General features: G+C 38.1%; 47 protein-coding genes and 1 other annotated feature (1 of these 48 running past the window's edge). Of the genes, 14 read left to right on the top strand and 33 right to left on the bottom strand.

All coding sequences use genetic code 11. The features are described 5' to 3' along the window. Nucleotides 1–311 precede the first annotated feature (311 nt). From NV377_RS18555 to NV377_RS18585, 7 genes are all read right to left on the bottom strand, one after another. Nucleotides 312–2258, bottom strand: a complete 1947-nt coding sequence (locus tag NV377_RS18555; RefSeq protein ID WP_258202299.1) for an ABC transporter ATP-binding protein — start codon at nt 2256–2258, stop codon at nt 312–314. Further along, entirely contained in the window at nt 2216–3997 is a 1782-nt protein-coding gene (locus NV377_RS18560; protein ID WP_258202300.1) for an ABC transporter ATP-binding protein, read from the bottom strand. Before NV377_RS18560 ends, NV377_RS18555 begins: the two co-directional genes overlap by 43 nt. Before the next feature lie 249 nt (nt 3998–4246). Then, a complete protein-coding gene (locus NV377_RS18565) occupies nt 4247–5152 on the bottom strand; it encodes an ArsR/SmtB family transcription factor (RefSeq protein ID WP_258202301.1) in 906 nt (301 codons plus the stop codon). Nucleotides 5153–5389: 237 nt separating this feature from the next. Next, complete coding sequence (locus tag NV377_RS18570; RefSeq protein WP_258202302.1) at nt 5390–6151, bottom strand: ATP-binding cassette domain-containing protein; 762 nt, start codon at nt 6149–6151, stop codon at nt 5390–5392. 17 nt (nt 6152–6168) lie between these two features. Continuing rightward, the gene (locus NV377_RS18575) at nt 6169–6951 is read right to left on the bottom strand and encodes an ABC transporter permease subunit (protein ID WP_258202303.1); all 783 of its coding nucleotides are present in this window, start codon (nt 6949–6951) and stop codon (nt 6169–6171) included. Between the two features lie 25 nt (nt 6952–6976). Then, complete coding sequence (gene ssuD, locus NV377_RS18580; protein ID WP_258202304.1) at nt 6977–8107, bottom strand: FMNH2-dependent alkanesulfonate monooxygenase; 1131 nt, start codon at nt 8105–8107, stop codon at nt 6977–6979. A gap of 28 nt (nt 8108–8135) precedes the next feature. Next, nucleotides 8136–9107, bottom strand: a complete 972-nt coding sequence (locus tag NV377_RS18585; RefSeq protein WP_258202305.1) for a sulfonate ABC transporter substrate-binding protein — start codon at nt 9105–9107, stop codon at nt 8136–8138. A gap of 245 nt (nt 9108–9352) precedes the next feature. Between NV377_RS18585 and NV377_RS18590 the strand changes: the two genes are divergently transcribed. The 6 genes from NV377_RS18590 to NV377_RS18615 all read left to right on the top strand — a co-directional run bounded on the left by NV377_RS18590 (nt 9353) and on the right by NV377_RS18615 (nt 14928). After that, nucleotides 9353–10555: a helix-turn-helix domain-containing protein gene (locus NV377_RS18590; protein ID WP_258202306.1), complete on the top strand. Its 1203-nt coding sequence runs from the start codon at nt 9353–9355 to the stop codon at nt 10553–10555. Nucleotides 10556–10770: 215 nt separating this feature from the next. After that, on the top strand, nt 10771–11889 hold the full coding sequence (gene ssuD, locus NV377_RS18595) for an FMNH2-dependent alkanesulfonate monooxygenase (protein ID WP_258202307.1): 1119 nt from the start codon (nt 10771–10773) through the stop codon (nt 11887–11889). Between the two features lie 18 nt (nt 11890–11907). Beyond that, the gene (locus NV377_RS18600) at nt 11908–12684 is read left to right on the top strand and encodes an ABC transporter permease (protein ID WP_258202308.1); all 777 of its coding nucleotides are present in this window, start codon (nt 11908–11910) and stop codon (nt 12682–12684) included. Between the two features lie 28 nt (nt 12685–12712). After that, nucleotides 12713–13744, top strand: a complete 1032-nt coding sequence (locus tag NV377_RS18605) for a taurine ABC transporter substrate-binding protein (RefSeq protein ID WP_258202309.1) — start codon at nt 12713–12715, stop codon at nt 13742–13744. Nucleotides 13745–13766: 22 nt separating this feature from the next. After that, complete coding sequence (locus NV377_RS18610) at nt 13767–14570, top strand: ABC transporter ATP-binding protein (RefSeq protein WP_258202310.1); 804 nt, start codon at nt 13767–13769, stop codon at nt 14568–14570. Nucleotides 14571–14691: 121 nt separating this feature from the next. Beyond that, entirely contained in the window at nt 14692–14928 is a 237-nt protein-coding gene (locus NV377_RS18615) for a DUF6953 family protein (protein ID WP_258202644.1), read from the top strand. Nucleotides 14929–15022: 94 nt separating this feature from the next. On the opposite strand, the gene NV377_RS18620 is transcribed toward NV377_RS18615, so the two are convergent. The 11 genes from NV377_RS18620 to NV377_RS18670 all read right to left on the bottom strand — a co-directional run bounded on the left by NV377_RS18620 (nt 15023) and on the right by NV377_RS18670 (nt 28149). After that, on the bottom strand, nt 15023–16342 hold the full coding sequence (locus NV377_RS18620) for a stalk domain-containing protein (protein WP_258202311.1): 1320 nt from the start codon (nt 16340–16342) through the stop codon (nt 15023–15025). A 372-nt stretch (nt 16343–16714) separates the two neighbouring features. Beyond that, nucleotides 16715–17287 (bottom strand): hypothetical protein, encoded by a 573-nt coding sequence (locus tag NV377_RS18625; protein WP_258202312.1) that lies wholly within the window; start codon nt 17285–17287, stop codon nt 16715–16717. A gap of 119 nt (nt 17288–17406) precedes the next feature. Next, entirely contained in the window at nt 17407–18264 is an 858-nt protein-coding gene (locus NV377_RS18630; protein WP_258202313.1) for a glycoside hydrolase family 43 protein, read from the bottom strand. A gap of 81 nt (nt 18265–18345) precedes the next feature. Then, entirely contained in the window at nt 18346–19998 is a 1653-nt protein-coding gene (locus tag NV377_RS18635; protein WP_258202314.1) for an MGH1-like glycoside hydrolase domain-containing protein, read from the bottom strand. Nucleotides 19999–20078: 80 nt separating this feature from the next. Beyond that, nucleotides 20079–21425, bottom strand: a complete 1347-nt coding sequence (locus tag NV377_RS18640) for an ABC transporter substrate-binding protein (protein ID WP_258202315.1) — start codon at nt 21423–21425, stop codon at nt 20079–20081. A 120-nt stretch (nt 21426–21545) separates the two neighbouring features. Continuing rightward, nucleotides 21546–22373 (bottom strand): carbohydrate ABC transporter permease, encoded by an 828-nt coding sequence (locus NV377_RS18645; protein ID WP_258202316.1) that lies wholly within the window; start codon nt 22371–22373, stop codon nt 21546–21548. A gap of 1 nt (nt 22374) precedes the next feature. Next, entirely contained in the window at nt 22375–23295 is a 921-nt protein-coding gene (locus NV377_RS18650) for a carbohydrate ABC transporter permease (protein ID WP_258202317.1), read from the bottom strand. A 110-nt stretch (nt 23296–23405) separates the two neighbouring features. Further along, a complete protein-coding gene (locus NV377_RS18655) occupies nt 23406–24935 on the bottom strand; it encodes a response regulator (RefSeq protein WP_258202318.1) in 1530 nt (509 codons plus the stop codon). Next, complete coding sequence (locus tag NV377_RS18660; RefSeq protein WP_258202319.1) at nt 24928–26727, bottom strand: sensor histidine kinase; 1800 nt, start codon at nt 26725–26727, stop codon at nt 24928–24930. Before NV377_RS18660 ends, NV377_RS18655 begins: the two co-directional genes overlap by 8 nt. A gap of 256 nt (nt 26728–26983) precedes the next feature. Further along, nucleotides 26984–27565 (bottom strand): hypothetical protein, encoded by a 582-nt coding sequence (locus NV377_RS18665; RefSeq protein ID WP_258202320.1) that lies wholly within the window; start codon nt 27563–27565, stop codon nt 26984–26986. 317 nt (nt 27566–27882) lie between these two features. Next, on the bottom strand, nt 27883–28149 hold the full coding sequence (locus NV377_RS18670; RefSeq protein ID WP_258202321.1) for a YfhJ family protein: 267 nt from the start codon (nt 28147–28149) through the stop codon (nt 27883–27885). A 314-nt stretch (nt 28150–28463) separates the two neighbouring features. Between NV377_RS18670 and NV377_RS18675 the strand changes: the two genes are divergently transcribed. From NV377_RS18675 to NV377_RS18685, 3 genes are all read left to right on the top strand, one after another. Next, the gene (locus tag NV377_RS18675) at nt 28464–29945 is read left to right on the top strand and encodes a SpoVR family protein (RefSeq protein WP_373425835.1); all 1482 of its coding nucleotides are present in this window, start codon (nt 28464–28466) and stop codon (nt 29943–29945) included. Between the two features lie 271 nt (nt 29946–30216). Next, nucleotides 30217–30993 carry a DUF817 domain-containing protein gene (locus NV377_RS18680; RefSeq protein WP_258202323.1) on the top strand — a complete coding sequence of 259 codons (777 nt, stop codon included), beginning with the start codon at nt 30217–30219 and terminating at the stop codon, nt 30991–30993. A gap of 323 nt (nt 30994–31316) precedes the next feature. Continuing rightward, on the top strand, nt 31317–31862 hold the full coding sequence (locus NV377_RS18685; protein ID WP_258202324.1) for a 50S ribosomal protein L25: 546 nt from the start codon (nt 31317–31319) through the stop codon (nt 31860–31862). A gap of 520 nt (nt 31863–32382) precedes the next feature. Here the strand turns inward: NV377_RS18685 and NV377_RS18690 are convergent. Together NV377_RS18690 and NV377_RS18695 are read right to left on the bottom strand one after the other, a co-directional pair. After that, complete coding sequence (locus NV377_RS18690) at nt 32383–34155, bottom strand: glycerophosphodiester phosphodiesterase (RefSeq protein WP_258202325.1); 1773 nt, start codon at nt 34153–34155, stop codon at nt 32383–32385. A 124-nt stretch (nt 34156–34279) separates the two neighbouring features. Continuing rightward, complete coding sequence (locus tag NV377_RS18695) at nt 34280–35938, bottom strand: 2-isopropylmalate synthase (RefSeq protein ID WP_258202326.1); 1659 nt, start codon at nt 35936–35938, stop codon at nt 34280–34282. 90 nt (nt 35939–36028) lie between these two features. Further along, nucleotides 36029–36280 (bottom strand) — a binding site (T-box leader). Nucleotides 36281–36479: 199 nt separating this feature from the next. On the opposite strand from NV377_RS18695, the gene NV377_RS18700 reads away from it, so the two are divergent. Then, a complete protein-coding gene (locus tag NV377_RS18700) occupies nt 36480–37040 on the top strand; it encodes a sugar O-acetyltransferase (protein ID WP_258202327.1) in 561 nt (186 codons plus the stop codon). Nucleotides 37041–37279: 239 nt separating this feature from the next. Here NV377_RS18700 and NV377_RS18705 read toward each other — a convergent pair whose 3' ends face one another. Next, nucleotides 37280–37567: a hypothetical protein gene (locus NV377_RS18705; protein WP_258202328.1), complete on the bottom strand. Its 288-nt coding sequence runs from the start codon at nt 37565–37567 to the stop codon at nt 37280–37282. A 328-nt stretch (nt 37568–37895) separates the two neighbouring features. Between NV377_RS18705 and NV377_RS18710 the strand changes: the two genes are divergently transcribed. Both NV377_RS18710 and NV377_RS18715 read left to right on the top strand, forming a co-directional pair. Next, entirely contained in the window at nt 37896–38783 is an 888-nt protein-coding gene (locus tag NV377_RS18710; RefSeq protein WP_258202329.1) for an AraC family transcriptional regulator, read from the top strand. Between the two features lie 132 nt (nt 38784–38915). Next, nucleotides 38916–40196, top strand: coding sequence for a glycoside hydrolase family 27 protein (locus NV377_RS18715; protein ID WP_258202330.1), 1281 nt, complete (start codon nt 38916–38918; stop codon nt 40194–40196). 860 nt (nt 40197–41056) lie between these two features. Here NV377_RS18715 and NV377_RS18720 read toward each other — a convergent pair. Next, the gene (locus NV377_RS18720; RefSeq protein ID WP_258202331.1) at nt 41057–42952 is read right to left on the bottom strand and encodes a PrkA family serine protein kinase; all 1896 of its coding nucleotides are present in this window, start codon (nt 42950–42952) and stop codon (nt 41057–41059) included. Between the two features lie 349 nt (nt 42953–43301). Between NV377_RS18720 and NV377_RS18725 the strand changes: the two genes are divergently transcribed. Then, entirely contained in the window at nt 43302–44012 is a 711-nt protein-coding gene (locus tag NV377_RS18725) for a DUF2161 family putative PD-(D/E)XK-type phosphodiesterase (RefSeq protein ID WP_258202332.1), read from the top strand. Here the strand turns inward: NV377_RS18725 and NV377_RS18730 are convergent. The 3 genes from NV377_RS18730 to trmL all read right to left on the bottom strand — a co-directional run bounded on the left by NV377_RS18730 (nt 44002) and on the right by trmL (nt 45859). Next, nucleotides 44002–44721 carry a hypothetical protein gene (locus NV377_RS18730; RefSeq protein ID WP_258202333.1) on the bottom strand — a complete coding sequence of 240 codons (720 nt, stop codon included), beginning with the start codon at nt 44719–44721 and terminating at the stop codon, nt 44002–44004. The two genes, NV377_RS18725 and NV377_RS18730, sit on opposite strands and share 11 nt — an antisense overlap. Before the next feature lie 300 nt (nt 44722–45021). After that, entirely contained in the window at nt 45022–45270 is a 249-nt protein-coding gene (locus NV377_RS18735; protein ID WP_258202334.1) for an AbrB/MazE/SpoVT family DNA-binding domain-containing protein, read from the bottom strand. 124 nt (nt 45271–45394) lie between these two features. Next, complete coding sequence (gene trmL, locus NV377_RS18740) at nt 45395–45859, bottom strand: tRNA (uridine(34)/cytosine(34)/5-carboxymethylaminomethyluridine(34)-2'-O)-methyltransferase TrmL (protein WP_258202335.1); 465 nt, start codon at nt 45857–45859, stop codon at nt 45395–45397. Between the two features lie 201 nt (nt 45860–46060). Here trmL and NV377_RS18745 point away from each other — a divergent pair, with 201 nt between their 5' ends. Continuing rightward, the gene (locus NV377_RS18745) at nt 46061–46777 is read left to right on the top strand and encodes a response regulator (protein WP_258202336.1); all 717 of its coding nucleotides are present in this window, start codon (nt 46061–46063) and stop codon (nt 46775–46777) included. 331 nt (nt 46778–47108) lie between these two features. On the opposite strand, the gene serC is transcribed toward NV377_RS18745, so the two are convergent. From serC to NV377_RS18785, 8 genes are all read right to left on the bottom strand, one after another. Next, complete coding sequence (gene serC / locus NV377_RS18750; protein WP_258202337.1) at nt 47109–48194, bottom strand: 3-phosphoserine/phosphohydroxythreonine transaminase; 1086 nt, start codon at nt 48192–48194, stop codon at nt 47109–47111. Nucleotides 48195–48569: 375 nt separating this feature from the next. Continuing rightward, a complete protein-coding gene (gene glnA / locus NV377_RS18755; RefSeq protein ID WP_258202338.1) occupies nt 48570–49994 on the bottom strand; it encodes a type I glutamate--ammonia ligase in 1425 nt (474 codons plus the stop codon). A gap of 590 nt (nt 49995–50584) precedes the next feature. Continuing rightward, complete coding sequence (gene aroF / locus NV377_RS18760; protein WP_258202339.1) at nt 50585–51649, bottom strand: 3-deoxy-7-phosphoheptulonate synthase; 1065 nt, start codon at nt 51647–51649, stop codon at nt 50585–50587. A 524-nt stretch (nt 51650–52173) separates the two neighbouring features. After that, on the bottom strand, nt 52174–53124 hold the full coding sequence (locus tag NV377_RS18765; protein WP_258202645.1) for a 4-hydroxy-3-methylbut-2-enyl diphosphate reductase: 951 nt from the start codon (nt 53122–53124) through the stop codon (nt 52174–52176). A gap of 126 nt (nt 53125–53250) precedes the next feature. Then, nucleotides 53251–54720 (bottom strand): sensor histidine kinase, encoded by a 1470-nt coding sequence (locus NV377_RS18770; RefSeq protein WP_258202340.1) that lies wholly within the window; start codon nt 54718–54720, stop codon nt 53251–53253. Nucleotides 54721–54724: 4 nt separating this feature from the next. Next, a complete protein-coding gene (locus tag NV377_RS18775) occupies nt 54725–55417 on the bottom strand; it encodes a response regulator transcription factor (protein WP_258202341.1) in 693 nt (230 codons plus the stop codon). A 71-nt stretch (nt 55418–55488) separates the two neighbouring features. After that, a complete protein-coding gene (locus NV377_RS18780; protein ID WP_258202342.1) occupies nt 55489–57249 on the bottom strand; it encodes a S1C family serine protease in 1761 nt (586 codons plus the stop codon). Between the two features lie 251 nt (nt 57250–57500). Beyond that, nucleotides 57501–57671 carry the 3' portion of a YolD-like family protein gene (locus NV377_RS18785; protein WP_258202343.1) on the bottom strand. Its footprint extends 93 nt past the window's final position, so only the last 171 of its 264 coding nucleotides appear in the window; its start codon lies beyond the right edge, outside the window; the stop codon is at nt 57501–57503.

The raw sequence follows: 57671 nt of genomic DNA on the forward strand, positions 1-57671 counted from the left end.
CTTTTTCTCTATATTTACGCATCCAGCGTTTCATACGATCCGGATCTTGTATCCCTAAATACTCGTTAATCCGTCGATATGTCCACTTCTCCTCCACATGTAGCCGAATAGCCTCCATCTTTAGTTCCTTAGAATATTTCGTAAACTTTTGTCCTTTTACTGCTGGCATAAAAAATGCACCTCCTAGAATTTCATCGGATAAACCAGGGGTTTATTCCAATGTCTATTCTAAGGGGTGCACTTCAGAGTGTTATCTCTACGAACTCGACGTTTTTAGTTAACAAGCTCAATATGTTGCTATATGAGCTGATTTATGCCTCCAATACGATCTGTCCTTGCACTAGTTTACGATATAAACCATCTTCGCGAAGCAACTCTTCATGTGAGCCTTGTTGCTGCAGTTGACCATCTTGTAAAACAATAATTTTGTCGGCTTGACGAATCGTGTTCAAACGATGAGCAATAACAAATGAAGTTCTTCCCTTCATTAATCGCTCTAACGCTTCTTGTATTTTAATCTCTGTTACCGTATCAATACTACTCGTTGCTTCATCGAGTACAAGAATAGCCGGATTAGCAATAAGTGCTCTAGCGATCGCTATCAGTTGCTTCTGACCTTGACTGATTCCCGCTCCACCTAATTTCAACTTAGTAGAATAGCCCTCCTTTAGCCTCATTATAAAGGAGTGAGCATTTGCAAGCTTAGCTGCCTCTATCACTTGATCTGATGTCGCATCAAGTTGACCGTAACGAATATTTTCCATAATCGTTCCTTCAAATAGATACGGATCTTGCAATACAAAAGCCATATGAGCGCGTAGACTTTCACGCTTAATACTCGAAATTGGTCTGCCATCAATAAGTATGCTACCGCTACTCGGCTCATAGAATCTTGAAAGTAAAGAAATTAGAGTTGTCTTGCCCGCTCCAGTCGGACCTACGAATGCGACGGTTTCTCCCGGCTCTACAGTAAAGCTAATATTCGAAATTGTACTTCGACCTTCTTCATATTCGAAATTAACTTTATCAAATGCGACTTTACCCTCAATAGCATCAACAGAAGAAGCAGACTGCTCGTCAATATTTTCCTTAGGCTCATCAAGAATTTGAAATACACGTTCTGCCCCCGCAATAGCTGATAATAGCGTATTCCATTGATTGGCAAGATCATTCAGTGGTCTTGTAAATTGTCTTGCGTACTCTGCAAAAATAATGATAATCCCTACTGTTATCGTATCAGTCCATAACGTCAACAATGCTCCTACCCCTACAATTAAAGCAAAGCTTAACGAATTTAGACCATTCATTAGTTTAGGGATAAAGCCAGAAATCGCTTGAGCCCAATAACCAGATAATCTAATTTTTTCATTGCGCTCTTGAAACTGTGAGATCACGACATTCTCTTGCGAAAACGACTTAATAATTTTCTGTCCAGATAATGTTTCTTCGACAAATCCATTTAATGCTCCGAGATTACGTTGCTGCACTCTAAACAAACGACTTGTTCGACCCGATATCCAGCGCATTCCATAAAACATCAATGGAATAACGCAAAACGTAAGTAGTGTAAGAATAGGGCTTAATAGCAACATAACAACTATTATACCGACAAGCATCAGTGTACTTGAACAAATTTGAATAAAAGAGCTATTCATAGACGAGCTTATATTATCAATATCATTTGTCGCACGACTCATTAGATCACCTTGCTGTCGCTTTGCGAAAAAGGGTATTGGTAAACGATGAAATTGACGAAATAGATCAAGACGCATTCGATATACCGTTTGTTGTGAGATCGCAATCATCCATATATTTTGCAGCCAATTGACTAATGCATGTAATCCATATACACAGGCCATTAATAAAAGAATATAGAGCAAACCATCTTTACGATCTATGATGTAATTATCAATTGTATAACCAACTAAGTAAGGACCTAATAATGAAAATCCCGTAGCAAGCACGATCATAATTAATACCGATATTAATTTGACTCGATAAGTAGCAAGGTAACCCCATATTCTGCGTAATGTCGCTGGCATCTGATCCGGTCGCTTAACCTTAGTAGGTGCACGGCCCGGCGCACCACCTAATCCAAATCCTTTCAGCTTTGTATCCTTGGCACCTGGAATATCTCTTTCTTCTCTAGCAAGTAGAGAGGACGGCGATTCATATTGAAACGGAATCATTAATTGTTTCTTCCAAGATTTTAGCTTCATCTTCCCGTTATCAGTTGTGCTGAACTGTTGTTCTGACATGAGTCATCCCTCCTATCCATCGATTGAGATTGATAGATCTTCTGATACAATGATGAGCAAGTTAATAGTTCATCATGCTGCCCTTGCGCAATGACTCTTCCATCGTCAATAATAACAATTCGATCAGCCATGGCTGTAGAGCTCATTTTTTGCGTGACGAGCAATACGGTACAGCTTAATTTGCGAATTGCTGCTAATAGTTTGTTTTCAGTTTCTACATCAAGTGCGCTTGTACAATCATCTAACAATAAGATTTGAGGTTTGCGCACTAATGCTCTAGCAATGCTCATTCTCTGTTTTTGACCTCCGGAAAGATTCACGCCCTTCTGTCCAATAAGCGTATCGTATCCTTGCGGTAATTTCATAATCGTCTCATGGATTTGTGCCATCTGAGCAGCCTGAATAACCTCATCCATCGTTGCATCTCTTTTTCCCCATCTAATATTGTCAGTAACTGTACCTGTGAAGAGAAGAACCTCTTGCGGTACATATCCAATATTAGAACGAAGTTGGTGGAAAGAATAATCGGTGATAAGATGATGATCAACCGTGATAATCCCTTGATTCACCTCATACATTCGAGGAATCAATTGTAGTAAACTAGATTTGCCAGACCCAGTAGATCCCATAATGGCAAGCATCTCACCTTCATCCACTTCAAAGGTAATATCCTGCAATGCTATAAGCTCAGATTGTGGATAAGAGAAATTCACATAAGAAAAGCTAATATGTCCTGCTATTTTGTAAATGGGTTCCTTATATTCATCATCTGAGTCTGAACGAATATTATCGTTCTCTCCTACTTGAAATACTTCATCAATACGATGCATGGAAGCCGCAGCTCTCGAAATATTAGTAACAATCATAGAAATCATCGACAATGCACCGGCAGTGCGCATCGCATAATTAACAATAGCAACAATATCACCGACAGTAACAAGTTCTCCAGCAATAATTTGTTCCCGTGCAAACCATATAACGAGTAAAATGCAACCGTTAACAAGAATAAGCACAATCGGCATTGTAAGTTCCGCCAATCGTAAAGTCGCAATTGTACGATCTCTGAGTTGTTTGTTATGTTGCTTGAAGCGAGTATTTTCATGCTCCATTCTCACGAATACACGAATCAAGCGTACACTCATTAAGCTTTGTTGCATCACACGGTTCACATGATCAAGCTTATCTTGCACCAGTCTAAACAGTTTATTATTGCGTATCATTACCCAACCAAGAAAAACAGCTAATATCGGGAAGGCAATGAGTAAATATATTGCGAGTGAAGGATTAATAATAAAAGCCATCAACATACAACCAATGACAAGTAACGGCGCTCTTAGCATAATACGCATACCCATAAATACAGCATTTTGTACTTGCGTAACGTCATTAGTCATTCTCGTCATAAGTGAAGCTTCTTGAAAGTGGCTAAATGTATGGAAGCTCATCTTTTGTACGCATTTATAGAGTGATTGCCTAAGATCAAATCCAAAGTTTTGACTGACATGGGCGGAGTAGAAAGAACCAACTATTCCGACAATAAAGGCAAGTAACGTCGTGGCAAGTAATATTCCACCCCATAGCACCATCGCGTTCATATTACCTGCCATAATACCATCATCAATAATTTTTGACATCATGAATGGCTGAAAAACTTCAATTAGCAATTCAACTAGCATCATACTGATGGCAATACCGACAAAAAATTTATAGGTACGAAGATAGCTTATAAACGTACGCATCGTAGTTACTCCTCTCTGAAGTTAGTACAACTATAGATTATTGAAACATGAATATACTTAAAGAAATAGTTCAAGAACATACTTAGATGACGAATAGATGCAGGGACGTTATCGACATCAAACAAGTAGCATTACGATAGAAATATTATCCATTTGTATCTCTATTATAACGAGTAAAAATAGAAAGTCGAATAGTTTTTTATACCTCTAAATATCTTGAATTAGAGATATAAGAAGACAAAACACTTCTTATTCATAGAAGGTTTTGAATGAAATGTCTCGACTATAATTGCCGAACCCTTTGCCAAACAGCGTTAATCCCCCTACATGTGCAGCATCTTCTCGGACACCTAGCGCTAAGCTCCACACATGGCGATCAATGACAATATCGTCTATCGTAATTTGGGATAATTTTTGACCATCTACCCAAGTACCTGATTCATCAACGCGAATCACTTTGAGTAAACCATATTGGTTCACAGGATCTGCCCACCATGAAGGTGAAAATCTGCCTCGTACAGCACCATAGTCACCTGGACTAGTCCATACACCAATGTCTGAACCATTAATTTGAAAGAAAATATCTGATGGCCAATTTTCATTGTAGCCAGGTGCTTCTGAGCCTAATTCTATAGTAATCTCGATCGCTACAACTTTCTGACTTGGTAATAAATAGTTTGGTAATTTATATTCTAGATAGCCGTGGCCAAACCATAGAATTCCTGCATTCATTCGTTCTGGGGTATAGAAATAGCGTGGATCATCAAATTGTCCAATGACACGTTCAGGGGTTGATAAGCCACAGGTAGGATGCACTTCAAATTCAGTATAATGCCCTATTGGAATAAGGACTTCATGATAACGTGCTGAAATTGGTTCGATGGAAGGCAATTCTATATTGATATTAGAATGTGCCAACGTGCACATCTTATGTGTTCCACCATCTTTGCGAATCATCTGGGTTGTAACTAAGCCCGCTTTCTCAAGCTTTTTCACATGCATCGTAATAATTGCACTACTAAGCTGCAGGGATGACGCAAGTTGCTTCACATTCATCGATTGATTGGCTAGTATATTGATGATCTCCAGGCGAACCTCACTTGCAAGTGCTTCATATAGAGGTAGCCATTTGGCATCGGTATTCGCTTCAATCATAATTCTCATCCTTCCAAAACTAACAAATCAGTTGTTTGAATTGTACGTACTCTCTTTATTTTCAATAATAATATTATTATATACTTACTAATATGAAATTTACCATTATTATGTAACATGTATCAAAGTATCTTATTACTATTACTTCTCCAATATGTGTACTAACTACACATTACCGTTAACAGAACAACTTGTAAATAGGATACATACTGCAAAAATAACCAGTGCATGCACTGGTTATATCGCGTATACTTCGTCTTTCTGTTCGTGTTTTCCACGTTGCAGAATACGATCTAATATTAGTTTTTCAAAATATATGAAATCATTATTGCGTTCGCGTGGTCTAGCTAACGTAATATTCACATCAAATGCTATTTGTCCTTTTTCTATAAGAATGACACGATCAGCTAATGCTACTGCTTCGTCCACATCATGCGTAACAAGAACCGTTGTAAATTGTTGCTCTAACCATAGGTTTTCAATAAGATTTTGCATTTCAATTCTCGTTAGTGCATCAAGTGCTCCAAGCGGTTCATCGAGAAGCAATAATCTTGGAGATGAAACTAATGCTCTTGCAAGTGATACGCGTTGACGTTGCCCACCAGATAATACACTTGGCCACTCATGTACATGATCACTCAAACCAACTTGGGCAAGAGAGGCTAAAGCTTGCTCGTAATTTCGAGATTTCATTCCAATCTGTACATTTTCTACCGTATGTTTCCACGGCAGCAATCTTGCTTCTTGAAATAACATTCTCGTATCTTCACGAATACTATCGATTGAAGACCCATCTAATAATGCTTCACCAGTAGATGGCGTCTCAAGACCAGCAAGTAATCGTAACAGTGTACTTTTTCCACATCCGCTTCGCCCAACAATAGCAAGAAATTGTCCAGCCTTAATCTCGAAATTAATCCCATTCAAAACTTGCTTTTCTCCAAAATTTTTGTATACATTATCGACTACGAGATTTGCTCCTATAGATTTTCCACCCATCGTTAGCATCTCTCCTTTCAAGATTGCTTTGAATAGCTAGGATGCCATTGTAATAGCTTCCTCTCTAATGCTTTTGCGATCGAATCAGATAATTTACCAAGAATTGCATATATTATAATGGAAAGCACAACGATATCTAATCTCATAAATTCGCGTGCGTTCATTGCCATATACCCGATACCTGAATTTGATGATATCGTCTCTGATACAATTAATGTAAGCCACATAAACCCTAGTGCATAACGAACACCTACTAGAATCGAAGAAACAGCACCTGGGAAGATAACATCACGGTACAATTCCTTGCCCTGCAAGCGATAAACTTTAGCCATTTCTATAAGTCCTGGATCAATCGACCGAATACCATGTAAAGTATTCATATAGATAGGGAAGAAAACACCCAAGACGACAAGAGAAATTTTCGCAGTCTCGCCGATTCCGAACCATATAATAACAAGTGGAATAAGAGCAAGATGTGGCACATTCCGTATCATCTGAATTGAACTATCTAATAGTCTATTGGAAGTTTGTGAAAGACCATTAAGAACACCAAGGAAAAACCCGATGGCACCACCTATTGCAAATCCGATAAATGCACGAATTGTACTACTCCATATATAACCGAATAAATCCCCAGAGATCGTAAGTTTAACTGCTGCTTGTGCCACCGCTAGCGGTGTTGGTAATATTCTCGTTGAAATCAATCCGAGTTGCCCAAAAATCTGCCAGACAATAATAAATATAATTGGAATAATAGCAGGTGCGATCGAACTATCTATTAATTTACGAAACCATTTCATATGATGTACCTCCACAAGCAACAGACTAGATTTTCAAAAACTTATTGTAGGCGACAAACTCGCCATCTGCTTTTATCTTGGATACTGCCTCTCCACCACGCTGTGAATTAACTGGTAATAGTGGGAATAACAATTCTGCTACACGATATGATTCTTCGAGATGAGGATAACCAGACAAGATGAAAGATTCAATACCTAGATCAGCGTATTCCTGAATACGATCAGCTACTGTTTGCGGATCACCAACAAGCGCTGTCCCCGCACCGCCACGTACAAGACCGATTCCAGACCATAAATTTGGAGAGATTTCTAATGCTGAACGATCTCCTTTATGAAGCTCACTCATTCTACGTTGGCCTACTGAATCATAGCGAGCTAATATTCGCTGTGCTTCTTCAATCGTCTCATCGTCGAGATATGAGATTAATTTATTGGCTGCTTCCCAAGCCTCGTCATTGGTCTCTCGAACAATAATGTGTAGACGAATTCCAAATTTCACTGTTGTGCCACGTTCATCTGCCAAGGCTCGAACTGCTGCTATTTTCTTTGCAACTTCCACCGGTGGCTCACCCCATGTTAGATAGTAATCCACATGATCGGCAGCTATTTGCAGTGCAGCTGGAGAAGAGCCGCCAAAATATAGCGGTGGATAAGGCTTTTGCAGCGCTGGGAGTAACACTTCACCTTCCGTAATCTTTAGATGCTTGCCTTCAAAATCTACTGTTTTTCCTTGTGTTAACTCTCTCCATACGGTTAAAAATTCGTCTGTTTGTTCATAACGTTCCGTATGATCTAGAAAAACACCATCACCTGCAAGTTCATGCGGGTCCCCTCCCGTTACAACATTTACAAGTAATCTTCCATCAGACAAGCGATCAAATGTAGATGCCATACGTGCAGCAAGAGTTGGACTCATTAGACCTGGTCGAATTGCCACAAGGAATTTCAAGTTTTTTGTCACCGGAATTAGTGATGATGCTGTAACCCACGCATCTTCGCATGCTTTTCCAGTAGGAAGCAAGACACCTTGAAATCCTAACGTATCAGCAGCTTGAGCAACTTGACGTACATAGTTATAATCAATTGCTCTGGCTCCTTTTGATGTGCCAAGATATTTACTATCTCCATGCAGGGGAATAAACCATAATATATCCATATTCATATGCCTCCTATTAGTACAATTACTATTTTAATGTTGCTTCGCTCACATTAATGGCTTCTGGTATTAGCTTTAAGTCAAAGAATGTATCTGCAATACTTTGTTGAGCTGCAATCGTATCATCACTAATCGGAATAACACCCCAACTACGATGTGATAATGCTTGCACCAATGAAGGCTCATCGATTCCTAATGCAGGTGAAAGTAACTTAGCAACCTCAGCTTGATTATTCTGTGCCCACTGATCAACTTCATCAATTTGATCTAAAATAACTTTAATCACTTCATCATGCGCTTTAGCAAAATCTCGTGATGCCAAATATATTTCATAATTCTTAACTAACCCTTCTCCATCAACAAGTACTCTCGCTTCGGTCGCAAGTTGAGCTGCAGAATAGAATGGCTCCCATATTACCCAAGCATCAACATTGCCACTTTCAAACGCTGCTCTTGCATCAGCTGGCGGTAGAAATACAACTTCAATATCCGAATAATTCACGCCTTCACTTTCCAGATACTTCACTAGTAAATAATGAACATTAGATCCTTTATTAAGTGCAACTTTCTTACCAACCAGATCTTTAGCGGATTGAATGTTGGAATCTTTCGGAACGAGAATACTTTCTGCTTTCGGACTTTCATTAGAATGAGCTAGGTATACAAGAGGTGCACCCGCTGCTTGAGCAAAAATCGGTGGAGCTTCTCCAGTATGACCAAAATCTATACTGCCTACATTCAATGCTTCTAGCAATTGAGGACCACCTGGAAATTCAATCCACTCCACCTTATATTTCAAATCAGCAAGCTTTTCTGCTAGACCACCGCGCTCCTTCAAAATATTTACCGATGCATATTTCTGATAACCTATACGCACAACTTTATCTCCACTAGACTTCCCTTCGCTATTACCACAAGCAGCGATTACCACCATCGCCGTAATCATTACGACACTCATTAACGTTTTCCAATTCATAAAACTTTTACGTTTGCTTCTCATTTCATTCACTACCCCTCATTATCAATTCATTTATTTCCTACCTGTTTACTTGTATATGTTACACAAAAACTACCATCCAATGAATCACACTGTCAATGGGCTGATGAACATTGAGGATGAATGAGGAACAATGAGTAAAATGTAGAACTCTATATTGATTTATACTACCTTCTCCAGTAATATGAAGATATTACAATTCCAACTATTCAGGTATGATTAATATAAATTAGATCGGAGTGATGGTATTGTCCTACGGACCTTTTCACTATATAACGATTAATGAAGCGATGAATCAATTAGGGGTAAGTCGTGCTACAATCGACCGTTGGCGTAAAGAAAAGTCTCTACCTTATATCAAAATAGGAAAAGAAGTACTATTTGATCCAGAGCAAATTCAGAAGTGGATTGTCAGTCATCACTCCCAGCAGCAATATGCTCAATCATCTAATGACCTCTCTGTCCCCACGATCATAACCATTGGTTATCAAACTACTTCTGCACAACTGTGGAGTCCACTTGTCATGAAGCAACGAGCATTGTTTGAAGAAGAATTAGAAATAGCATATCCAGATCGTCACTTTGAGCTCCGTTGGGTTAATGCTCCTAACGGTATGGAACTTGTTGAAGAACTAATTGCAGGTCGTGTGCATTTTGCCTCTGTAGGTGATTATCCAATTTCAGCAAGTTGGAGTCTAAGTCAAGTACTACCTCGGTTTAAGCCCATTTTTCTCGCATTTGATGGAAAAACTACTGGTAACAATGGAATCTCTCTTGTTGTTCCAACTGGTTCAAAAGTAAATTATTCAGATCAATTGAAAGATGAAATTTTCTCCGCTGTAAGTGGATCCAGCTCGGCCTATCGGCTTGACCAATGGAAAAACCAACATCGTATTCAATCTGAAACTATTGTTCATCGTAATATGGGTGATTGCCTTAATGATATCGTTGGAAGACATATTGGAGCTAGTATGCTTTGGGAGCCTTATCTAAGCTGGGCACAGCATATAGGTGCAGGTCAACGAATTAGAGGTGATTCCAATAACTCAGACTATCTAACTGGACTAATCGCCGATCAGCAATGGGTAAGTCAGAACGAAGATATTGTCATCTGCTATTTAAAGGCTCATATTCGTGCACATCAATATATTCGAGAGCATAGTGAACAAGCAGCGGTCCTAATTAAAAAAGCGAGCGGATTTCCTATAGAAGTTGTCTATCAAGCACTGTCACATATTCACTGGGATGCATCCATCTACCAACGAGATGTGCAGACATTATTGGATATGAAGCAAATTCTCTCACCTTTTACTCTAACTCCGTATCAAGGAGAACAACAACGCATTAGTTTTAGAAGTCAATATTTACAACAAGCTGTTGAATCATTAAAACTTCCACAGTTGCCAGATTTCCCGCTACTTGGTGATTGGTCGAAAGAACTTATGTATTAACACTAATGATAGTAAAACATGCCTCAAAAAAAGTGTTGACATTATTTTGCTATTCAGCATAAAATATGGTCAACGAATATAAGAAGATTCAACCAGTTCACTGGAGAATCACAATAACTCTACCTTTTCGTAAAGGAGATGTTGTTGTGATTTTTTTTACGATAAATTCCGAGTTTTCTTATTGGATAAGTTAAATATAAGGAAGGGGTCGTTCGATGAAACTATTTTGGTTTATTCCAACGTATGGAGATGGCAGATATATAGGCTCTAAGGTAGGAGCTCGTCTCACATCTATTGAATATTACAAGCAAGTTGCTGTTGCAGCAGATCATCTAGGATATGAAGGTGTATTATTGCCGACAGGAAGAGCATGTGAAGATGCTTGGATTACAGCATCCTTTCTAGCAGAAGCAACACAGAACTTGAAGTTTCTTGTAGCTTTACGTCCTGGCATTATTTCTCCAACCTTTGCAGCAAGAATGGCAGCTACATTCGACCGCCATTCCAAAGGAAGATTATTAATTAATGTTGTCGCAGGCGGGGATTTGGCTGAATTAGAAGCTGATGGCTTATCTTTGGATCATGATCAACGCTATGAATTAACCAATGAATTCCTTACAGTATGGCGGAGTCTACTAGCTGGGCAGGAGGTTAATTATGAAGGAAAACATCTGCATATTAAGGAAGCTTCTAACTTTTATGCTCCCCTTCAATCTCCTCATCCCCCACTCTATTTCGGTGGTTCTTCACCCGCTGGAATTGAAGTAGCAGCTAACCATGCAGATGTCTACTTAACTTGGGGCGAACCGGTTGATCAGATCAAAGAAAAAATCGAAACTGTTCGATCCGCATATACAAAGGTCGGTAGATCAGTAAGTTTCGGTATTCGGCTACATGTTATCGTTCGTACAACAGAAGCAGAAGCATGGGCCGCAGCTGATGAATTACTCTCTCATCTTGATCAAGAAGCCATCGAGAAAGCTCAAGCTATCTATGCTCGAATGGATTCACATGGACAGAAACGAATGAGTCAATTACATGATGGGGATCGAAACAAACTCGTTATTGAACCTAATCTATGGGCTGGTATCGGATTAGTTCGTGGTGGAGCGGGAACTGCATTAGTTGGTTCTGCAGAGCAAGTTGCTAACAAGATGAAAGAGTACGAAGCACTTGGCATTGAGACATTCATCTTGAGTGGCTATCCACATTTAGAAGAATCGTATCGGGTAGCAGAGTTACTGTTCCCATTACTTCAAACCAACGATTCACAACAACCATTACAAGGTAGAGGTGAAATGATCGCCTATCATTATTCACCTTCTACGTCTTAAGAATTGAGGAAAATACAGATGAAGCGTATTCCAATTGCTACATGGCTCATTTCTACTTTATCTGTCGGATTCGTTCTACTGATCTGGTGGATACTGTCTGCCAACCACGTATTAAATGAGTTATTTATGCCTTCACCACAAAAAGTATGGGATGCATTAACGTCTATGTGGAGTAATGGCTACAAAGGAACCTCACTTGGTACACATCTTCTCGATAGTTTAACTCGACTAGCACTAGCCTTTGGTATTGCATTACTAACAGCTATTCCACTCGGATTGTTAAGCGGTAAAATTAGATGGATCCGTGCAATTCTCTACCCTTTCGTAGAGTTCTACCGTCCTTTGCCCCCTTTAGCCTACTACACATTACTCGTTCTATGGTTCGGTATTGATAACACATCAAAAGTTATTCTATTATTTCTAGCATCATTTGCTCCGTTATATATTGCCGTAGTCGCAGGGGTTGGACGTATACCAGAAGATCGAATCCTTGGTGCAACATCACTTGGAGCTAATAAAGCACAGTTATTTCTATATGTTATTCTGCCATCGATTCTGCCCGAGCTTTTTATCGGATTACGAACATCGATCGGTATTATGTATACGACACTTGTTGCAGCAGAGATGGTTGCTGCAATCTCAGGTATTGGTTGGGTCGTGCTTGATGCAAGTAAGTTTTTGCGAAGTGATATTGTAATAGCTGGAATTATCGTCATGGGAGTTATTGCAGTAGCGATAGATGTTGGTCTTCGCTTACTGGAAAAACGGATTGTTCCCTGGTATGGAAAAGAATAAAACTATAAATCATTGGAGTGAATATGTGATGAAAAACAAAAAGTCATTTTTTAAGAGTATTACAATTACATTAATTGCTTTACTACTATTAAGTGCATGCAGCCAAGGGAAAGACAGCGGCAAAGATAACAATGGCTATCCTAAAGAAGTAACGATTGGTTACCAAGTGATCCCGAATGCTGAATTACTCGTTAAAACTTTAGGTCTAGCTGAGAAGAAATTCCCTGATGTGACGATCAAGTGGGTTCAATTCGACTCAGGTCGTGATGTTAATACTGCTATCGCCTCAGGTTCGATTGACTTTGGTCTTGCTGGGTCTGTTCCTGTATCGATCGGGGTATCTAGTAAATTAGAGTACTACGTCTACTTCTTACATGATATTATCGGTGAAAATGAGGCGCTCGCTATCCGTAATGACGCTGGGATTGCTACAATTCAAGACTTAGTAGGCAAAAAAATTGCGGTTCCTTTCGGATCTACAGCTCATTTCAGCGTACTATCCGCACTAGCTAATGCGGGTATCGCTCAAGATCAAGTGACTGTACTTGATCTTCAACCACCAGATATTCTAGCAGCATGGCAACGTAAAGATATTGATGCAGCATTCGTATGGCAACCTACTTTAGCCAAATTAGTAGAAGATAACGGTTCCCTTCTCCTATCAGCGAAAGATCTTGCAGCGCAAGGTGCAATTACTTCTGATACAGGAATAGTAAGCAAAAAATTCGCAGATCAATATCCATCATTCGTGAAAGATTATGTAGCGGTATTAGATGAAGCGATTGAATTATATCGTACGAAACCAGAAGAAGCTGCTACAGCTCTAGCACCATTACTTAGTGCGACTGAGGAAGAAAGTCTTGCGCAAATGAACGAGCTAGTATGGCTAACTTCTAAAGAACAACAAGATGAGCAATATCTTGGTAAAGGTGTTGGTAGTGGTTTTGGCAAAGTGTTGAAAGCAACGGGAGATTTCCTTGTAGAGCAAGGTACAATTGAAAGTTCACCAGAGTTATCTGATTATGAGAAAGCTATTTATGTCGCTGGTATAGAGCAATAAGTAAGTTGTGGGAGGCATAATTATGGGAGTTTCAGCACAATTCATTACTACACAACTTGATCAGCAACCTGTCGTTGCCATTGAGTTAGATGAAGTGACATTGCGTTATGGATCTGGCGCAAAATTACGTGAAATCATTAGTCCACTGAAACTATCAATCGAAGAAGGATCATTCGTATGCGTACTTGGTCCATCAGGTTGTGGAAAAACATCAATACTGCGGATGCTAGCAGGCTATTTGTCACCTACCGAGGGTAATATTGAATTATTCGGTCGGTCACATGTTAAGCCAGGACCGGAAATCGGCGTAGTCTTTCAACATAGCAATCTTTTTCCATGGCTAACTGTTCAAAGCAATGTTGCCTTTGGCTTGAAGATGGCCGGAATCTCGAAGATAGAATGTAAGCAACGCACGCAATATATTTTGGAACAAGTAGGGTTAGCCCATGCTGGTGGATTATATCCGCATCAACTTTCAGGAGGGATGAAACAGCGAGTGGCCCTTGCTCGCACGCTTATTACTGAGCCGTCGATTCTGCTCATGGATGAACCATTTGCAGCTTTAGATGCAATTACTAGAGAAACATTGCAACTTCAACTGAAAGATTTATGGAGTAGTCAGAAGAGAACGATTTTCTTCATTACCCATGATGTTGACGAAGCATTGCTACTTGGTACACGTGTTATTGTACTTAGCCCTTCGCCTGGTAGCATTAAGGAGGATATTCATAATACGGTGCATAATCCTCTAAGTTCAGTAAGTGGTAGACAATCTACGCAATATGCAGCACTACGTGATCGATTGGTAGCTTCATTGAAGGTATAATAAAAACTGACTTACTTCTCGCTTTGTTACGGGAGGTAAGTCAGTTTTTATTAGAAATTAAACGTAATATTCCAATACCTGCTATACTAATGAAGTAGCTAAATAGATTGGGGTAATTATGATGGAAACTAAAGTTCAAGAAATAGCAGATTGGATGTTACAAGAGGTTAAAGAAGTTGGTACACTGCATCAAGAAGCGGCAGTTGCATATATTGTCCAAAACTACGGTGAACAGTATCTGTATGTTAATGAAAATGGAAATCAATCGATTGATAAAGAAGTTAAGAAGTTGTTCAAGAAATTGCATGGCGGACGAGCAGCATGGGATAGAGACGGATTTTTCTGGGCTTGGACATAGTTGAAATATGTACTAAGTAAAATTAATATAGCATTAAAGCTCGTTACGTTATCGTAACGAGCTTTAATGTTTTTTTAGTTCATTATTATATTATTTACTCATACAAAATGAATACATTATACGTATAATCATCATCATCGAAACTTACAATCATGGAAATTGTATAGTCTCCTGCATCATACGTACTATACAGAGATAAATCTCCTAGCCACATAGCAGTTTCATATCTTTCATAGGGATCGCTATACATGGATTCATATAATGATCTATCAGATGCGTAGGTATATCGTTCAGTATATTTCAAGTCCACTCCATATAAATTTTCAACTCGCGTCATTTGATCAATAAACTCATTAATAGCGTATACAGAATCTCCGAAATCAAATTGCATTAAATAACCGACATTTTCTAATTTCCCATTATTAAAGTTATATAACTGTACACCAATATCTCCACTTATGAATCCTTTGTTGTACATTAGCGATTTCGAATCTTCACTTAATAATTTCGTACTTATTTTTGATTTTACCGTTGCTTTACTACTACCTAACGGTGCAACTAAATATGTATCTTTTATTTGCTTCTTCTCAGCTAATTTAGTACTACCATTGTTTAAGTAATTAGATAAGCGAGTTTGAGCTAATTTTAAGTCATATGTGCTGGAATCAGTTACAAATTTCTCTGTCGCACCGTATTCTAATAATCTTGCTACCATATCATCATTTTGATGATAAGCAGCCCATAATAATGGCGTCCAATTCGAAGATGATTTCACATCAGGGTTCGCATCCTTCTTCAACAATAAATTCACTGAATCCCATGCATTCCCCATAGCCGCATACAATAATGGAGTTAAACCATTATACTTTTCCTCTACTGAATAACCATGTTCTAACCAGTATTTTAATGTCGAAGTATCATTGTAATATGCTGATTTAAATACTTTTAAACTCTCATTGAAAACAATATCGATATGTTGTTTTTTACTATCCCAATATACAAGACCACCACTTGCTTCCGCAACAAAACGTAGTGGTACCATAGTTGACCCATTTACAACTGCTGGAGCTTGAGCTAATACCACTTTTTCTCCATTTACATATGCAATTTTAGAGTTCATGGTAAGGATAACATTTAGTGTTTCTGATGTACCTGTTGCTTGTTGTTTATCTTTATCCCAGCCAACTTTTAGATTAAGAGCTTCAAATATTGCTCGAAAAGGCACCAAGGTCGTACCTGCCTTTTGATAAGGAGGATTACTAAACTCTATATTCTTATCATTGATCGCTGCAGTGATACTTGTACTCCCCGCTTCAACTATTGATTGTGAGCTATAACCTCCAAAAAGCGTCAAAACCATTGCTATGACAATCATAGCCTTGAAACTATTACTATACATTTTTTTCTTCTTCATGTAATCTACCCCTTAAATTTTGTCATTAATTTATAATAAAAGTTATTCATTGGAATGTCTAACCAATTTATGGAACATCATTGTCAGAATATACATATTATCCAAAATAGTAGTGTATTAAAATAATAAAACTCCTCAAGCTTAGTAGCCTTGAGGAGTCTCTCTGTTATTAAGAAATAATAATCACTATGAATTCCATAAAAATGATAACAATGCCCAGATTTCTTAGACCAAAATATTCGGAAGTCGTAATTTTATTGCTTCAAGCAGTTCTAAGCCTAAAGCTGCCAGTGTGAATATGAAACAAATTACGATCCATAACAGTATAGGATGCTTTAGTAATTTCTCAGTCATTTCACTCATTTACTGCACCTAATCAGAACTAACGATAAATGATATTGACGTACTGAAACGATATGGAGGGGAAGATTCTTGCTCATGAGCTTTGAAATCTGCATAAGCAGTTATCGTATACTCTCCTTGTGGGAGCTGTTCATCTCGCAAGTCTTTAACAAAAGCGATATAGTCAGCATCATCATCTGAAGAATAACCTCCACTAAAGGAGTACTTATATTGAATTGGCTCGTTACGCTTTAAGAGAGTAACGATATACGGCTGTTCCATTGCCCCTCCCATATCAAGATCTCTCGTATGCTCCATTATACTGAATCCTACAGGATACATGGAGTGCCCGATCTCTACTTCCTCTAACTCGCCAATGTATGTAAGCTCAGCATATACATCGATGGGCTCATTGACGGCATATTGTGATTTATTCGTATAGAGAGCGAGCTCATAATCGACCTCAATCACTTTTCTCTCGAGCACTAGATCTTCTTTAGTAAGTCCAGAGGATGCATCTGGATTAGCTATATTCTGCTGCCTAGTTTCACCGCATGCTGTAAGTAATAGGATGAAAATAACGATCATCACAAGCTTTTTCATAAAAATAACGCCCCTCTCTTTTTAACTTAGTTAAATAAATAGACGAGGGGCGTTCAATATAGGTTGCTAAATTGTTATATTACAGTACATGTTCAAAATGCGGACTTTCAGAACCTAAACTATAATGAAATAGAAATGAATTTAGCTCGCTCATTAGGTGACTGATTAGGCCCATGCAAAGCAAGCATTGTTTCGCCCTCAAATGTTTTGAAGATCATCCCGTGCCCGCCATCCTCTGAGTAGATCGGCTCTGGTCGATGTATCCATGGACCTATCACTTCACCAGACAGTGACTTTGCTAGTCCTTGAGCATATTGTTGATCGATAAAACTTGCCCATAGCATACATAGCTCACCCGCTTCATTTTTGAACATGTAGGAGCCATCCGTTACATAGTTTTTTTCAAACTGCACACGCTCATGTTTAAATGAGGTCGGCCATTTAGCTTCTGATGCTTTAAAAAGCAGCTGTGGTTCACTTACAGCTTTACTTAAATCATGACTTAATTGAATAATACAAACTTCTCCATCTCCTACTTGTTGCCATTCATGACAGAACACCATCCATGGAATTCCATGGTCATCGACATACAAGGAGCCATCTAGACAACACCAATCCTTTGGTGTTACGACGCCGTCACTATGGAGCTCAAAGGGACCGTATAAAGAATCACTCTTTAGAACTGCTGTACCTAATAGATCATTCTCACGTCTTCGAAATGTAGCGAACATATAGAAAGCATCATCATATTCATATACTTCAGGCGCCCAAAAATTTTTATCTGAGATAAACCCTTCGTAATTGCGAAAAACTTCATATGGTCCGTCCCAATCCTCTAAGTTTTCACTAACGTACATTTCAAAGCCATTTCCATCTTGCCATATATTTTTATCTGTTGAGCCGTACATATAATATTTTTGCTCTTGCTGTCTCGGCACAATAAATGGATCTCTAATTTGAATATTTGAAAGTTTCATATGAATATCTCCTCTCATCTAATTTATTTCTATTTTCAATTCAATTTATTTCCTCAATACCGTCCAATTTAACTGAACTTACTAATAGGTTGGTGGAACTACACCCGACTGATGAATACAATGCCACTGATCACCTGTTAGCATCCACTCCTCATTGCCACTAATAGCTACATTATACTTACGCTCTTGGACAACTACTTCCCCAGTAATTGTGCCATATTGCATCCCGATCAAGCTAACAAGTTCTCCTTGTTCATTAAGAACAGCGCGCAAACCTGATGGGAAAACTACGATTTGCTTGTCATCTTGCCATATTTCACAATTTCCTGCTTGATTGACAAACTCATAGCGATGACCTTTCACACTGCGTCGATATACGAGGTTACCAGTAATAGACTCCCCATGATCTGAATCGTATGGCAACACCCCAGTAAACCAGATCGTTTGATCTTTAGTCGGTAATATCCCTGATAGTCTCTCAACAAAATCAAGCACACACAATATGGCTGGTGAATAAATTTCTGTAAACCCTTCCGCACCTGTCCATGGACTTATCGTTTGCGAAAATTTATTCATTCTTGTCATTGCCGCGACAATAGGCTGAATCGTCCATAGCTGCTCTACATAACGTCTATGATATTCAAATGCATGTGCTGCACGAATAATAGCCAAAAAGTTACTAGGACCAGCCCAGCTGTTATAGCTAATTTGCTGATCATATCTCGGATCGTCTAATGCTATTGCAGGGAAAGGATACTTCGCAAAAAACTTACGAGTATTAAGCAAATATTTACTTAGCATTCTCGCAAACATCTCATCATCGACAACTTCACATGCTAATACCCGTAATAACACATCGGATTGAACACGGACAAATTGGCCTTGTCGATCAACATCATAGAAGAAATCATCTACGGCATCATAACAATGTGTAAATAATGCTTGTCTTGTTTGCTCAGCTTTTACTTTCCAAGCGGATGCTTCTTCATGCTTACCTAGCTCCTCCGCTATCTTCGCTAAGTACTTACGTTGACAATATACATTCGCTGTAAGATCAGGCGCCAAAAACGGAAGAATTGGTGAATATGGATTGCATTTCGTAGCGTCGTTCTGATGCGGTGTATCCGCAACATGCCAAAACCTTGGAGACAAATCATGACCAGTATCAAAGGCACTAAACGCTTCAATACATCCTGTTTGTCTAGTGTTTCGATAGGTCATTAACCAATGGTCGTATTTGACCATTGCATCATACATCGTTGAGAGAAAATTTTCTGAAGTTTCATTTAACTGATAATGATGCCATACACAACGGGCAAGAGGCGTAACTAGCTGAATTTGTCTATAGTTTGGACCATCCATAGTAATTTTGTAAGGAAGCATGCCATCTTCTCTTTGGAAGGTAGCAAAACCTAAGTAAGTCTCTTCTGCTACCTCGGGTAAAAATCTAGAAAGTAGCTCATTGTTAATTGTCCCTGTGCTCTCAAGCCAGCACCCATAGTAGATGCCTCCCTCATGCAAAATTGGCCTATCTGTAAGCGTAGGCTTGATACACGCAAGCAAACTAGAGACAGCATGCTCATACACGCTACTCAACTTGTTAGATTGTGCTGCGAAAAACACATTGCTTCCTTGCTTCCACTGTTCAAGCAACTGCTTATCCATTTCCTTATGAACGACATCAATTTGTGTTGTAATATCTATTGCTAGAAGTTGCTTCCTTAGCTGATGCATGCTTTTCCCTCCAATGATAAGATGAAGCCAAGCAAAGCATCTGAGCTGATGCTTTGCTTGGCGTATATTTATTTTTTCTATTATTGTGTAGTATTGTTTGCAATGATTTGCTGAGCATTTTTATAGAAACCTTCTACAGCTTCTTGAACTGTTTTACGACCAAAGCCGATTTCTTGGATAGCTGTTTTCCCCATTTTTTCAAACTCTGCATTTCCCGGAAGATTGTAGCTGATGTTGAATGGTTCTGTTTTAGTTGCTTCAGATACGCGATTAGTATAATCGTAAATGACCTTCTCTACATCACTAGCCTTCTCTTGAAGCACGTTACGATTCGCTGCTGTTACAGGTACACCACGGTTATTACCTAGAATAAGTGCTGCTTCAGGGTCATTAATAAAGAATGAAATAAACATCGCTACTTCTTCAGGATGTTCCGTCTTAGCATAACCTGATAGACCTTGAGATGATTCAAACACAACCCCAGTTCCTTTCGGACCACGTGGAAGCTGAACCATTGTCAGCTCATCAGTTGTCAAGCTTTGCAGGGATGTTAATTGGTTAGAAGGCAACAATGTCATTGCAACTTTACTTGTAACCATTAGATTTTTGGACATATCTTCATTCGGATTCGCTACCGCCGCTTCTGGTGTAACTACGCCACCTTTCGCTGCAAGATCAGCCCAATAGCTGAACCATTGTAACGCCATATCCTGATCAAATCCGATCGTTTGATCAGCCATATTATACAACTGCTGACCGTTCTGCTTATAGTAAATATCCATGCCATCGTAAGTGAAGTCATATGTTCCATATACACCATCACCAAGCTTATCACTAATTTCAGTAGCGATAGCAGCATATTCATCCCATGACCATCCATCCTGAGGAATGTCCATGTTTGCTGCCTTAAACATTGTTTTATTAATTACGATACCACGAGCGTTTGCACCAGCTGAAATATGAAGTAACTTATTATCAACCGTTCCGTACTGAACCATTGAATCATCCATGTCAGTAAGATCAAGCTGATTTCCAACATATTCATCTAATGGTAGTAGCACTCCCTTAATTGCGTAGTCAATAACATTTCCACCTAAGAAGAAGATATCTGGTGCAGTTCCAGAAGCTAATTGTGTATTAATTTTATCCCAATAACCTGAGGAAGGAGCAAACTCTCCAATGACATCAATATGAGGATACTTTTTCTCAAAGAGTTCTACAACCTTATTTGTTATATCTGCACGATCTTGATCTCCCCACCACATCATGCGAAGCTCAACATTTTTAGGAGTATCCGTTCCTGAATTGGATGACTTGTCACCATTAGATTGTGAGTTTGTCTTCGAGCCTGAATTACTGTTGCTGGAACAAGCAGTTACTAAAACTAAAATCAACACAATACTTACAAGTAAACTCCATTTCTTCATGTAAATCTCCCCTTTGATCAAATATTGTCACTTGCTCGTATTCAGAATAACGCTTTCATTTTTGCTTTTGAATTCTATTATTTCGGATAATGTCATACTATTTTTTTGGGATTGTATACATTATTTAAATCCTGTAGTAGCGATACCTTCCAAAAAGTACTTCTGGAAAAACATGAATATTAATGAAATCGGAATTAATGATAATGTTGACATTGCTAGTAGTGATCCCCAATCGGAAGAGCCTGACGGGTCAAATAATGCACGTACACCTAGCTGTACTGTGAACAAGTCAATTTGGCTAATATAAATCATTTGACTAAAGAAATCATCCCACGACCAGATAAATGTAAAGATCGCTGTAGAGATTAATGCTGGGACAAGTAAAGGTATCATAATGCGGACATAAATACTTTTCTGATTGCATCCATCTATTGTTGCACTTTCATCTAACTCACGTGGAATTCCACGAATAAACTGAACCATAAGTAAAATAAAGAAGGAATCCGTAGCCAACCATTTAGGTATGATTAATGGATAATACGTGTTCAGCCAATTAAGCTCACTGAAAATAATATATTGCGGTATAAGTGTAACATGGTATGGCAGCATTATCGTTACGATCATTAGAGCGAACCATAAACTGCTTAACTTAAATTTCAATCTAGCAAAGGCATAAGCCGCCAATGAGCATGTAATGATGTTACCAATTACACATAAAATCGAAATGAATGCTGAGTTTAGAAAGAAGCGACCAAAACTTATACCCTGAAATCCAGCCCATCCCTTAATGTAATTACTAAAAGTCCATTCTGTAGGCCATAACCCCGGCTGGCTAAATATAAGTTGATTAGGTTTAAATGAGCTGCTTATGAGCCAAAGCACTGGATAAAGCATAAGAACCCCTAGAACTATAATAAACAGATGTCTAAAAATATTGGATCTCACCATATCACTTACCTCCCTTATCGTCGCCGTAGAATACCCAATATCTCTGAGTTGTAAAGACTACAGCTGTCAGTAGGCCAATAACGAGCAACATGATCCAGGCAAGTGCAGATGCATATCCCATATCAAAGAACGAGAATCCTTTCAAATATAGATATAGTGTGTAGAACATCGTTGCATCAAGCGGTCCACCTCGACCATCCCCAATAACGAAGGCTGGTGTGAATGCTTGGAAGGAGTTAATAAGCCCCATTACAAGATTAAAGAAAATAACTGGTGTTAGAAGTGGCAACGTTACAGAGAAAAATTGACGAATTTTACCCGCTCCATCTATCGAAGAAGCTTCGTACATATCTGCCGGAACCTGCTTTAAGCCCGCTAGGAAAATAACCATCGCAGAACCAAATTGCCATACGGTCAGCGTTACAATGGTATGAATAATATAATCCGGGTGAGCGATCCATGATGGACCTGTAATGCCAAACCAGCCTAGAACTTGATTAACAACACCATCACCAGCGAAAATTTGACGCCATACGATTGCAATTGCAATACTTCCTCCTAGAAGCGAGGGTAAATAGTAAACGGTGCGATAAATACCTAGTCCTCTGAGCCCTTTATTCAGAATCATTGCTACGATTAAAGCGAATGCAAGCTTCAACGGCACGGATAAGAACACATACTTAAAGGTTAGGAACAAAGAATTACGAAACGTTTCATCCTCGGTAAAAATTTTCACATAATTGTCTAGTCCAATCCATTTCGGAGGGTTGAGCAAATTGTATTTTGTTAATGAGAAATAAAGTGAAGCGATCATTGGACCAACCGTTAAGCAAAAGAAACCGATAAACCATGGTGTTAGAAATAAGTATGCTGTACGGTTTTGTTCTCTTGCCAAACTGTTCCTAGAGCTTTTTGTTTTCATATATGTTCCTCCCATCGAAGTACGTAAATACTATACTTCCATCTTAAGAGTGAACTGTGAAAAGCTGAATTCTATTTTTTCGGTCATTTTCTATTAATTTTTTTAGATTACTACGATTTCAACTTTAATTTTTCTATACGATATTCTGATGGGGCTACTTGAAATGTTTTTTTGAATCGTGAGCTGAAATAGCTTGCGTTGGAGAAACCTGTTAGCTCCGCTATATCGCTAAGTCCAAGCTCAGTCGTCTCTAATAATTGACAAGCATGCTTCATTCGGAGATCGGATACATACTGAACAAAGGTTTGCCCTACTTTTGTTTTGAATAGCTCAGAAAAGTAACTCGTATTATAGCTGAATTTTTCAGCAAGTGAAGGCAGCGTAATCTCATACATATAATTTTGTCCAATATAGGACAGTACCTCTTTAAAAATATTTTCATTGCCTTCCTGCTTAACCGGCATCCGGTTTTCACGCAAATAATGCTCAATATAATGAAGAGCTTTATCAACTGTGGTAAGCTTCAGTACCTGCTCCGGATTAAGCCAAATGGTATGGGTCATTAGTTTTTGCCCTTGAAGTAGTCGTTCAAGCGCAATAAGAACTTCAAAAATCCTTCTTACAAGTTCCGTATGCGAGCGCATCATCGCTTCCGAGAAAATAGTACCGATATAATGTAGTACCGCGCTTACATCATCCTTTTGCAATAAACGTGTCAGTACATCTTCATCCAGTTTGTTATACTGTCCTTGAAGCGCTGTATCCTGATCAATGTCACTAGTTTGTAAACTCCATTGCAACAAGGCATCCATATAGGCACGATACCATTGCTGAAACCCTTGCACCTTACAACTCATTCCTAAAACAAGCTCAAAACCCAAATGCTGTTTTAGTTCCTGCTTATAGCTTTGTAACATTTGCTGACGTGAATATTGCCCATCGGAGCAGATCATATGAATTAGATTAGGGTAGCTGCTATCCTTGCATATAATGATTTGCTCAACATAACGCTCAGCAAGCTCACGTGTGATTAGCTCAAATGGCAATTGAAATTGCTCTGCCCTGCCGCTAGTAAGCAATCCATATGTCACAATTTGAATGCTAGTATCATTCCATTCACTCATCTGAATGAGCGGTGCTTTATCCAATATGATTGGCGATAAGTCACCCTTGAGCATATGAAGCGCAAAATTTTCGCGAATCTCCTTATACCAACGCTGATGCTTTCTGCTAGATTCCTGACTGGATACTTTTTCACGGCGTTCATTCATAATACTATCTTTGATCTGCAAAAGAATATGCTCCAGCTCATCTGGCATGACCGGCTTAAGTAGATACTCAACTGCTCGATGACGAATCGCCGCCTTCGTATAGGCAAAATCATCATAGCCAGTTAGCACGACCGCTTTGATCGAAGGATAGTGTTGCTGAATATAGGATAGCAATCCAACTCCATCCATAACAGGCATGTTCATATCTGTAATTACAACATCTATAGAATGCTCGGAAAGTTGCTCAATGGCATCTGCGCCATTAATAGCTTCAGCAATGATGTTAAATCCTAACTCCTGCCAATCAATTTTTAGATATAGACCTTTTCGAATTTCAAGCTCATCATCGACAATTAATACGTTAATCATGTTGTAATTCCTCCTTTAAAGGGACGTACAAGCTGACCTCTGCTCCTCCATAACTACTTTTCTCTAAAGTATAATGAAATTGATCTCCATACACAGCGTAGCCGCGCAGTAAAACATTTTGCAGACCAATATGACGATCTTTTTCTTCATATTGCTGGGAGCGCCATTGCTTCTCGATGTGATGAATTAACTGATACTTCTCATCTGCCGTAAAGCCAGGTCCATTATCGCTGATTGAGATTTGAAGATGTTGTTCTGTACGTGTAATATGAATCGAGATTTGAATGAAATCCGTTTGTTTTGAGCTATACTTTACCGCATTTTCAATAATAGGCTGCATAATTAATTTGAGAATAAGTAGTTCATCGATTGCTCCGTTAACAGAAAGCTCTATATGAGATCGATCACGAAAACGAACACGAATAATATCTAAATAGTGATTAATAAAGCGTAGCTCTTCTCGTAGATACACCAAGTCATCACTTACTTTAAGCGAATATCTCATCATATGACCTAATGATAAAATCATTTTTGATGTTTCCTTGCCTCGATTTTGTAGAGCTAAACTACTAATCATTTCTAGTGTATTGAACAGGAAGTGTGGATTGATTTGCATAATTAATGCTTTGTATTCTGCCTTTTGCTTAAGCAGTGTTAATTGATATTCCTTGGATATATATTGTCTTAGCTGAGATATCATATTTTTGAATACATCAATAACAAATGCTATCTCCATCGTATTCGATTTTTCATTCATAATTCTATTCTCTGCCTGTGAAAAATCGCCTCGCTTTAGATGTCTCATTGCAGCTACAAGAGAATTAAGTGGCTTTGAAATACTATGTGAAAACACTAATGTCACCACAATTGATACAACTAGAAGTATAGAGACGAGCACAACCACAGTCTTGCGTAGGTTATTGAGCTTTGAATAGAGATCTTTTTCGCTAACAATTCCGACGAGCATCCATTTTGTTTTCGGTAGTCGTTTATATACGATCATTTCCTTTTCGCCTGCATCATTCGTACGAAGTATTCGACCTTCACTATCTGAATTCGCTTTCATTTCGTCTAAATATGAGAGTTGATGTTCTTCAATATGTTGAGCTTGTCCTGTCAGTAGCATTTGACCATACCGATCAATCAAATAAATTTGCCCAGTTTCCCCTAGATGTAATCTTTCTAATGGTTCAAGAAAGTAGTCTTCACTAACGTTAATTTTCAAATACGAGTGAGCAATTGCTGGATTATACGAATCTAGTGGCATCGTCATACTTACCATTTGATTCTGATTGCCTTTAACTAGTTCTACCATATCAATGCTTGCAGGACCCCAATAGCGTTCTTTTTCCCTAATATCGATATACCATGATTCATCTGTGAATGATTCACTCCGTTTAATAAAGTTTTCACCACTAATCCATACATTAGGTTGACGATAAACGGTAAGATTGGCAATTGGGGTGTAACTATTCGTCACCTGAGTCAAATACTCGCTCAGCTCCAAATTCGCTAACATCTTTGCACCATCCGTGGCAGTTTCATCCGAATGCACACGATCCCAGTTGTAAATAACATCGCTATTATATACTAGTGAAGCTGAGTCATAGACTTGATTTTGCAGCATTTCTACATAGGAGGAATACTCCTGCATCTTCTCAAGGGCAGATTCCTCGATATAGCTACTAATAATAGTTTTGGATGAATTGAATAGTATTAGTGCCATTACGCTAAAAGAAACGACGATAAGGAAAATAAAAGTTACCATTAGTTTAAATTTTAATGATTTCATAATTACTTTCTCCTTATTTCTAAATAAATGCTATTACTTTAAGTTACCATAGAGTAAAGCGCTTGCAAACGGTAATATGTTATTTGGTACTATAGTTTGTTGTGCAGCATTGCGTAGTAGCCGTTTGTGAATGGGGTAATTATGAACAAAGGCTGGGTTTCGATTCACTAAGTAAATTACTTAGCTAATCGAAACCCAGCCCTTTTATTGTATATGTTTTTCTAATTAATAATGTAATTTTCATAGGGGTGAATAATCATTGTACTACCCTGAAACTAGTAGATACTTGCATTTCATAATCTTCCCGTAGATCACTTGTGATATCAGTAAAATTCGCTTTCGCAGTCATGACATATTCCCCTTCTGGAAAATGACCATCAGCTAGTTGATTGTAAAGTTCCTTATATTCTTTATTAGAACCGTCGAAAGAAATACCTGAAAATTTATACTCTTGTTGAAAAGCACTTCCTTGCTTTAAGATCGTACTAATTAACGGTTGGTCCATAACATAGCCAAAACCGATGTTGCTATTATTCTCATGTAGACTAATTCCTATCGGTGAAGCAGCATGAGTAATTGTTATTTCTGCTTGTTGACCTACATACTCTAATGCCGCATAAAGTTCAACTTTTTCACCCACTATGTATTCATCTTTTGTTGAAATCATGCGAAGCACAAAATCATTGGATTGAACTGAATTACTGTCTAAAGTGATGGAATTCTTTTGAGAGTTTAGAGAGTTTGATGGTTTTTCTTGATGATTCACGTCAGATATTGAGCATGACGTAGTCAGCGACAGTGAGCATACTATCAATAATAATATAAACCATTTATTCATCTAAAGCTTCCTTTCGCATAGAATTAACTTAGTTGTTCTATCTACCATAACGATTGGCTTATGAAGAAAGTTGCACTGTATTGTTTTTACTTTGGATTAATTTGGAATCACTCGAAAATTGTAATACGTTTCTACACTACATCGGTATCGATGTGGATATAGAAACTAAAGCAAAGTATTAATCGCAGCGTGAAGAGATGCTATACTTCTAACCTCAGATCGAGACAAAAATCATGAACGAAGACTCGGCTTCTGTTAGTTACGGGGGAACAAAAAAGCGACTATAATAGTCGCCTCTTCTTTAATAAATTACTAAACTATTCACTTATTGTTGGTTCACTTAGTAAATTCGCATACTTCGAATTTTTCGCGATAAATAGATGAAGCTTATCTCCGTAGCTAGTAATTAACTGGCGTACAAGATTCTCAGTGTAGTCTGCTCCTTGAAAGATGAAACCAGCTTTGCCAGAGGTTGATTCGTAATCACTCCATAATAGCTCTACCCATATCATTGCCTTCTCCTCTGGTAGCTCTGGATTTTTCTCCATTAATAGTTCTGTTAGTCGCTTTATATTGTCCAGCATAAAATAATAATCTCCTTCGAATAATGTTCAAGTTTAACGCCATTGATATAAAATACCATCATACTAAACTTTTTATGAAATTCAAAGTCAAATAAATAACTTGCCTCTCATTCCGCAAGCAAGTCCATCTTAAAGAGATTTCTGAATAGAAACATAAAGATGACATATGTTCTTTATCTGACTCCACCTCAAAACGAATACAAGTTACCATCGCTCATCTGCTCGTCCATGTTTCCCATTTCTCATATCCTTTCAATGATGCTCATATACTAGATCATACGTCGGAATAACCAGTAATTTGATTTCTTTATAGAATGGTATGTAAAGGAGATGAGCAAGTGACGTCAGATGATATGAAGCAATTAGAACGTGCCATTGCAGAAATTACAGAGGTCGCCAAAGGGTTTGGTCTTGACTTCTATGAGATGAGATATGAAATTTGTCCTGCCGATATTATCTATACTTTCGGTGCTTATGGAATGCCGACCCGTTTTAATCATTGGAGCTTCGGAAAATCTTTTCACAAAATGAAGACACAATATGATTTTGGACTAAGTAAAATCTACGAACTTGTAATCAATTCCAATCCTTGCTATGCCTTTCTACTTGAAGGTAATTCTTTGATTCAAAATAAATTAATCGTTGCCCATGTGCTTGCCCACTGTGACTTCTTCAAGAATAATATTCGTTTCAGTGTGACGAATCGTGAAATGGTAGAAAGTATGGCTGCAACTGCCGATCGAATTCATCAATATGAGAAGATTTACGGAGTAGACGCTGTTGAGAAATTTATCGACTCTATTCTCGCGATTCAAGAACATGTAGACCCCACAATTATTAAGCCTTATCAGTTAGATAAGAAAAGATATATAGAAATGGCGATGAAGGAGCAAGAAAAGCAAAGTGCTCTTCTTACACCTTACTCATCTCCTTATCAAGAATTATGGGATTTGGATTTAGAGGCTAAAGTAAAAGATCAATCGCAGCGTGAAGAGGCTTTACGAGAAGCAAAGCGTTTCCCACCTCGACCTGAGAAGGACTTGATCTGGTTCATTGAAGAATATTCACCTGTTTTAGATGATTGGCAGCGAGATATATTAACGATGCTGCGTGATGAGATGCTATACTTCTGGCCTCAGATCGAGACCAAAATCATGAACGAAGGTTGGGCTTCCTATTGGCATCAGCGTATCATTCGTGAAATGGATCTCACTAGTGAAGAAACGATTGAATTTGCCAAGCTCAATTCATCTGTTGTTGTTCCATCAAAGAATAGCCTTAATCCTTATTACTTAGGTTTGAAAATATTTGAGGACATAGAAAAGCGCTGGGATAATCCAACAGTCGAAGAACAGCGACGCTTCGGACGTACTCCTGGTAAAGGGCGTGAGAAGATTTTCGAGGTGCGTGAGCTTGATTCTGATCAATCTTTCATGCGTAATTACTTAACAAAGAATTTGGTAGATGAGCTAGACCTGTACATCTTCGAGAAAAAAGGTCCTGAGTGGAAAATTACAGATAAGTCGTGGGAGCATATTCGTGATCAGCTTGTTTTCTCCAAGGTTAACGGTGGATTCCCAAGTCTGCATGTCGTCGATGGGGATTATAACAGCAACGGAGAGCTTTATCTCGAGCATCAATACGAGGGCAATGAGCTTGATCTGAAATATATAGAGCGTACGCTCCCTCATGTGCAAAGCTTATGGGGCAGAAATGTTCATCTGCAAACAGTCGTTGAAAGCAAGAAGATGGTATTTACTTGCATCAATGGCAAAACGACGAGAAAGTTTTTGTGACAGAATAAAACAAGCGTAACGAGTATTAATAATCGTTACGCTTGTTTTTTAGCTACTTTATCGCATTTCCACATGTAGGTTATAATTCCCATGATAAATACTTATATTTTTTAAAAATAAACCGCCAACATAGCGAGAAATTCTCTCTATGCTGGCGGTTTTGTAACATTATTAGGCTATAATTCGTTATTTAGTTAGCAAGGGCTGTGAAACGATATTAATAGTGTATAATAATTAACAATAATATTAACACAAGAAGGTGAGTAACAAATTGAGACCAATCATACAACTACTTCATTTTGGCTATCATCAGGCGATGAGCTGCATCTTTCCTATAGCTATTTTTGGCACTTTAGCTCTGTCTAGCGTAATACCAATACCTTTCATGCATCGTTACGACGCTATTCTCATTGTATTACTGCTTGTTCAATATCTGATGTACCGCACTGGATTAGAGACGCTCGATGAAATCAAAGTAATCTGCGTTTTTCATATTATTGGCTTGACACTAGAGTTATATAAAGTGTGGATGGGGTCATGGTCGTATCCTGAGCTTGGATACACGAAGATATTTGGTGTCCCGCTCTACAGCGGATTTATGTATGCAAGTGTTGCTAGTTTTATGTGTCAAATTTGGCGTAGACTGAGAATGGACATGACTGGCTGGCCAGGTCTTACGTCTGCGGCTCTGCTTGGTGGGGCAATCTATCTTAACTTTTTCACACATCATTTTATTCCAGATTTTCGTTGGTGGTTAACTGCACTGGTTTTCATTGTTTTTTGGAAAACTTGGATTATTTATAGGGTACGAGAAACTACTTATCGAATGCCTTTAACCGTCGCATTTATCATTGTAGGTTTCTTTATATGGTTAGCAGAAAATATAGCTACATTTTTAGGCGCTTGGAAATACCCTGATCAATACCAAACATGGCAAATTGTTAGTTTTAGTAAGATTAGCTCATGGTTCCTACTTGTAATCATTAGTGTCATTATCGTTGCCCAGCTTAAGCATGTAAAAGCTAGTCGTACAGTACAAAACTCGTAGTAGAGCTATTTTTATGCTATAGGCTCATCAAGTTACAACATCCAAGGAAACGAGCGTGCAAAGGTATCACTTGGTATGCTCGTTTCACTTTTAACAGCTTTATTACTTCAACTCTATCGAAATTGGACATTACCTCCTAATAATGATATGGTATTGGAAACCCATTGGCATTTCACTTTTTAAAGTGAGGTGCCTTCGTTTATATATTGGGGTTTTTACATTAACTGGGTGGTGATGCTGTGTTTCTCTTTATAGCCCCTAATTGGGGAAAGCAGTCTGTAGTTAGGGAACTGTAATCATATAATGAAGAGGAGCGGTTAGACATGAAAACAAATTGTATTCAAGCAGTGGAGCGATTATATCAGAAGCCATCAGAGCTTCGTGACTTAAGAAAAAGCGGGCGCTTGCCAGGTGTATTATTTGGCAAAAACATTTCAACTCAAATGTTTCATATTCCCGTAACTAGTTTTCAAAAATGGATGAGACAGGGACATGGTCCGCTGCAATTGCAGTTTACAAATCAGGAGCCAGTTTCTGTTGTAATTGAAGAACTTCAGCAAAATCCTATAACTATGGAATTGCTGCATGTAGATTTTCAAATCGTCCAAGGAAATGAAATATTGCGTACCAAGCTTCCTGTGAAATTGATTGGGGTTCCTGCTGGAACGAAACTAGGTGGAATTCTTCAAACTCAGAATACGTTCGTTGAAGTCGAAGCACTTCCAAAATATTTACCAAATAGTATTGAAATAGATATTAGTGATATGGAAATTGGACAATTTTTGCTTATGAAGGATATCCCCCTTCCTCCTGAAGTTGTTATGATTTCAGGTGAAAATGAACAACTCGTTTCTCTTGTAAAGCCATAGCATTTATTCTATGAATTTATAAAAGTAAGGGGCTAATCTCCCTAGTCACTAAACATGACTAGGGGATTAACCCCTTTTTGTTGCTATAGAGCCCATTTTTAGTGTCTATTCTGGATCTTACAGCCTCATTTGCCACTATAGACCTCATTTTTAGTGTCTATTCTCCAGTTCCACCCTCATTTGACGCTATAGACCTCATTTTTAGTGTCTATTCTCCAGTTCCACCCTCATTTGACGCTATAGACCTCATTTTTAGTGTCTATTCTCCAGTTCCACCCTCATTTGACGCTATAGACCTCATTTTTAGTCTCCATTCAACTCCCGCGTCGTAGCGAAGATGAATAATTGCTCGTGGAGAAGCGATAGCGTTCGTTTTTGTCCTCGGATTTATACTACGATTACCTTTTACAATATATCCGAGGACAACGGCGATCGGAACAGCTATTAATCATCGCAGCGTTCAACCAAACGCACCCCGATCGGAACAGCTATTAGTCATCATAGCGTCACCACAATAAGCTTATAAATCAATCTCAACCATCGACTGAGCGAGTACTGGATGATCGGTAATAATACCATCGACATCGAACTTCAATACTTCCTTCATATTATGTGTGCTATTGACTGTCCACACCCATATTTCACGCCCAGAATCATGTGCCCGCTTTACAAGTTGCTCTGTTAGCATCACTTGCTCTACAGTGTAGAAATCAACATCCAATGCCGATAAGTCACCGAACGCAAAATAAAGAATTTGACCGATCTTAATCTCCGGTGCTCTCTCTCGAATTTGCCGTAAAGTATGATTGTCAAAGGATTGAATATAGACATCTTCCTCCATATCAAATCCTTGTACAAGCTCTACAACTTCCTTCGCTAGTTCATCACCCAAGCCATCTGGTTTTAGATCGAGCAACAGCTTGATTTTGCCCTCTGCTACATTTAACACTTCATTGAGTTCTGGAATATGAACCGGTTGCATATCAGCATCTGTACCGATGGAGAGCTTGCTAATTTCTTCATAGGTGAGATCGGACACCCGCTCCGTAACTCCTGCTAACCGCTGCAAAGTATAGTCATGATGCAGAACAGCTACCCCATCTTTAGTCAATTGAACGTCCAGCTCCACTGATTGAATTCCTTTCTCAATAGCCATCTCAATAGAAGGGATTGAGTTTTCTGGCGCACTTTCCACATCGCCACGATGAGCCGATATAAGCACGCTCCATTTGGCATACACAAGAGTATCGTTCGCTTTGAAACCTACGAATAAAGCTAATCCAATATAGACAACTATTGTAGTTGCATATAGCAGCCGAGTTCGTTCACGCTTCTTCAAATAATTAGTTATACGTCGCTCCATTCCACCAAATCTGCTACGAAATACGTTAAGTGTATTCCGCAGCCTCATCCCTTTCTCCCTACCGAAATAATAAAACAATCGAGTTAGAAAGATAATATTTATCGGCATAAGTAACAAAGCAAACATATACGTCAATATAGTAGACAATGTCAATGAATAATGATTAGAAAATACTTTAAGTACGTTAATATCTAGCCATGAAGGTAAATATGACAAGGATGAAATCACAACAAAACCTGTTCCAAGCACTAACCCATTCAATAAAAATAGCCAAATGAAAAGCTGCAACCGTTTCCCCCGTGTTAGCACTAAACTGTTACGAATTGCTTCAACAATCGTATTTCCTTCAAGAACGATAAAGTGCAACACAAATATTCCACGTAGCACCGTATATAATGCAGCTATAAGTATTAGTACATATACAAAAGTCATCGTATAAGAAACGTCCAACACTTGATTTTGCAGAAAGATAGGGAAATTGAACAGTTTATAGAACGATGCAGATAGTGGCGAATCAATAAACGGAATAAGCACCAATAATATAAGAAACAATTGAAAAATACCAAATCCAAATAGTCGTGGTGTCTGACGTAGCGTAGTTAACAATGCATCGGAGATAGCAATCTCTTTGCCAAAGTAGCGCTGCTGAACCAATATTATCAGCACACATAATTCAATAAACAATGCAAATGATGCGACAAGACCAATCATAATCAGTCCTGCAACACCTTCTAAAGTGCGTCCTAGCAAATATACCTCATCGTTCAGCAACGAACCCGAGCCGACAACCAATAAGATCCGATTGAAAATAAAAGCATTAACAGGTATGATGACAAAACTCGTAAGTAACATATATACATATTCAAAAATGAGTAGCTTGGAGTACGATGCCCGAAAATCTCTAATGCTTCTATCCAGCAGCCTAAGCATACCATTCACCCTATCTATCAAAAATTGGTTATAGTCCCATTATACTCTTTAATCAGCTATAAATTAAAGAGACAACAAAAAAGGGTTCGGCTACTAGTAGCCGAACCCTTTTTCTTTATTCATATTAACCGATCATTTTGTTAACTGCACTTACTAATGCTTTTACTGATGAGGTCATGATATCTACATGTATGCCACAACCCCAATACATTGTTCCATCCGCTGCAGTAATTCCGATATAAGAAACCGCTTGAGACTTAGATCCAACATCTAGCGCATGCTCTTTGTAAGTGAGATTAGAGAAGCTTATACCTAGATCCGTTTGTAAAGCATTACTAATCGCATCTAGTCTACCGTCACCTGTGCCTGTTAACTCCAACGTCTCATTATTTTTAATAACTTGCACAACGGTTTGGAAATCATCAGATTTCGTGAAATGATAATTTACAAATTCAATTGGTGTCTTAATATTTACATATTCCGTTTTGAAGATATCATAGATTTCTTCTGGCATAATTTCTTTATTCAAACGATCTGATATGTCTTTAACTTTGTAGCCAAAGTTTTCTCTCATTTGTTGTGGTAGATCCAATCCATAGTTCTGTTGCAACAAGTAGCCAATGCCACCTTTACCAGATTGGCTATTAATACGAATAATATCACCCTCGTATTGTCTGCCAATATCTAATGGATCAATCGGCAAGTAAGGAACTGACCAATATTGACGATTTTCTTCCTCACGCCATTTCATCCCTTTAGCGATTGCATCTTGGTGTGAGCCAGAGAATGCTGTAAATACTAGCTCGCCTGCATATGGATGTCTTTCATTAACTGTCATCTTCGTCAATCTTTCGTATATTGTACGAATTTCAGGTAGATTTTCAAAGTTTAATTGAGGATCAACACCATGGGAATACATGTTCAAAGCAAGCGTAATGATATCGACATTACCTGTTCTTTCACCATTTCCAAATAGTGTTCCTTCAACTCTCTGTCCACCTGCAAGAAGAGCAAGCTCAGTATCGGCAACGCCAGTACCACGGTCATTATGTGGATGTAGGGACAGAATGACATTTTCACGATACTTCATATTATCGCTCATATACTCAATTTGACTTGCATACACGTGAGGCATTGACATCGATACAGTTACAGGCAAGTTCATAATTACTTTATTGTCTGCTGTCGGTTTCCATACATCAAGCACTGCATTACAAATATCTAATGCAAACTCTATCTCTGTACCTGTAAAACTTTCAGGTGAGTATTGGAACTGGAAGTTCCCTTCCGTTTCTTCTGCACATGTTTTCAGCAACTCGGCACCTGTTACTGCAATATTAATGATCTCTTCTTTTGTCTTTCTGAATACTTGCTCACGTTGAGCGACAGAAGTAGAGTTATATAAATGAACAACTGCTCTAGGAGCACCTTTTAAGGATTCAAATGTCTTTCTTATAATATGCTCTCTCGCTTGTGTTAACACTTGAATCGTAACATCATCCGGGATCAGGTTTTGCTCAATTAATGTACGTAAAAATGTAAATTCAGTTTCTGATGCAGCAGGGAAACCTACTTCAATTTCTTTAAATCCGATTTTCACCAATAATTTGAAGAATTCAAGTTTTTCTTCCAAATTCATAGGAACGATTAGCGCTTGGTTACCATCTCTTAGATCAACGCTACACCATGTTGGTGCTTCAGTAATATATTCTTTTTGCGTCCATTTCAAGCTGGACACAGGTGGCATGAAATATCCTTTAGTGTACTTATCGTAATTTTTCATCCTAATAACCATCCTTTTTCTCTAATTTGTTCCCATCATTTCATTCTTGAATTACATTATAAAAACACAAAAAAGTCTTCCGTCTCCAAAAATAGAGACGAAAGACTTGTCATCTTACGCGGTACCACTCCAATTCATACCTGTTGGTATGCTCTTAGCGGATTATGACATTACGCCATATATCCTCCTATTGATAACGGTTAGGCTCCGGCTTCACCTACATAATACCTGTTCAGTGAGCAACTCCAAGGCTAGTTCAGAAGTTCTTTACAGCTGTTTCGCACCTACCAACAGCTCTCTGAGTGTTCAGAAAATCTTACTATTCCTCTTCAAAGTATTTAACTATTATTATTCATTCTAATACATATGCCCACATATTATCAAGCCTATTCAAAAAAGAAAATTCTATATATTTCATATTAACTTGGAGACGTTAACTTATGAGCTATTATTAAACAACTCCCATACTATTGTCAAATTAAACTTTCGAATATGCTATGATAAACAAGACAAACTGATTTCAATTCATACGGAGGTTGTTATGAAAACTGAAAAAGAAAAAATGTTGAATGGTGAACTTTATCTTGCTTCTGATCCCGAGTTACTACAAGGCAGAGCCAATTCTCGAAGACTGACTAGATTGTTCAATCAATCACTTGAAACTGAAGATAACACGAGAACAAAACTATTAAAAGAGCTATTTGGATCAACTGGAGATTCACTCTACATAGAACCAACTTTCCGCTGTGATTATGGATACAATATTCATGTTGGCGAAAATTTCTATGCTAATTTCGATTGCGTATTTTTGGATGTATGTGAAATTCGTATTGGCGATAACTGTTTTATCGCGCCAGGGGTTCACATTTATACCGCAACACATCCGCTTAATGCAAAGCTAAGAATTACAGGGGCTGAATATGGTAAGCCAGTTACGATCGGTCATAACGTCTGGATAGGTGGTAGATCTGTTATTAACCCTGGAGTGACAATAGGCAATAATGTTGTTATCGCTTCTGGTTCTGTTGTAACCAAGGACGTACCTGATAATGTTGTTGTTGGCGGCAATCCTGCAAAAATCATTAAACAAATTGAAGAATAACAGTTGAACTGACATAGCATATAAATACCTCTAGGGCACTCTTGATTCATAAGAAAACAAACAAGGCAACGGTCTCAATAAAAGAGATCGTTGCCTTGTTTGTTTTAAAGATAGAAAAACAACTCCGTAACTAATATTCATAGTCCAGTCATATTTAAGTTTATCTATTATCGATCAAGCCATTCCTTTTGTTGGATTAAAAAAAATCCCCTAAACATAGTTCAGGGGATTTACTCCATTTAAGAGAGAGCGGTGGCTAGAGAGCCTAAGATCAATACAAAGATTACAACATAAAGAATAGTAATAATAGCAGCCCATATTAATGATGCCTTGAAGAAATTAGCTTTTGATGGATTTCCCCCACCGAATGCCCATACGAACATCATAACAATGTTTACAATAGGAATTAAAAGAATTAAAAATGAAATTAACCATTCTTTCACACTAACTACTGGAGCTACTTGCTCTTGAATTATGTATTGCTGATTGACTATAGGTTCTTGATACGTTTGACCTGTTTCTTGCATATCATCACGTCCTTCGCTTTAATATCGTTCATACTCCAAAACATCATCGATATGGAATTCATATTGCTTATCAACTATTATTTATCAGAGTGGACAAACCTATAAATTTTATCGATAAGTATGACCAAGGAATATATTACAATGATTACATTTATTAGTCAATATAGATTTTCACATTTTTGACACATGTTAACTCTCTAAATCTATTGCATGTTTTCTATGCATTTCATTTTAGGAAATTGTCTCTTTACAAGACGCTTACTTTGAAACAAGTTATAATGAGGAACAAGCATCATATACACTCGATATAAGTTGAAAGGAGTATTTCATGCCTATTCAGTTACCTTATGAAACTTATGGATTTCGCTTCAATAACTACTCCAACCTTCATCTACCGCTCTGTCATCTCTTTGCAGTTGGTCATGATCATATAACGCATGATCTCTATCGCTGGCATGGATTAGAACGTCAGGATGGTCCTCTACTGCTGTTCCAATATACATTAGAAGGTAACGGTCAACTAGATATAGGTCAACAAACGTTGAAAATTCAGAAGCATCAAGCTTTTCTAACGGAAATCCCTAGTGATCATTGCTATTACTATGATCCTCAACAAGAGGGATGGAATTTCTATTTTATTCTGATCCGTCCGCATACGATTTTGCCATTTTGGAATGAGATCGTACAATTTCTTGGGCGTACGCCATTTTTACCACCTACTAGTAAGCCAATTCAAATACTTGAAGAGATTATTTCCACTGCTCAAGCAGGCTTAATTACAGATGAATATATCGCTTCTACTTATGTGTATTCTTTTGTAATTGAACTTAGGAAGTATGCAGAGTCATCTCCTATGCCAAAGTTACTACCAGCTTCAATTACCGCAGCTGTGCAATATATTGATCAACATTATCAGAATATGATCGGCCAAGAAGAGCTTGCCAATCAATTAGGATTGTCCAAGTATCAATTTATCCGATCGTTCACGAAATATATGGGTATCACGCCCAACGATTATTTGAATAGAAAAAAGATTGAAAACTCACTAACATTACTGTTATCTACTGCCCATTCACTTGAATATATTGCACAAGAGGTCGGTTATTCTTCTGCAAGTTATTACATTAGAGTTTTTCGTAAATTAATCGGTCAAACTCCCGCTTCATTCCGTTCAACAAAGCATCAATTACAGTACGACAAGCTTTATTTCAACTAAGTATTAACCTGCAATATTGTGCTATTCATCCATCTAAATTATCGTATTAATAGTATTTCAAACCGATTAAGATTAGATCAATAAAGTATTATTCATTAATTCATATTGAGCAACTAATCGGAGGGATATCGAATGGATCATCGTCTTTTCTCCCCTACTCCGCCTATGGGCTGGAATAGCTGGGATTGTTATGGAGCAGCAGTAACTGAGGCTGAAATTCGCGGCAATGCTGAGTATATGGCAGAGCATTTATTATCAGCAGGTTGGGATACAATTGTGGTCGACATACAGTGGAGTGAACCAGGTGCAGTTTCCTCTCAATATAGACAGTTCGTACCACTTGAAATGGATGAGTTTTCTCGTCTAATGCCAGCAGTCAATCGCTTCCCATCGGCAGCTGATGGACAAGGCTTTAAGCCTCTAGCTGAATATGTACATGGTCTTGGCTTGAAATTCGGTATTCACATAATGCGTGGTATTCCGCGCCAAGCTGCACATCAGAATACAGCAATTAAAGGTACAACTGCTACAGCTAGACAAATCGCATCTCCAAATTCCATTTGCCCATGGAACACAGATATGTATGGTGTTGACGCTGCTCAAGATGGCGCTCAACAATATTACAACTCATTATTCGAACTATATGCTAGTTGGGGCGTAGACTTTATTAAAGTGGATGATATCGCTGCGTCACGCCTATATGATATTCATCTTCCTGAAATCGAACTTATTCAAAATGCGATCCAGCATTGTGGCAGACCGATCATTCTAAGTCTTTCACCAGGTCCAGCACCACTAGAACATGCAGGCTTCCTCTCCACTCACGCGAATATGTGGCGTATGACTGATGACTTCTGGGATCACTGGACTTTACTGCTTGATATGTTCGATCGTTGTGAGAAATGGCAAGGTAAGTCTGGTAACGGCAACTGGCCTGACTGTGACATGCTGCCGCTAGGACATATCGGCATACGCTCAGTTGATGGCGGCGGAGCAGATAGATGGACTCGCTTCACGAAAGATGAGCAAGTTACGATGATGTCGCTATGGGGTATTTTCCGTTCTCCACTATTCTTCGGTGGAGAGCTTCGTGACAATGATGAGTGGACGTTAAATCTTATTACTAACAAACATATCATTGATATGAATCAACACTCGGCAAACGCCCGTCTATTCTCTCGTAAGAACGATTGTATCGTATGGACAGCAGAAGGTGCGAACGGTTCTACTTATATAGCAATTTTCAATATTGGTGAGCAAGAGCTTTCTACTGAACTTTCAGCACATGTGGCAGATCTGCAAAGTTATTCTCAAGTTATAGATGCATGGGAGAATACGACTACTTTCTCCAACGACGCTACCTCGTTCACTATTCCAACACATGGTGCAAAAGTATTCCAATTGTTGAAATAAATTATCATAGTAATACTAAGTCTGTTGCACAACACAAAACGAGCTAACTTTCCGTCATTCACAAGACGTATAGGCTAGCTCGTTTTGCGATTAGTCAAATGTAGCGCCATATAGCTCTATCCAGCGTAGAGACATCATTGTAATGCTACTACTGGCCTCACTACTCTTCTGAACACATAGACATTATTATTAATGTCTATTCCTACATTGAATACCATTTTCCAGAATACAGACACTAATTTTAGTGCTTATTACCACTTTTTGAGCTCAAACGACCTTATAGACCTCATTTTTAGTGCTTATTACCACTTTTTGAGCTCAAACGACCTTATAGACCTCATTTTTAGTGCTTATTACCACTTTTTGAGCTCATCCGAACTTATAGACCTCAATTTTAGCGCCTATTACCACTTTTTGAGCTCATCCGAACTTATAGACCTCAATTTTAGCGCCTATTACCGCTTTTTGAGCTCATCCGACTGTATAGACCTCAATTTTAGTGCATATTACCACTTTTTGAGCTCATCCGAACTTATAGACCTCAATTTTAGTGCCTATTACCTCTTATTCAGCACATCCGACTGTATAGACCTCAATTTCAGTGCCTTTTACCACTTTTTGAGCTCATCCGACCTTATAGACCTCAATTTTAGTGCCTATTACCACTTATTCAGCACATAAGACTGTATAGACCTCAATTTTAGTGCCTATTACCACTTATTCAGCACATAAGACTGTATAGACCTCAATTTTAATGTCTGCCTTTGCTTTCGCTACTCTTTCGAGCACGGGGAAATCATTCTTAATGTCTAGCTCTGCTTTCGCATGCTCGACTACTCCCCTGTCAAGGTAGCAATCTTCTAACGATTCAGTAAACTTCCTACATACCGTAACAATTCATTCGAACATACTGGGCAATAACCGTGCTCTTCCATAAGTCGAGCAGATACTTCATTTATTCGTTTTAATTGACTCTCATCAGGAGTTTTCGTTGAAGTCGTAATTTTTACGATATCTTTCAGATCAGTAAATAATTTTTTCTCAACCGCCTCACGCAATCGTTCATGGCTAGTGAAATCAAATTTCTTTCCTTTACGAGAATATGATGAGATACGAATTAGTATTTCTTCACGGAAAGCCTTCTTCGCATTCTCACTAATCCCTATCTGTTCTTCAATAGAGCGCATCAGGCGCTCATCTGGATCCATCTCTTCACCAGTAAGCGGATCTTTGATTTTTGCCCAATTGCAGTAGGCTTCAATATTATCTAAGTAATTTTCAAATAATGTCCGTGCAGATTCCTCGAATGAATAGACAAATGCCTTCTGTACTTCTTTCTTCGCAAGATCATCATACTCTTTGCGTGCAACAGAGATAAAATTCAAATAGCGCTCTCGTTCTTCCTTCGTAATTGATGCATGTTGATCTAGCCCATCTTTCAATGCACGCAAAACATCAAGCGCGTTGATGCACTCCATATCACCCTTAATTAGCGCACTAGAAATACGATTGATAACATAACGCGGGTCGATACCAGACATACCCTCTTCAGCGTATTCATTTTGCATTTCTTTCAGATCAGCATCCTTGAACCCTTCAACCTCTTGACCATCATACATTCGCATTTTTTTCACAAGGTCCATACCCTGCTTTTTCGTTTCTTTTAAACGGGTAAGTATCGAGAAAATGGCAGCTGCACGGAGTGCATGTGGTGCAATATGCACATGATTCATATCACTCTCTGATATAAGTTTACTATAGATTTTCTCTTCTTCCGTCACATTCAGATTATATGGTATAGGCATAACAATCATCCTTGATTGCAACGCTTCGTTCTTTTTATTGCTAATAAATGCTTTGTACTCTGTTTCATTCGTATGAGCAATAATGAGCTCATCTGCTGAAATCAAGGCAAACCTACCGGCTTTAAAATTCCCTTCTTGCGTTAAACTAAGTAAATTCCAGAGAAATTTCTCATCGCATTTCAACATTTCTTGAAACTCCATAACGCCGCGATTGGCCTTATTTAGCTCACCATCAAAGCGATAGGCTCTTGGGTCAGACTCCGATCCGTACTCTGTAATCGTTGAAAAATCGATACTTCCCGTTAAATCAGCGATATCTTGCGACTTTGGATCAGATGGACTAAACGTACCAATCCCAATGCGATCATCTTCAGAAATAAATACTCGTTCCACTCGAACTTCTTCAATGTTACCGTTATATTGGTCCTTCAATCTCAACTGGCAGCTAGGGCATAGATTACCTTCAATTCTAACACCCAAACTTTCTTCTACTTCACTTCTTAACTCCTGCGGAATGAGATGCAGCGGTTCCTCATGCATTGGGCAACCTTCGATTGCGTAGACAGTACCTTTTTCCGTACGCGAAAAACTTTCTAGTCCTCGCTTAATCATCGTAACTAATGTTGATTTACCTCCACTGACAGGACCCATTAATAGCAAGATACGTTTTCTTACATCCAATCGTCGTGCAGCAGAATGGAAATATTCTTCTACCAACTTTTCGACTGCTCGATCAAGTCCGAATATTTCCTCCTCAAAAAATTTATACTTTTTCTGTCCATTTTTCACTTCGACCCCATGCGATTCAATCATCTCATACACTCTAGAATGCGCAGTCATCGCAGTAGAGACATCATTTTTCAATATTTCTACATACTCTCTAAATGTACCTGACCAAGCTAATCGATCACTCTCTGCCTGATACTCTGATATACGTTTGAAAATATCCATTGTTTGCCTCCTCCCAATCACATCTGACACCTACATCATCTATCTTCTCCGCTTTGGGAGATCGCCTAGCATTAACAAGCAGTAACCTGTAACATAGTTATATTGTATGCTTGTGATAGTAGGATATTGCCCATTATTTTAGAGTAAATCATTTAATACGTTTCCAGCATTTCATATTTTTTTTAGCAGTTTTAATGATGCTAGTAGCGACGCCACTCCCCCACCTCTAAGGATTTGTTCAAATAATTTTGCAGTAGATTTTTCCTCACTTATTCATATCGTTTATATACGATTTAGCTAGCTTTGATATAATGGAAATATCATTGTTGATTTAAGGGAGAAAGATGAAATGGCTATTTCAAAAGAAGAGGAATTATATGATCCCATTAAGGGCTACTTTGTTCATAGAGGTTATGAGGTAAAGGCGGAAGTGAACCATTGCGATCTAGTCGCAATTCATCCTGAAACGGAAGAAACCATAATCGTAGAAATGAAAAAAACGTTCAATCTTGCACTACTTCTGCAAGGAATTGAACGTCAAAGATTGGGTGCTCAAGTTTATTTGGCTATTGAGCGAAATCGCAAAAAATCAGGTGCGGTGAATCAAAGATATGGTGATCTTACAGAGCTTTGTCGTAGACTTAATATTGGACTTATGACTGTAACCTTCTATCGGACCAAAGCAGCTGTCGTTGAAATATTATGTTTACCAGAAGATGAACCTATCCGATATAATCGCGTACGTAAAGGTAAACGTCTGCTACAAGAATTCAAAGAGCGTAGCGGTGATTATAATGTCGGAGGTAGTCATGCTAGAAAACTGGTTACATCGTACCGTGAGAAAGCACTTCGGTGTGCCCTCTCACTACAACAACTAGAATTATCATCCCCAAAAAACCTTAGCACACACTCTGGCGTTGCCAATGTAGCTGTCATATTGCGTCATAATTACTATGGTTGGTTTCATAAAGTTGAACGCGGCAAATACGCTTTAACTGCTGATGGACATGCTGCACTACTGGAATATGAGAACGTAATAAATGGATGGACTAATTCCTAGCTGTAAATTGTCCTATTAATTCATCCAATTCCTTAACTAATGTCGAAAGCTGCTCACTATTGATTGTTTCAAGATGAACATCTATTGAGCCTTCATCTACTTGGTCTAACTGTATAACTTGTTCACGTAATACGGTTAAAGTTTGTTGCTCTTTCTGAAGAGCTTTCATTAATAATCTGCTAGGAAGACCTTCAGGCAGTTGAATGGGAAAGATCTCATTAGCACTTGAGTTTCTTTTGCTGACCTTCAGAAACTTGCTCTTTTCACACTTTTCCAGAAACTTCGCCGCTTTATTGTCAATGCTGCGTAAATTGTCTCGTTCACTTTGATATTTTTTATGATCGTTTATTTTTCGTTCTACTTGATGATCGTGCTCGCTAAGCGAAGGAAGACTAGTTGTCGCCTCTTCAACTTTCGATCTTTCCTTACTTTGTTCTAATCTCTTACCTTTATGTTGTTCTGTTAAGCTAACAGAGCTAGCTTCAATCTCATTGTGTTGATGATTACTTTGGGAATGTCTTAATGGTGTTGTAACTGTAGATGTACTGTTAGCTTTAATTGACTTCTCAGAGGTTTTCGGACTTTTAGTGGATTTCTTCACTACAGATTGCTCTGTTGCTTTTCTTTTCCCTTTACCAGTACTACTATTTTTCCCTTTAGAATTAATTCGTACAGAATCAAGATTTTTATGTTGCTCTTTTCTTTTCAAACTATTCACCTTCCTTCCCTACTATACTCATATCCCAAATGCGTTCAATATGTTCTTAATTTTTGAAGTTTTCTTTTTTGTACACGTTGGTTATAATAGGTATTAGTTACTGGAGGTGCTTATACCATGAATTTCTGGATTGTAATGACTGTTCTTGTTTTATTTCTTACGGCTATTTTGACTAGTTCATATAACGAAGATAAAACAAAAGGACTTTAAGCCTTCAACACAAAAAAGCAGCTAACTTTCTCACTAGGAGAAGGTAGCTGCTTTTTTGATTACAACAATGAAATTAACATACTAGTTTTTTAGTAAATTCATTTCAGTCATGCATGCTTCACATACATATCTTTCTTTGAAGTCAGCGACTTCAACCATAGAACCACAGAATACGCATTTAGGACGATATCTTTCCAAGATAATATGATCTCCCTGTACAAAAATTTCAACAGGGTCACCTTCATTCATCAGATAACGCTTGCGAAGTGATTTGGGAAGGACAATACGTCCTAACTGATCCACTTTTCTTACCACGCCTGCTGGTTTCATTATTTCACCTCTCTTGTGTCGAATAAATTTGCAAGTAATTTCGAGAGAAAACCATGCTCTAACTATTTTCGACAAAGAGTTACAAATTCCTGCAAATATATTAAAATAATAAATTTCCTATTTTTCACAGTAGGTTTGGAAAGTCATTTTGTCTTAATGCTTCATACAAAATACAAGCAGCAGAATTGGATAAATTCAATGATCTTACGGCATCAGTCATCGGCATTTTAATACAATTATCAATGTTACTATAAATTAATTCCTCAGGTAATCCTTTTGTTTCTTTTCCAAAAACAATAAAATCTCCATCTTGGTATGAAACATCAGAATACATTTTTTTTGCTTTTGTACTTGCATAATAAAAATTAGCAGTAGTATTTTTTTCTTGTAATTCAGCAAATGAGTCATAATACTGAATGTTCACTGCATGCCAATAATCTAAACCTGCACGCTTTAATTGTTTATCGTCCGTGCTGAAACCAAGCGGACGCACAAGATGCAAATGCGCTCCTGTTGCAGCACATGTTCGAGCTATATTACCTGTATTTGCGGGGATTTCTGGTTCGACTAAAACGATATGAAAAGCCATTATTATTCTCCATTCTCTTATAAATTCATATTCTGTTAACAAACTCTCAATATTTTACATCAAATTTACAGAACGTTAATTCTGAGGTTATTGTTCTCCTTCATACTGAAACTAATGATGAAAAGTTAAATTCAACCTTTCGATGTAATTTTCATTTCTGGAAGACAATCGAGAAGCTATGAAAAGTTAAGGAGTGTTACTATGCAAAAGAAAATTTTAATTGTTGATGACGAGCCTTCAATTTCCAAATTGATTGAATTCAACTTAAAGCTTGCCGGCTTTGAAGTTCTATGCGTTGCCGATGGCGAAGCAGTATTTCAATCTTTACGAGTATTTCGTCCTGACTTAATCATACTAGATCTAATGCTTCCGAAAATGAACGGAATTGAAGTTTGCCGTATACTACGAAATCAAAATAATGCTGTTCCCATTATAATGCTTACTGCACTACATGATATCGCTGATAAAATTAATGGTCTTGATAATGGTGCTGATGATTATATGACGAAACCATTTAGTCCACAAGAATTAATCTCACGCATTACAGCTATTTTCCGTAGAATAGATACTTTACCTGGAATAAGTAAAGATGTACAATATCAAATTGGTTCATTGAATATTTGGGCTGACCAACGACAAGTTTTTCTCAATGAAGAGTTAATTGAACTTACTCCCAAAGAATTTGAGTTGTTACTATTCCTTTGTAAGCATGAAGGAAAAGTGTTAAGTCGTCAACAATTGCTGCATGGCGTTTGGGATTACCACTTCCTAGGTGACACGCGGATCGTAGATGTTCATATTAGTCATCTTCGTGATAAAATTGAACGTAATGCCCGTAATCCAGAGTATATTACAACTATCCGCAATGTCGGCTATAAGTTGCAACCACCGAAAGTAAGCACAAGTTCATTTGCATAATATTTACTAGCAAGCAAAGACCGCCCTTTCTCAGATACGAGATAAGAGCGGTCTTTGTATATTATTAGTGCAAGTTCATATTCGACGCCTACTTTGCTACGTTAGCTTGATCACGAGCGGACATTTTGAACTACCTCAATTACAATGAAGGTTCAAAAGGCGGGCTTTCAGAATCGAGAAGATGGAACGCTACTTGTGGGAGGAGGAAACGCAAATGTACGTTATTGGTACATGCGTACCGGACTTCCCAAGTTCGTTTCATATTCGATGTCGAATAACCTACGAAGCTAATCATCGTTATCAAAGTCCACTTTTTGAACTACCTCTAAAATTAAGCGTTATTAGCTTGGAATTCTTTCATGAAAGTAGCCAACGCCTCGCAGCTTTCAAGAGGAACCGCATTATAAGTTGAAGCACGAAGTCCACCTACATCACGGTGACCTTTCAATCCTACAAATCCAGCAGCCTCAGACTCTTTGATAAATTGCTTCTCAAGATCTTCATTTGCAATACGGAACGTAATATTCATTGCAGAACGATTTTCTTTATTCGCACATCCAACATAGAAGCCATTACTCTCATCAATAACATCATAAATAAGTTTTGTTTTATTAAGGTTGAACTGTTCAAGAACTTCAAGTCCACCTTTTTCTTTGATCCATTTCAATACTAGACCAACCATGAACACTCCAAAAGAAGGTGGTGTATTGTATAGGGAATTTGCATTTGCATGAGTATCGTAACGGAACATTGCTGGAATAGTTTTTGGACTAGCAGCAATTAGATCTTCACGTACGATAACGACAGTAACACCTGACGGACCAAGATTTTTCTGAGCTCCAGCATAGATCATACCGAATTTACTTACATCCACTGGACGGCTCAAAATATCACTAGACATATCAGCAATTAGTGTTACACCATCAAACTCAGGGAAGCTTTGGAACTGAACCCCACCAATTGTTTCATTCGTAGTAATATGTACATATGCTGCATTTTCTGGTACAACAATCTCAGAAGCTTCAGGCATACGCATATACTTATCTTCTTTAGTAGATGCAACAATAACAGCTTCACCGACAACAGTCGCTTCTTTGTAAGCTTTACCCGCCCAAGCACCTGTATCTACATATGCTCCAACTTTACCTTCGGAAAGGAAGTTCATAGGAATCATTGCAAATTGTGTACTTGCTCCACCTTGAAGGAATAAAATTTTGTAGTTAGAAGGAATGTTTAATAGCTCACGAAGAACATCTTGAGCTTCTTGATTCACTTTTTCATAAAGAGCACTACGGTGAGACATTTCCATTATTGCCATGCCAGCACCTTCATAATCAACAAATTGAGCTTGAGCCTGCTCTAATACTTCCAAAGGAATTGCTGCAGGACCAGCATTAAAATTATAAGCACGTGTCATTAAATTTCATCCTTTCTGATTACACCATCAATATCTTAAACTATATCAATTTTAGTACATTCCATCAAGTAAAATCATTTCATTATTACGAAAAAGTCGAACAAATTCTAATTTTCTATAACGAACATTCGGATTTTAAGGATATATAGCTAAATAATAGATGATTATTGAGGTGAATATTCACTCTTCTATATGATTTAATAAGTATATCAAAATTCATCAGATTATTGTGTTAATATTTTGTGAATAAATTCACATTTGTATTTATTTTTTTATCTACACAAAAAAAGCTGCTTTACTAACGAATGCTCGTCACTAAAGCAGCTTTCTCGAATTTCCCGTTTGCGGAGAATATATTTACTTCGTACTAACTAATTAGCAACCGAAGTATAGGTTGAATTCATGTGGATGAATACGGATTGCTACTTGTTTCGCTTCAGAACGTTTCAATGCAATGTAGTTAGCAATGAAGTCTTCAGAGAATACGCCGTTTTCAGTCAAGAATGTAGAATCAGACTCAAGAGCATCAAGAGCTTCTTCTAGAGAACCTGGAACGCTACGAATTTCTTTCTTATCTTCTTCTGGAAGATCATAGATATTTTTATCGAATGGTCCGTAACCAAGAGCAACTGGATCAAGACCTTTTTTGATACCATCAAGACCAGCAAGCAACATAGCTGCAAATGCAAGGTATGGGTTAGCAGTAGTATCAGGAGTACGGAACTCGATACGACAACCTTTAGGAGATACTGCTGCAATTGGAATACGAACTGCTGCAGAACGGTTCCCTTTAGAGAATACCAAGTTAACTGGTGCTTCATAGCCAGGAACTAGACGTTTGAAAGAGTTTGTACTTGGGTTAGTAATAGCGATAAGAGCCGGAGCATGGTATAGAACACCAGCGATGTAGCTCATTGCCATTTTGCTTAGGTTACCATAAGCACCTTTTTCGTAGAATAAAGGCTCATCTCCATTGAAGATAGAAGAGTGAACATGCATACCGCTACCGTTATCACCAAATAGTGGTTTCGGCATGAATGTAGCTACTTTACCCCATTGTTTTGCAACGTTTTGTACGATGTATTTATATTTAAGTAGGTTGTCACCTGTTTTTGTTAATGTATCGAAACGGAAGTTAATTTCAGCTTGACCAGCAGTTGCAACTTCATGGTGATGACGTTCAACGCGAAGGCCAGTTTCTTGCATAACACGAACCATCTCAGAACGGATATCTTGTTGTGCATCAGTTGGAGCAACTGGTACATAGCCACCTTTAACGCCAACTTTGAATCCAAGGTTACCGCCTTCTTCTTTACGTCCAGTGTTCCAAGCAGCTTCCTCAGAATCTACAGAATAGTAAGAAGATTTCATGTCATTGCTAAAACGAACATCATCAAAAATGAAGAATTCAGATTCAGGAGCGAAGTACGCTGTAGTACCAACGCCAGTAGTTTGTAGATATTCTTCAGCCTTTTGAGCGATACTACGTGGATCACGATCATAACGATCACCATTCGGTGTATGAATGTTACACATGATGTTAAGTGTTGGATGAATTGTGAACGGATCTATGAATGCAGATTCAGTATCTGGCACCATTACCATATCTGATTCTTCAATACCACGGAAACCAGGGATAGATGAACCATCAAATGCAACACCTTCTACGAAAGTATCTTCACTAACTTCAGTAGTTGGCAACGTAATATGATGTACCCCACCATTAAGACCTATAAAACGGAAATCTACAAATAAAATGTTGTTTTCTTCAAGAGTTTTGATAATTTGTTGTGCTGACATATAAAACTTCCTCCATTTCCGAACAATCAGATGTAATAGTAGAATAATGTTCAATTTCTCGTTTAACTTTATGTTGTAATTATAATTCTCACTATTGGTATCGTCAATAGTCATGTAAGGTATTTTTTATGCATATGTTAGGTTAACTCACAAACCTAACATGAGTCAATAAACCCTTTAATATCAAGGACTTTCGGTTATTTTAGCGGATGAAAGCGTTATCTTAGCATCTATTTTGCACAAAAATTATGTAGAAAAGTACAAACAAAAATGATCTTTATTTGTAGCTTTATCCATTTTTAGAATAAAAACTTTATTTCATAACTATTTTAGTTCAATAGTACCATCAGATGTTTCATATTTTATTGTAGTTTGAGTTTTATATGGTTCACTACAAAATACGCTCACAATATGTAACATAACCCACTATTTGTATGTTAAGTTTGTAAGTTTAAACAATGATGTATTCCTACACATAGTAAAGAAGCCTTTGATATCAATTCGTAAACACGAATCATTCGAAGACTTCTCTATTTGTAATTATATATACTTTGATCAAATTATACTTTTGCAATAATTATCGTGCAAATCTATTTCTTCCACTCTGTAAATGCCTCAGCAGGAGCTTTCACTGTGTTGAATGATTTACCGACAATTGGTGCTAACTTCTCAAGATCTTTCAACAAGTTAGCAAATTGATCTGGGAATAATGATTGTACACCATCACCAGTCATAGAATTATCAGGATCAGTGTGCATTTCAATAATTAACCCATTCGCACCAGCAGCTAATGAAGCTTTGGACATCGGTTCTACAAGTTCACGTCTACCTGTTCCATGACTTGGATCAGAAATTACTGGTAGATGACTGAGCGATTGTAATACCGGAATTGCAGTAAGATCCAATGTATTACGAGTATACGTTTCGAATGTTCTGATCCCGCGTTCGCATAACATTACATTGGGATTACCGCCCGCTAAAATGTATTCCGCTGCATTTAATAGTTCATCGTAAGTTGCACTGAAGCCGCGTTTCAATAATACCGGAGTTTTGATAGTACCTAACTTACGAAGTAGATCAAAGTTTTGCATATTACGTGTACCTACTTGCAATATATCAGCATACTCCGCGCACACATCTACATATTCCGGTGTCATTACCTCTGTAATCGTCAGCAAGCCATGTTTCTTGCCCGCTTCTGCCATCATTACTAAACCTTCAACACCCACTCCTTGGAAGCTATATGGACCCGTTCTAGGCTTAAATGCACCACCGCGAAGTACTTGACCACCTGCGGCTTTCACTAGTCGGGCAATCTCATCTATTTGCTCTGGGCTCTCTACAGCACACGGGCCACCCATAACAACAACATGCTCCCCTCCAATTTTGACGCCATTGATCTCAATAACCGTATCATCTGGGTGGAAATCTCTACTCGCCAGCTTATATGATTTTGAAATTTTAATAACATTCTCTACATTTTTCATTGCTCTTAATTGTTCTCCAAGTTGTGAGTCTGCTTGACCAATAATTCCGATAACCGTACGATCATTTCCTTTGGATACATGAGCTTGCATTCCATCTTTACGTTCAATGAATGATACAATCTCAGAAATATGTTCATCCGCTACATTATTTTTTGTTATTACGATCATGAATAATCTCTCCCTTTTCGCTTTTAAGCTATATGATGTGTTGTTACATTAAAATTAACATTTGTACCTAAGCATTCTGATTTTTATGAAATACACGTTCCCGCTTTTACGCTTGTTCGCTTTTAAGCTTTGACGCTGTTATGCTTTTGTGCTTTTATTCGTTAAAGTAAATATACATCAGTTTTCTTCATTCGTCAACACTTTGAATTTGATTAGCTGTTTAAGAGTGGTAGCTATTGAGGTGCTGCGATGACTAATCGCTGTTCCGATCGCCGTTGTCCTCGGATTTATTGAATGAACATAGTGGTATAAATCCGAGGACAAAAACTAGCGCTATCGCTTTTCCACCAGTGATTAGTCCTCTACGCTATACTAGATGCTCCAACCATAAAGATGTATAAATACATATCAAGAAATAAATTGTTTTGCATAGGTTATCCTCATTAACTCACTGTTGCAAAACAAAAAAAGCCCTTCATTACTAATAACGATTAGTAATGAAGGGCTCACAATATGGACTTATTTTAAGTGGTTTTCGTCTTGATTCTCGGTAATATTTTACTCATATTAACTGAACGCTTAAGTTCCCATGTAGATTCATCATTATGATCATACTTTTCAAGATATTCAATAACTTCCTTAGTTAAGGCTGTTGGAGTTGAAGCACCAGATGTTACTGCAACACGATCAATACCTTGCAGCCATTCTTGCTTTAACTCGGATAGATCAGCAATACGGTAAGCTTTCACTCCTGCAATCTCTTCAGACACTTGTGCTAGGCGATTAGAGTTATTGCTACGCGGGTCGCCAACTACAATACATAACTGTGCTTCACCAGCTTGACCAGCTACTGCTTCTTGACGAACTTGAGTGGCAAGACATATTTCATTATGAACTTCAGCATGAGGAAATTTCTCCTTCAACTGATCAATAATATGTCTAATATCCCATTGCGACATCGTCGTTTGATTCGTAATTAGTAGAGGAGTATTCTCGTCAAATTGCAAGTTAGCAATCTCATGATCTTTCTCTATTAAATGTACCATGTCAGGAGCAACACCAATCGCACCTTCTGGCTCAGGATGTCCCTTCTTGCCAATATAGATCGTGTGAAAACCTAGCTCGCTCTTCTCACGAATGATATCATGAGTTTTTGTTACATCTGGACATGTCGCATCAACGACAGTAAGACCTTTATCACGAGCTCTTTGACGAACTTCTGGTGAAACGCCATGTGCTGTGAAAATAACTGTACCCGTTTCAATTTGTTCCAATATTTCAAGGCGATTCTCACCATCTAAAGTGATAACACCTTCTGTTTCAAATGCATCTGTAACATGCGCATTATGAACGATCATACCTAATATATAAATCGGTTTTGGCAAATTTTCGTTTTTTGCAGTTTGTAATGCCAATACCATTGCATCTACTACTCCGTAGCAATAACCTCGTGGAGATATTTTCACGATTTCCAACTCATCGCACCTACTCTCATTATCATTACCATCAATAGATGTATAATTCACATTCATCTTCCTAAGCGTCACTTCGTTATCATAGTCCACTTTTTGAACTACCTCTATTATAGACCATCATACTAATTAGGAAAAGTCTATTGGCAACCACACAGTAAATGTCGTTCCTTTACCTTCCAAAGTAGCTACCTCAACGCTACCTTGATGTTCATCAAGTATCCACTTGGCGATTGCTAGACCAAGCCCGGTACCAACTGTTACACCACGAGAAACGTCTGCACGGTAGAAGCGATCAAATATATGAGGGACTTGATCAGGATTCATTCCAATCCCACTGTCTTCTATTATCCAAGCAATGTGATGTTCCGTGCGCATAACAGTGAAATTCACATCACCAACAGGAGTGTATTTGAACGCATTTTCAATAAAGACAAACAGTAATTGTTGCAGATAATCTTCATTACCATGGATGTAGACACCTTTTAATTCAGAGAGATCGCCAACTTCCCATTTTGCTTCACGAGGAAGTAATTGAGCTCTACGTACAACCGCTTCAGTTAAATTATGAATATCTACTTTTTCTTTCTCCATTATATATCCTGCATCCGCACGAGCAAGAGCAAGAAGATCATTTACAAGCGTAGACATTCGTTTAGCCTCAGCTGAAATATCTATTATGGCTTCATGAGATAACTCAAAGTGAGTACCATTAAAGTTCACAGTATCTAAAGGTTCACTTATCGCACCATTTTGTTGTTCAGTCTGCTTCCACATTTTATCAAGTAGATCGATATTTCCACGAATTGTTGTAAGTGGCGTACGAAGTTCATGCGAAGCATCTGATACAAAGCGACGTTGGGCCATATAAGCTTCATCTAGCTCGTTGTATGCCTTCTCCAAACGAGAGAGCATCATATTGAGTGTAGTAACAAGTGTACCTATCTCATCCTTAGCTATCGGCATAGGTATTCGTACGCTTAAATCGGCACCATTTTCGATCTGCTTCGTAGCGTTGATCACATTTTCAATTGGCCGTAACGCTTTTCTAGCAATAATCAATCCAACGGTAAATGCAATAAGCACAACGATAATTGATGAAAATAGTAAAGTATTACGTAAACCTATTAAAAATTGATCTTCATTATATGGAATAGCTCCAACTTGCAGCAAACCAACTAGTACACCATTAATCTCAAGAGGTCGTTGATAAGTAATCATACGATATTTCTTATGGTCAAGTTCCACCATTACTTCTACAAAGCCTGCTTCCAAAGATTGAGAAGCATCGGGATAAGGAATAACAAAATTTTGTTCGAACAAATTCGTTGATTGTCTGTAATTGCCTTCACGGTAATTGATCAACTGTACATAGATGTTTTTCCCTTCAATTCGTGATTGACGGTCAAGATTGAGATCAAGCGTGTCGAACATTACTGTTCCTGTAATTACTAAATTTTTACTTTCTGTCTTTACCATATCTCTAAGCTCAGCATACGTATTCCAGTTAATAAATAAATAGACGATAACACCGAATATTAATAATGCTCCAGTTAAAAGTCCCGAATACCATAATGTTAATCTAAATCGTAGTGACAAGGCTTTAACCTACCTCTCCTCTAAGCACATATCCAGTTCCACGAACTGTAATAATAATACGACTATGACCGCCTTCCTCTAGCTTTTGGCGCAACATCGCGATATATACTTCAAGTACGTTTGACTCTCCACTGAAATCATAACCCCATATTTTTTCCATAATCGTATCTCTTGTTAGAACCCGCTTCGGATTTTGCATAAATAATAATAGTAAGTCATACTCTTTCGAAGTTAATTCTATTCTTCTTCCCGAACGAATAGCTTCCCTTGCATCGATATCTAATACAAGATCTTCGTACGTTAATACACTTTCTGATTTGTCTAGCTTGTCTACTTTTCGTCTAAACAAAGCTCTAGCTCTTGCGAGTAGCTCCTCTAGCGCAAATGGCTTAACTACATAATCGTCAGCCCCAAGATCAAGTCCTTTCACGCGATCATTCACTTCATCTTTTGCAGTAAGCATTAGAATCGGCACTTGACTACCACTCTCACGAATGCGACGACATACTTCCATTCCATCAATATATGGCATCATGACATCAAGAATCACGAGATCAGGTTCTTTCTGCATGAAGCTTTTCAAGCCATCTGCGCCATTGTTGGCTATCGTTATTTCATATCCTTCAAAAGCAAGTGATCGCCTTAACATCGACGTTATTTTATCATCGTCATCGATGACTAGTATATGTTGTCTCATATGTAAAACCTCCACAGTTTATTAATAAAGACGCAGAGATCAATTCCCCGCGTCTTTATTTATATTACATCCTATTTTAAACCAAATTCGTTTTTATCGCCAATCGTAATAGAAAGTGTCATTTCTTTATTGTTACGAATAATTTTAAGCTCTATCGATGTACCGACCTCTTTGGACTGGATATACGTTATAAGCTCATTCATCGTTTTGATCGTTTCATTATCTACACCAGTAATAACGTCGAATTGTTTCAAGTCACCGACATACGCTGGAGAATTATAATAGACACTTCTTACAATTGCTCCTTCAGTAGTAGTCAATCCTAATTCTTTAGCGATGTCTTCCGTTAGATTTTGCAAATCTGCTCCGATAAATGGTGCAGCTGCTTTTGGTATTGCGGTGTCGTTTTTCAGAGCTTCCAACACTTCATTAATCGTAGAAGTTGGTATTGCAAAACCTATCCCTTGCGCTGTAGAGCTTACAGCGGTGTTGATACCAATAACTTCACCATTTGTGTTAAGTAACGGACCACCAGAGTTACCAGGATTGATCGATGCATCTGTTTGCAATAGATTTTCGTAGTTACGAGTACCTTCTGTATCAGAAATATCAATCGGACGTTCCTTGGCACTCAATACACCAACTGTTAGTGTATGGTCAAAGCCATACGGGTTACCAATAGCTATAACCCAGTCTCCGATTTGAATATCATCAGAGCTACCTAATGGAAGAGTAGGGAATTTTTCATCGCCTTTTATTTTCAAGACAGCAAGATCTAATTCATAACTTGAACCTAGAAGTTCTGCAACGAATGGTTTCTCATATCCTTCAACAACGACACGGATTTCATCAGCATCAGCAATGACATGCTGATTCGTTAGAAGATAACCTGTCTCATCGAAGAAGAACCCAGTACCCATACCTGTTTGTTGCAAATCGCTAGTTGAACCTGTATCCCCACTATTTGATTTGGGGATATTATCACCAAAGAATTGTCTAAAGAATGGATCATCAAGTAAAGAACTTGATCCCCCACCACCAGATGAATATGATGCATAGGTTTCAATCTTTACTACTGCTGGACTAGATGATGCAAACAGAGATGCAATATTATTAGGACGATCTGTTAATGGAGTACTAGTAGAAGCTGTACTACCTTTTTCAGAAGTTGCCGTTTTGGATGAGTCACTTGATCCATTGTTCAAAGTAGATGTTTGCGTTGATACTACACCGCCTTGAGAGAACCAATTTTGCACATCTGCCGTGTACATTAATAAGCCTACTGCAATGACACCAGCCATAAACGAGAGAAAAATCTTACCAAACCCATTTGCCTTCTTCTCCTTATTTGGACCAAAAGGATCATTACCACCACTTTGTGATGTCGTAAAAGGACGGTAATTAGTTTGAGGTTGTGCCTGCTCATTATATACAGGAGGTGTTAATTGATTGACGTATGGATCTTGCTGATAAGTTGGTGTAGTATTGGTTTGATCTTGAGCATTGGGTCGACCATTACCATAAGTATAGTAGTACATCGTATCATCTTGATTTTGCACTGTAGATGATCCGTTAGAAGTTGAGTCATTGTTAACTGAAGTGTATTGTGCATCTTGTATATTTACTGCTTGATTACGATTTGTTTCATTAGGATTAGAGTATGCAGATTGACTATATATCTCTTGTTGTGATTGTCCTTGTTGTCCATTATTCGTATTATAACTTGACGCTGTACCGTTACTTGATTCTGATTTGTCACCACTTGATGAGGCATTCGAATTACCTTCGCCCTTGAAGAAATCATCATAGTTGTTCTTATTGTTATTATCCATTTTTCGCTCCTCCTAAAACTATTCATATACTTCTGAATGTAAGTCTACTAATAATGCTTTTTCCGAAGTATACTCTATATCAATTTCATAACCTATTCTTTGGATATCTCTATCTTGCACAATTTACCTTAAAACAAACTTAAAAAATTATGAATTTCAAATAATTTTGTATACGTCCAATTGTCTGCTGTATTAAATAGAATGAATAATAAAAGCTCCCCACATAAGTAGAGAGCTTTTGTCGTTCATTATTAACTGGAGTTACTTACCTTCATAATATCTAAAAATGGAACTTTAATAATGTCGCCATTACAGCTAACATGTACAAGTTTTGTCCTAGAATCTAGTCCAACGATACAACCTATCACATCTTCTTCCGAATTCCATACCTCTAATCTTACATCTGACTTTTCATCCTTTGC

The organism is Paenibacillus endoradicis (assembly GCF_024721975.1).

Coding starts and splice junctions, on each gene's coding strand:
- NV377_RS18600 (WP_258202308.1), top strand. CDS start 11,908: ATGAAGCGTATTCCAATTGCTACATGGCTCATTTCTACTTTATCTGTC.
- NV377_RS18660 (WP_258202319.1), bottom strand. CDS start 26,727: ATGAAATCATTAAAATTTAAACTAATGGTAACTTTTATTTTCCTTATC.
- NV377_RS18565 (WP_258202301.1), bottom strand. CDS start 5,152: ATGATTGAAGCGAATACCGATGCCAAATGGCTACCTCTATATGAAGCA.
- NV377_RS18575 (WP_258202303.1), bottom strand. CDS start 6,951: ATGAAATGGTTTCGTAAATTAATAGATAGTTCGATCGCACCTGCTATT.
- NV377_RS18725 (WP_258202332.1), top strand. CDS start 43,302: ATGGCTATTTCAAAAGAAGAGGAATTATATGATCCCATTAAGGGCTAC.
- NV377_RS18655 (WP_258202318.1), bottom strand. CDS start 24,935: ATGATTAACGTATTAATTGTCGATGATGAGCTTGAAATTCGAAAAGGT.
- NV377_RS18605 (WP_258202309.1), top strand. CDS start 12,713: ATGAAAAACAAAAAGTCATTTTTTAAGAGTATTACAATTACATTAATT.
- trmL (WP_258202335.1), bottom strand. CDS start 45,859: ATGGCTTTTCATATCGTTTTAGTCGAACCAGAAATCCCCGCAAATACA.
- NV377_RS18715 (WP_258202330.1), top strand. CDS start 38,916: ATGGATCATCGTCTTTTCTCCCCTACTCCGCCTATGGGCTGGAATAGC.
- NV377_RS18640 (WP_258202315.1), bottom strand. CDS start 21,425: ATGAAGAAATGGAGTTTACTTGTAAGTATTGTGTTGATTTTAGTTTTA.
- NV377_RS18610 (WP_258202310.1), top strand. CDS start 13,767: ATGGGAGTTTCAGCACAATTCATTACTACACAACTTGATCAGCAACCT.
- NV377_RS18690 (WP_258202325.1), bottom strand. CDS start 34,155: ATGCTTAGGCTGCTGGATAGAAGCATTAGAGATTTTCGGGCATCGTAC.
- NV377_RS18775 (WP_258202341.1), bottom strand. CDS start 55,417: ATGAGACAACATATACTAGTCATCGATGACGATGATAAAATAACGTCG.
- aroF (WP_258202339.1), bottom strand. CDS start 51,649: ATGATCGTAATAACAAAAAATAATGTAGCGGATGAACATATTTCTGAG.
- NV377_RS18780 (WP_258202342.1), bottom strand. CDS start 57,249: ATGGATAATAACAATAAGAACAACTATGATGATTTCTTCAAGGGCGAA.
- NV377_RS18695 (WP_258202326.1), bottom strand. CDS start 35,938: ATGAAAAATTACGATAAGTACACTAAAGGATATTTCATGCCACCTGTG.
- NV377_RS18665 (WP_258202320.1), bottom strand. CDS start 27,565: ATGAATAAATGGTTTATATTATTATTGATAGTATGCTCACTGTCGCTG.
- NV377_RS18555 (WP_258202299.1), bottom strand. CDS start 2,258: ATGTCAGAACAACAGTTCAGCACAACTGATAACGGGAAGATGAAGCTA.
- NV377_RS18560 (WP_258202300.1), bottom strand. CDS start 3,997: ATGCGTACGTTTATAAGCTATCTTCGTACCTATAAATTTTTTGTCGGT.
- NV377_RS18645 (WP_258202316.1), bottom strand. CDS start 22,373: ATGGTGAGATCCAATATTTTTAGACATCTGTTTATTATAGTTCTAGGG.
- NV377_RS18635 (WP_258202314.1), bottom strand. CDS start 19,998: ATGCATCAGCTAAGGAAGCAACTTCTAGCAATAGATATTACAACACAA.
- ssuD (WP_258202304.1), bottom strand. CDS start 8,107: ATGGATATATTATGGTTTATTCCCCTGCATGGAGATAGTAAATATCTT.
- glnA (WP_258202338.1), bottom strand. CDS start 49,994: ATGTCAGCACAACAAATTATCAAAACTCTTGAAGAAAACAACATTTTA.
- NV377_RS18570 (WP_258202302.1), bottom strand. CDS start 6,151: ATGGGTGGAAAATCTATAGGAGCAAATCTCGTAGTCGATAATGTATAC.
- NV377_RS18625 (WP_258202312.1), bottom strand. CDS start 17,287: ATGAAAAAGCTTGTGATGATCGTTATTTTCATCCTATTACTTACAGCA.
- NV377_RS18710 (WP_258202329.1), top strand. CDS start 37,896: ATGCCTATTCAGTTACCTTATGAAACTTATGGATTTCGCTTCAATAAC.
- NV377_RS18650 (WP_258202317.1), bottom strand. CDS start 23,295: ATGAAAACAAAAAGCTCTAGGAACAGTTTGGCAAGAGAACAAAACCGT.
- NV377_RS18675 (WP_373425835.1), top strand. CDS start 28,464: ATGGTATGTAAAGGAGATGAGCAAGTGACGTCAGATGATATGAAGCAA.
- NV377_RS18745 (WP_258202336.1), top strand. CDS start 46,061: ATGCAAAAGAAAATTTTAATTGTTGATGACGAGCCTTCAATTTCCAAA.
- NV377_RS18615 (WP_258202644.1), top strand. CDS start 14,692: ATGGAAACTAAAGTTCAAGAAATAGCAGATTGGATGTTACAAGAGGTT.
- NV377_RS18685 (WP_258202324.1), top strand. CDS start 31,317: ATGAAAACAAATTGTATTCAAGCAGTGGAGCGATTATATCAGAAGCCA.
- NV377_RS18705 (WP_258202328.1), bottom strand. CDS start 37,567: ATGCAAGAAACAGGTCAAACGTATCAAGAACCTATAGTCAATCAGCAA.
- ssuD (WP_258202307.1), top strand. CDS start 10,771: ATGAAACTATTTTGGTTTATTCCAACGTATGGAGATGGCAGATATATA.
- NV377_RS18620 (WP_258202311.1), bottom strand. CDS start 16,342: ATGAAGAAGAAAAAAATGTATAGTAATAGTTTCAAGGCTATGATTGTC.
- NV377_RS18670 (WP_258202321.1), bottom strand. CDS start 28,149: ATGCTGGACAATATAAAGCGACTAACAGAACTATTAATGGAGAAAAAT.
- NV377_RS18735 (WP_258202334.1), bottom strand. CDS start 45,270: ATGAAACCAGCAGGCGTGGTAAGAAAAGTGGATCAGTTAGGACGTATT.
- NV377_RS18585 (WP_258202305.1), bottom strand. CDS start 9,107: ATGAGAAGCAAACGTAAAAGTTTTATGAATTGGAAAACGTTAATGAGT.
- NV377_RS18630 (WP_258202313.1), bottom strand. CDS start 18,264: ATGAAACTTTCAAATATTCAAATTAGAGATCCATTTATTGTGCCGAGA.
- NV377_RS18720 (WP_258202331.1), bottom strand. CDS start 42,952: ATGGATATTTTCAAACGTATATCAGAGTATCAGGCAGAGAGTGATCGA.
- NV377_RS18700 (WP_258202327.1), top strand. CDS start 36,480: ATGAAAACTGAAAAAGAAAAAATGTTGAATGGTGAACTTTATCTTGCT.
- serC (WP_258202337.1), bottom strand. CDS start 48,194: ATGACACGTGCTTATAATTTTAATGCTGGTCCTGCAGCAATTCCTTTG.